Origin of the sequence: Xanthomonas sp. Leaf148, assembly GCF_001423585.1 — a bacterium.
Classification (GTDB): domain Bacteria; phylum Pseudomonadota; class Gammaproteobacteria; order Xanthomonadales; family Xanthomonadaceae; genus Xanthomonas.
Window position 1 is genome coordinate 287,880 of record NZ_LMOP01000010.1, and the last position, 56,580, is coordinate 344,459.

At 65.2% G+C, this 56,580-nt stretch carries 53 protein-coding genes, 1 tRNA gene and 2 other RNA genes (1 of these 56 cut by a window edge); 25 read left to right on the forward strand and 31 right to left on the reverse strand.

The window, feature by feature from the left end; all coding sequences use genetic code 11:
• Positions 1-1,111, reverse strand: partial view of a putative acyl-CoA thioester hydrolase gene (locus tag ASF90_RS15420; RefSeq protein ID WP_055852017.1) — the 5' portion only. 71 nt of this gene lie to the left of the window's left edge; 1,111 of the gene's 1,182 nt are visible here — the first part of the coding sequence; the start codon lies at positions 1,109-1,111; its stop codon lies beyond the left edge, outside the window.
• Between the two features lie 265 nt (positions 1,112-1,376).
• A non-coding RNA gene (locus ASF90_RS22580) (sX9 sRNA) lies at positions 1,377-1,452 on the reverse strand.
• 190 nt (positions 1,453-1,642) lie between these two features.
• Between ASF90_RS22580 and ASF90_RS15425 the strand changes: the two genes are divergently transcribed.
• The 3 genes from ASF90_RS15425 to ASF90_RS22585 all read left to right on the forward strand — a co-directional run bounded on the left by ASF90_RS15425 (position 1,643) and on the right by ASF90_RS22585 (position 3,531).
• A complete protein-coding gene (locus tag ASF90_RS15425; protein ID WP_193552451.1) occupies positions 1,643-2,146 on the forward strand; it encodes a pyridoxamine 5'-phosphate oxidase family protein in 504 nt (167 codons plus the stop codon).
• Positions 2,147-2,415: 269 nt separating this feature from the next.
• On the forward strand, positions 2,416-2,706 hold the full coding sequence (locus ASF90_RS15430) for a hypothetical protein (RefSeq protein WP_055852024.1): 291 nt from the start codon (positions 2,416-2,418) through the stop codon (positions 2,704-2,706).
• Between the two features lie 216 nt (positions 2,707-2,922).
• Positions 2,923-3,531, forward strand: a complete 609-nt coding sequence (locus ASF90_RS22585; protein WP_082473569.1) for a nuclear transport factor 2 family protein — start codon at positions 2,923-2,925, stop codon at positions 3,529-3,531.
• Here ASF90_RS22585 and eutC read toward each other — a convergent pair.
• From eutC to yidD, 6 genes are all read right to left on the reverse strand, one after another.
• Entirely contained in the window at positions 3,426-4,247 is an 822-nt protein-coding gene (eutC, locus tag ASF90_RS15435; RefSeq protein WP_055852026.1) for an ethanolamine ammonia-lyase subunit EutC, read from the reverse strand. The two genes, ASF90_RS22585 and eutC, sit on opposite strands and share 106 nt — an antisense overlap.
• Positions 4,244-5,656: an ethanolamine ammonia-lyase subunit EutB gene (locus tag ASF90_RS15440; protein WP_055852029.1), complete on the reverse strand. Its 1,413-nt coding sequence runs from the start codon at positions 5,654-5,656 to the stop codon at positions 4,244-4,246. The genes eutC and ASF90_RS15440 overlap by 4 nt, the downstream gene beginning before the upstream one ends.
• Complete coding sequence (gene eat / locus ASF90_RS15445) at positions 5,653-7,017, reverse strand: ethanolamine permease (RefSeq protein ID WP_055852033.1); 1,365 nt, start codon at positions 7,015-7,017, stop codon at positions 5,653-5,655. Before eat ends, ASF90_RS15440 begins: the two co-directional genes overlap by 4 nt.
• Before the next feature lie 1,016 nt (positions 7,018-8,033).
• A complete protein-coding gene (locus ASF90_RS15450; protein WP_055852036.1) occupies positions 8,034-8,873 on the reverse strand; it encodes a M23 family metallopeptidase in 840 nt (279 codons plus the stop codon).
• Positions 8,873-10,222: a dihydroorotase gene (locus ASF90_RS15455; RefSeq protein ID WP_055852038.1), complete on the reverse strand. Its 1,350-nt coding sequence runs from the start codon at positions 10,220-10,222 to the stop codon at positions 8,873-8,875. The genes ASF90_RS15450 and ASF90_RS15455 overlap by 1 nt, the downstream gene beginning before the upstream one ends.
• Positions 10,219-10,518 carry a membrane protein insertion efficiency factor YidD gene (gene yidD, locus ASF90_RS22590; protein WP_082473570.1) on the reverse strand — a complete coding sequence of 100 codons (300 nt, stop codon included), beginning with the start codon at positions 10,516-10,518 and terminating at the stop codon, positions 10,219-10,221. Before yidD ends, ASF90_RS15455 begins: the two co-directional genes overlap by 4 nt.
• Before the next feature lie 84 nt (positions 10,519-10,602).
• Between yidD and dksA the strand changes: the two genes are divergently transcribed.
• Complete coding sequence (dksA, locus tag ASF90_RS22595; RefSeq protein ID WP_082473571.1) at positions 10,603-11,628, forward strand: RNA polymerase-binding protein DksA; 1,026 nt, start codon at positions 10,603-10,605, stop codon at positions 11,626-11,628.
• A 509-nt stretch (positions 11,629-12,137) separates the two neighbouring features.
• Here dksA and ASF90_RS15475 read toward each other — a convergent pair.
• The 3 genes from ASF90_RS15475 to cysS form a co-directional block, all read right to left on the reverse strand.
• Positions 12,138-13,388, reverse strand: a complete 1,251-nt coding sequence (locus ASF90_RS15475) for an MFS transporter (RefSeq protein WP_055852050.1) — start codon at positions 13,386-13,388, stop codon at positions 12,138-12,140.
• Positions 13,385-13,822 carry a SufE family protein gene (locus tag ASF90_RS15480; RefSeq protein ID WP_055852053.1) on the reverse strand — a complete coding sequence of 146 codons (438 nt, stop codon included), beginning with the start codon at positions 13,820-13,822 and terminating at the stop codon, positions 13,385-13,387. The genes ASF90_RS15475 and ASF90_RS15480 overlap by 4 nt, the downstream gene beginning before the upstream one ends.
• Before the next feature lie 230 nt (positions 13,823-14,052).
• Positions 14,053-15,468, reverse strand: coding sequence for a cysteine--tRNA ligase (gene cysS / locus ASF90_RS15485; protein ID WP_055852055.1), 1,416 nt, complete (start codon positions 15,466-15,468; stop codon positions 14,053-14,055).
• Positions 15,469-15,645: 177 nt separating this feature from the next.
• Between cysS and ASF90_RS15490 the strand changes: the two genes are divergently transcribed.
• The 13 genes from ASF90_RS15490 (at position 15,646) to ASF90_RS15550 (ending at position 29,802) form a co-directional block, all read left to right on the forward strand.
• A complete protein-coding gene (locus tag ASF90_RS15490; RefSeq protein ID WP_055852058.1) occupies positions 15,646-16,137 on the forward strand; it encodes a hypothetical protein in 492 nt (163 codons plus the stop codon).
• Between the two features lie 309 nt (positions 16,138-16,446).
• Positions 16,447-17,472, forward strand: coding sequence for an N-acetylornithine carbamoyltransferase (locus ASF90_RS15495; protein ID WP_055852061.1), 1,026 nt, complete (start codon positions 16,447-16,449; stop codon positions 17,470-17,472).
• 72 nt (positions 17,473-17,544) lie between these two features.
• Positions 17,545-18,786, forward strand: a complete 1,242-nt coding sequence (locus ASF90_RS15500; protein WP_055852064.1) for an argininosuccinate synthase — start codon at positions 17,545-17,547, stop codon at positions 18,784-18,786.
• 195 nt (positions 18,787-18,981) lie between these two features.
• Positions 18,982-20,082, forward strand: coding sequence for an acetylornithine deacetylase (locus ASF90_RS15505; protein ID WP_055852068.1), 1,101 nt, complete (start codon positions 18,982-18,984; stop codon positions 20,080-20,082).
• A gap of 48 nt (positions 20,083-20,130) precedes the next feature.
• A complete protein-coding gene (locus tag ASF90_RS15510; RefSeq protein WP_055852071.1) occupies positions 20,131-21,474 on the forward strand; it encodes an acetylglutamate kinase in 1,344 nt (447 codons plus the stop codon).
• A 5-nt stretch (positions 21,475-21,479) separates the two neighbouring features.
• Positions 21,480-22,091 (forward strand): GNAT family N-acetyltransferase, encoded by a 612-nt coding sequence (locus ASF90_RS15515; RefSeq protein ID WP_055852073.1) that lies wholly within the window; start codon positions 21,480-21,482, stop codon positions 22,089-22,091.
• The gene (argC, locus tag ASF90_RS15520) at positions 22,088-23,041 is read left to right on the forward strand and encodes an N-acetyl-gamma-glutamyl-phosphate reductase (protein ID WP_055852076.1); all 954 of its coding nucleotides are present in this window, start codon (positions 22,088-22,090) and stop codon (positions 23,039-23,041) included. The genes ASF90_RS15515 and argC overlap by 4 nt, the downstream gene beginning before the upstream one ends.
• 102 nt (positions 23,042-23,143) lie before the next feature.
• Complete coding sequence (locus ASF90_RS15525; protein WP_055852079.1) at positions 23,144-24,439, forward strand: argininosuccinate lyase; 1,296 nt, start codon at positions 23,144-23,146, stop codon at positions 24,437-24,439.
• Positions 24,439-24,801, forward strand: coding sequence for a cupin domain-containing protein (locus tag ASF90_RS15530; protein WP_055852323.1), 363 nt, complete (start codon positions 24,439-24,441; stop codon positions 24,799-24,801). The genes ASF90_RS15525 and ASF90_RS15530 overlap by 1 nt, the downstream gene beginning before the upstream one ends.
• Positions 24,801-25,061: a YciI family protein gene (locus ASF90_RS15535; RefSeq protein ID WP_055852082.1), complete on the forward strand. Its 261-nt coding sequence runs from the start codon at positions 24,801-24,803 to the stop codon at positions 25,059-25,061. Before ASF90_RS15530 ends, ASF90_RS15535 begins: the two co-directional genes overlap by 1 nt.
• A 13-nt stretch (positions 25,062-25,074) precedes the next feature.
• A complete protein-coding gene (proB, locus tag ASF90_RS15540) occupies positions 25,075-26,229 on the forward strand; it encodes a glutamate 5-kinase (protein ID WP_055852084.1) in 1,155 nt (384 codons plus the stop codon).
• Between the two features lie 130 nt (positions 26,230-26,359).
• The gene (locus ASF90_RS15545) at positions 26,360-27,604 is read left to right on the forward strand and encodes a glutamate-5-semialdehyde dehydrogenase (RefSeq protein ID WP_055852087.1); all 1,245 of its coding nucleotides are present in this window, start codon (positions 26,360-26,362) and stop codon (positions 27,602-27,604) included.
• Positions 27,605-27,888: 284 nt separating this feature from the next.
• Positions 27,889-29,802, forward strand: coding sequence for a CocE/NonD family hydrolase (locus ASF90_RS15550; RefSeq protein ID WP_055852089.1), 1,914 nt, complete (start codon positions 27,889-27,891; stop codon positions 29,800-29,802).
• On the opposite strand, the gene ASF90_RS15555 is transcribed toward ASF90_RS15550, so the two are convergent.
• The 5 genes from ASF90_RS15555 to ASF90_RS15575 form a co-directional block, all read right to left on the reverse strand.
• On the reverse strand, positions 29,783-31,009 hold the full coding sequence (locus ASF90_RS15555) for an MFS transporter (RefSeq protein ID WP_055852092.1): 1,227 nt from the start codon (positions 31,007-31,009) through the stop codon (positions 29,783-29,785). The two genes, ASF90_RS15550 and ASF90_RS15555, sit on opposite strands and share 20 nt — an antisense overlap.
• Positions 31,010-31,132: 123 nt before the next feature.
• Positions 31,133-31,209: transfer RNA gene (locus tag ASF90_RS15560), tRNA-Pro, on the reverse strand.
• A 54-nt stretch (positions 31,210-31,263) separates the two neighbouring features.
• A complete protein-coding gene (gene cydX, locus ASF90_RS15565; protein WP_055852095.1) occupies positions 31,264-31,380 on the reverse strand; it encodes a cytochrome bd-I oxidase subunit CydX in 117 nt (38 codons plus the stop codon).
• Positions 31,381-31,463: 83 nt separating this feature from the next.
• Complete coding sequence (cydB, locus tag ASF90_RS15570; protein WP_055852097.1) at positions 31,464-32,615, reverse strand: cytochrome d ubiquinol oxidase subunit II; 1,152 nt, start codon at positions 32,613-32,615, stop codon at positions 31,464-31,466.
• A 16-nt stretch (positions 32,616-32,631) separates the two neighbouring features.
• A complete protein-coding gene (locus ASF90_RS15575) occupies positions 32,632-34,254 on the reverse strand; it encodes a cytochrome ubiquinol oxidase subunit I (RefSeq protein ID WP_055852100.1) in 1,623 nt (540 codons plus the stop codon).
• Positions 34,255-34,455: 201 nt separating this feature from the next.
• On the opposite strand from ASF90_RS15575, the gene ASF90_RS22600 reads away from it, so the two are divergent.
• The 3 genes from ASF90_RS22600 (at position 34,456) to cydC (ending at position 37,965) form a co-directional block, all read left to right on the forward strand.
• A non-coding RNA gene (locus ASF90_RS22600) (sX9 sRNA) lies at positions 34,456-34,531 on the forward strand.
• 9 nt (positions 34,532-34,540) lie between these two features.
• On the forward strand, positions 34,541-36,292 hold the full coding sequence (gene cydD / locus ASF90_RS15580; RefSeq protein ID WP_201782832.1) for a thiol reductant ABC exporter subunit CydD: 1,752 nt from the start codon (positions 34,541-34,543) through the stop codon (positions 36,290-36,292).
• On the forward strand, positions 36,289-37,965 hold the full coding sequence (cydC, locus tag ASF90_RS15585) for a thiol reductant ABC exporter subunit CydC (protein WP_055852107.1): 1,677 nt from the start codon (positions 36,289-36,291) through the stop codon (positions 37,963-37,965). Before cydD ends, cydC begins: the two co-directional genes overlap by 4 nt.
• A gap of 63 nt (positions 37,966-38,028) precedes the next feature.
• Here cydC and ASF90_RS15590 read toward each other — a convergent pair whose 3' ends face one another.
• From ASF90_RS15590 to ccmA, 11 genes are all read right to left on the reverse strand, one after another.
• Positions 38,029-38,370 (reverse strand): DUF1294 domain-containing protein, encoded by a 342-nt coding sequence (locus tag ASF90_RS15590; protein WP_236699282.1) that lies wholly within the window; start codon positions 38,368-38,370, stop codon positions 38,029-38,031.
• Between the two features lie 29 nt (positions 38,371-38,399).
• Complete coding sequence (locus tag ASF90_RS15595) at positions 38,400-39,587, reverse strand: homoserine O-acetyltransferase (protein ID WP_055852110.1); 1,188 nt, start codon at positions 39,585-39,587, stop codon at positions 38,400-38,402.
• Between the two features lie 974 nt (positions 39,588-40,561).
• Positions 40,562-41,572, reverse strand: a complete 1,011-nt coding sequence (locus tag ASF90_RS15600) for a tetratricopeptide repeat protein (RefSeq protein WP_055852329.1) — start codon at positions 41,570-41,572, stop codon at positions 40,562-40,564.
• The gene (locus ASF90_RS15605) at positions 41,572-42,006 is read right to left on the reverse strand and encodes a cytochrome c-type biogenesis protein (RefSeq protein ID WP_055852113.1); all 435 of its coding nucleotides are present in this window, start codon (positions 42,004-42,006) and stop codon (positions 41,572-41,574) included. The genes ASF90_RS15600 and ASF90_RS15605 overlap by 1 nt, the downstream gene beginning before the upstream one ends.
• Positions 42,003-42,605: a DsbE family thiol:disulfide interchange protein gene (locus tag ASF90_RS15610; protein WP_055852116.1), complete on the reverse strand. Its 603-nt coding sequence runs from the start codon at positions 42,603-42,605 to the stop codon at positions 42,003-42,005. Before ASF90_RS15610 ends, ASF90_RS15605 begins: the two co-directional genes overlap by 4 nt.
• Positions 42,598-44,535: a heme lyase CcmF/NrfE family subunit gene (locus ASF90_RS15615; protein WP_055852118.1), complete on the reverse strand. Its 1,938-nt coding sequence runs from the start codon at positions 44,533-44,535 to the stop codon at positions 42,598-42,600. Before ASF90_RS15615 ends, ASF90_RS15610 begins: the two co-directional genes overlap by 8 nt.
• Before the next feature lie 324 nt (positions 44,536-44,859).
• On the reverse strand, positions 44,860-45,318 hold the full coding sequence (gene ccmE, locus ASF90_RS15620) for a cytochrome c maturation protein CcmE (RefSeq protein WP_055852120.1): 459 nt from the start codon (positions 45,316-45,318) through the stop codon (positions 44,860-44,862).
• Positions 45,315-45,485: a heme exporter protein CcmD gene (locus tag ASF90_RS15625; protein WP_055852123.1), complete on the reverse strand. Its 171-nt coding sequence runs from the start codon at positions 45,483-45,485 to the stop codon at positions 45,315-45,317. Before ASF90_RS15625 ends, ccmE begins: the two co-directional genes overlap by 4 nt.
• Positions 45,482-46,231, reverse strand: coding sequence for a heme ABC transporter permease CcmC (ccmC, locus tag ASF90_RS15630; protein WP_055852126.1), 750 nt, complete (start codon positions 46,229-46,231; stop codon positions 45,482-45,484). Before ccmC ends, ASF90_RS15625 begins: the two co-directional genes overlap by 4 nt.
• A gap of 112 nt (positions 46,232-46,343) precedes the next feature.
• Positions 46,344-47,042 carry a heme exporter protein CcmB gene (gene ccmB / locus ASF90_RS15635; protein ID WP_055852130.1) on the reverse strand — a complete coding sequence of 233 codons (699 nt, stop codon included), beginning with the start codon at positions 47,040-47,042 and terminating at the stop codon, positions 46,344-46,346.
• Positions 47,039-47,683 carry a heme ABC exporter ATP-binding protein CcmA gene (gene ccmA, locus ASF90_RS15640; protein ID WP_055852134.1) on the reverse strand — a complete coding sequence of 215 codons (645 nt, stop codon included), beginning with the start codon at positions 47,681-47,683 and terminating at the stop codon, positions 47,039-47,041. The genes ccmB and ccmA overlap by 4 nt, the downstream gene beginning before the upstream one ends.
• A gap of 199 nt (positions 47,684-47,882) precedes the next feature.
• Here ccmA and ASF90_RS15645 point away from each other — a divergent pair, with 199 nt between their 5' ends.
• Positions 47,883-49,031: a pyridoxal phosphate-dependent aminotransferase gene (locus ASF90_RS15645; protein ID WP_055852138.1), complete on the forward strand. Its 1,149-nt coding sequence runs from the start codon at positions 47,883-47,885 to the stop codon at positions 49,029-49,031.
• A gap of 206 nt (positions 49,032-49,237) precedes the next feature.
• Complete coding sequence (locus ASF90_RS15650; protein ID WP_055852142.1) at positions 49,238-50,038, forward strand: amidohydrolase; 801 nt, start codon at positions 49,238-49,240, stop codon at positions 50,036-50,038.
• Between the two features lie 86 nt (positions 50,039-50,124).
• Here ASF90_RS15650 and ASF90_RS15655 read toward each other — a convergent pair whose 3' ends face one another.
• Positions 50,125-50,895, reverse strand: coding sequence for a glutaminyl-peptide cyclotransferase (locus ASF90_RS15655; RefSeq protein WP_055852145.1), 771 nt, complete (start codon positions 50,893-50,895; stop codon positions 50,125-50,127).
• Between the two features lie 163 nt (positions 50,896-51,058).
• Here ASF90_RS15655 and ASF90_RS15660 point away from each other — a divergent pair, with 163 nt between their 5' ends.
• On the forward strand, positions 51,059-51,496 hold the full coding sequence (locus ASF90_RS15660) for a hypothetical protein (RefSeq protein ID WP_055852149.1): 438 nt from the start codon (positions 51,059-51,061) through the stop codon (positions 51,494-51,496).
• Positions 51,497-51,696: 200 nt separating this feature from the next.
• On the opposite strand, the gene ASF90_RS15665 is transcribed toward ASF90_RS15660, so the two are convergent.
• The 3 genes from ASF90_RS15665 to ASF90_RS15675 are packed head-to-tail and all read right to left on the reverse strand — an operon-like array spanning position 51,697 to position 55,484.
• Positions 51,697-53,346: a pseudouridine synthase gene (locus ASF90_RS15665; protein WP_055852152.1), complete on the reverse strand. Its 1,650-nt coding sequence runs from the start codon at positions 53,344-53,346 to the stop codon at positions 51,697-51,699.
• Positions 53,339-54,640, reverse strand: coding sequence for an SMC-Scp complex subunit ScpB (gene scpB / locus ASF90_RS15670; RefSeq protein ID WP_082473573.1), 1,302 nt, complete (start codon positions 54,638-54,640; stop codon positions 53,339-53,341). Before scpB ends, ASF90_RS15665 begins: the two co-directional genes overlap by 8 nt.
• Positions 54,579-55,484 carry a ScpA family protein gene (locus tag ASF90_RS15675; RefSeq protein WP_055852158.1) on the reverse strand — a complete coding sequence of 302 codons (906 nt, stop codon included), beginning with the start codon at positions 55,482-55,484 and terminating at the stop codon, positions 54,579-54,581. Before ASF90_RS15675 ends, scpB begins: the two co-directional genes overlap by 62 nt.
• 367 nt (positions 55,485-55,851) lie before the next feature.
• Between ASF90_RS15675 and ASF90_RS15680 the strand changes: the two genes are divergently transcribed.
• Both ASF90_RS15680 and ASF90_RS15685 read left to right on the forward strand, forming a co-directional pair.
• A complete protein-coding gene (locus ASF90_RS15680) occupies positions 55,852-56,151 on the forward strand; it encodes a YciI family protein (RefSeq protein WP_055852159.1) in 300 nt (99 codons plus the stop codon).
• An 8-nt stretch (positions 56,152-56,159) separates the two neighbouring features.
• The gene (locus ASF90_RS15685; RefSeq protein ID WP_055852162.1) at positions 56,160-56,429 is read left to right on the forward strand and encodes a BolA family protein; all 270 of its coding nucleotides are present in this window, start codon (positions 56,160-56,162) and stop codon (positions 56,427-56,429) included.
• Positions 56,430-56,580: the final 151 nt, after the last annotated feature.

Here is a 56,580-nt window from a genome sequence, read left to right on the forward strand (position 1 = left end):
TGCAATAAGGGCGGCTTGCGGTGGAGGCATTCCAGGGCGTGGTCTTGCGGATATGGCTGCCCAGCGTGGAGTTGCGCACCGTCACCTGACCATTGGGCGAGGTGCCGTTGACGTAAGCGCCCAGATTGCTGATGCCTTCGTCCCAGGCGCGGCCCAGATAGGTCTGGTTGTCGGGCGAACCGGACAGGCTGACAAAGGTGCTGTTGATGGCAAGAAAGCCGTACGCGCTGCCGGGACGCGTGCTGGGTGCAAAGATATAGCCGCCTCGGCTGGTTCCCAGGCGCGCGCCGGTGGAGCGGATGTTGGCAGTGTCGAACACGCCGACGCCGGAGCCGAAGATGAAATCCACATCGCCATCGATGGTGCTGTTCTTGAAATACGCACGAATGACATTGGCTGCATTTGTCGCACTGATCAGCAAGGTGTCCTGGTTGCCGGTCACCAGCACATCTTCGAAGCTCGCCTTGTCGCCGCGCACTGCCAGCGCGACAGCCGCCTGGTTGTTGTCCGCGTAGGTGCCTTCGACGTAATTGTTGTCCACACGCAGATGGCGTGCCTGGAAGTCGGCCGCGCGTACCGTCAGCGTGGCGCTGTTGGACGTTCCCACCGTGGCGGCCGAGGCATTGCTGGCACACGCATGGCTCGCCGTCCCGGTGGGCTTGGGCGTGGGGTTGGCATTGTTGAAGCGGATGATGGTGTCGGCCTTGGCCGCACCCAGCCCGAACAGGGTCAACGGCGGCGCATTGGTCGGCACGCAGACCAGTTCGGTGTAGGTGCCCGCCTTGATGCTGATGTAGCGACGCGTGGTGCCGCCTGCGGTCACTGCCGCATCGATCGCCGACTGCACGGTGCGGTAGCGCGTGGAGCCATCCGCGGCCACCGCATAGTCCGCGCTGAGCAAAGCCACGCCGGCAGTGGGATTCCAGTTGTCGGTGACCAATGCAGTGATCGGCCCGGCCTTGGCCAGCGCTTTGGCGATCGTATAAGTGCTTGCTTCGCTGCTGGTGAGCTGCGGACGTGAAGCGGTGCCGGTGAGTGCTGCCGCATCAACGCTGACAAGACTCAATAGTGCAGCGGCGATGCAGGTCGTGCGGATGTGCGAGACGGACATGGTGTGGCGCTCTTTTGGGAAGGGACGCATACAGACACGTGGGGGCGCCGCAGATGGTGTGCGCTGCGTGAGTCGTCGAGCGCGGTTGCCTGCGATGGAGCAGGCGTCGTGGTCGGGTTGGAGTTCACGTCGGTGCCGCCTGCGGTGCAGAGCGATGGTACTGCCGGGGTCGCTTGTTGGCGCCGGCGGCGCCAGGCAATGTGCAGGATGTGCGCTGTGGTCACGCTTTACACCAGCTGCAGGTCGCAACGCGCACCACTAGAGCGGCTCTCACAACGTAGCGAGCAGCCGTCAGATGGATGCGGGCGGCGCGAAGGAAACGGCGTGCAGGCGACGTCCCTGCCGTACCTTGCGCCGCTAGCGCCCGTCTGGTGGCTGCGCAGTCATGTTGTTAGCCGCTCCTAATCGCGTTGTCAGCCGCGCTTGGCCGCTGTCTCGATGCAGCTGCCTTACACCGATGCGTTGCCTGTGCGTCCTCACATGCCGTGGGCGTGCGGCCTTCCAGACTCAACGGCCCGCGTAAAAGCGCGTATGTCAGGAATCGAAATGGCAGATCCCAAAGAACTGCAGGAAAAATTCTGGAAGGCGTTGAAGTCCGACCGCACCGTGATGCTGGGCCTGGATGGCGTCGAAGACGGCCATGCGCGTCCGATGACCGCGCAGATCGAGGGCGACAGCGGTGGTCCGATCTGGTTTTTCACGTCCAAGGACAATGCCTTGATCGCAATGCTGGGGCAGGGCCGTCGCGTCATCGGCGCCTTCAGCAGCAAGGGCCATGATCTATTCGCCAGCATCAGCGGATCGCTGCGCGAGGACACCGACCCGGCAGTGATCGAGCGGTTGTGGAACCCGTACGTCGCAGCGTGGTACGAAGGCGGCAAGGACGATCCGAAGCTGGCGCTGCTGCGTCTGGACCCCGATCACGCGCAGATCTGGCTCAACGGCTCCAGTCTGCTCGCCGGCATCAAGGTGCTGTTCGGCGTCGACCCGAAGAAGGATTACCAGGACAAGGTAGCGGACGTTCCGCTGCGTTGACGGTTGCACACACACGCGGCCGTCAATGCCGCGTGTGTGTGCCGATTGCATCACCACGATTGCGCATCGGTACGCGACGACAGCGTTGGGATTTCGCTCGCACGGTCTTGTCGGGGTGGAACGCTTGGGTAGGGGCGGCCCGCGCGCCTGCCAGCCGTGCTGCATGCGCCGCACTGATCTGCGCTTCACCACGGCAGAACACCGAGCAGCGCGATGATCAACCACCACGGCACAGCGCGCTTGCGCCGGTGCTTCATGAGGAGAGTGACATGCAGCAGATCGAGATCGGCCAGATGGTATTCCTGCGCGACGGCGAAGTTGGTGTTGGCGCGGTGCGCGATATCCGCAACGATGGCGCCGAGCTGGTGATCAATATCGAGAACGGCGGCGATTTCGTCCTGCCGGTGTCGGTGGTGCGCGATGTGCATTCTGGCAAGGTGTTATTGGATGTGGATCGGTTGCCAGAGGATGTGCGCAATGCGCTGCGTCATGTGCATGACAGCGAGCTGCAGACCAGCACGTATGCTGCAAGCAATCCGCAGGATGGTGCGCTGAGGTAGACCTCCTGTAGATCCATGATTGCGTTATCGCGCGCTTGCGGCCTTGCGCTTGCCAGGCGACGTGCTTTACGTAACGCATGCTGCATCGCGAACTGTGAACCGCCTCGCGCACTGTTCGGCCAAGCGAGCGACCGGTCGGCATGGTGACTTCCGGGGGGGGGGCGGCGAGAGCTCGGCTAACGTTTACCGTCGGACTTCACCGTCTCTGGATCCGACATGAAACTCGCAGGTCTGGCCATTGTCTTGTCGTTTCTTGTTGCGTTCGATGCGGTCGCATTCGATGCGCCAGCTGCATCTGGCGCGGACGACGAACGCGAGGTTCGAAACGCCGACACGCTGTTCTGGGACGCGTACAACGCCTGCGACATGCGTCGCATCGGCGAGCTGGTCACCGCAGACATCGAGTTCTATCACGACAAGACCGGACTCACGACCTCGCGGGCTGCCGTGGTCGATTCTTTGCGCAACGGACCTTGTGCCGATCAGATATCGCGACTGCGACGCGCGCTGATCGATGAAAGCCTGGCGTTAACGGCGTCGTCAGTGAGCGGGCGCTGCGCGAAAAATAGCGCATTGCAGGCGCCAGCCGCGCTATCGCATCGACCGGCCTGCAATGATCGCGTATTGCATCTTGCAGGCGGCGGCAAGCGGGCTAGCAAGTACTTGTCATGGGTGAGTCGCCTTGTTGACGACCCATCTCCGATCCATCGGCCAGAGCGTCATGCATCCGGCAACAGGAACGTGCGCGGCACCGCATCGGCAGGCCCCGCCGACGGCAACGCCGGTTGCTCCGCTTCGTCCTTGAGTTGCACACCGGACAACTGACGGCGGAACGCTTCGCGCAACAGATATGCCAGCTTGTGCGTGGCTTCTGCGTAACTCAGTCCTTCGGCACGGATGTTGGAGATGCAATTGCGTGCGGCATCGGTCAAGCCGACGCGTGGCGTGTAGGTGAGATACAGGCCGAGACTGTCGGGCGAACTCAGCCCCGGCCTTTCGCCGATCAAGACGATCACCACGCGTGCCTTGAGCAGTTCGCCGACCTCGTCGCCTATCGCGACGCGCCCTTGTGCAACCAACACCACCGGCGCCAGCGACCAGGCTTCATGTGCAGCCAGGGCATCGATCTGTTCGAGCATGTGCGCCGCGTGCCGATGCACGGCCAGCGCCGAGAGCCCGTCGGCAACCACCACGGCGACATCATGCCCGCCGCCATGCACAGCGGTGAGCCCGCGCAGGTGCGTGGCAGCGTCGTCGGCCAGGCGGCGGCCCAGATCCGGGCGTTGCAGATAGGCATGCCGGTCCACCGCAGCGCTGTGCAACAGAATGCTGCTGCGCCCACGTTGTTCCAGTGTGGCCTGCAATGGTGCCGGGTCGAATGCCAGATGCACCGCATCGCGTGCCTGTGCATGCGCGAGCTGGAAATCCAGGTGCGCGGCAGTGGGCAGACTGGTGCCGACCCGCCCGAGTGCGATGCGCGCAGGGGTGAGCCGACGCAGTTGCGCCCAGGCATCGTGCGGGGGTGTCGTCGGGCTGCTCATTGCGGCGACTCGGTGGGGAAGTGCGACAGCGCACGGCGAAACGCTGCGGGTACCTCGTTGCCCAGTTCAAACCGCCCATCGGCGTGTAGCCGCAGAATGCCTTGCTGGTCCAGCCATCGCTCGAATTCGGGCGCCGCACGCAGGCCAAGTGCCTGACGCGCATACAGCGCATCGTGGAAAGAGGTTGTCTGGTAATTCAGCATCACATCGTCCGAGCCGGGAATCCCCATGATGAAGTTGATGCCGGCGGTACCGAGCAGGGTCAGCAACATATCCATATCGTCCTGGTCGGCTTCGGCATGGTTGGTGTAGCAGATATCGCAGCCCATCGGCACGCCAAGCAATTTGCCGCAGAAATGATCCTCCAGCCCCGCACGAATGATCTGCTTGCCGTCGTAGAGATACTCCGGGCCGATGAAGCCGACCACCGTGTTCACCAGCAGCGGCTTGAACTGTCGTGCCACCGCATAGGCGCGCACTTCGCAGGTCTGTTGATCCACGCCATGATGTGCGTTGGCCGACAGCGCGCTGCCCTGGCCAGTTTCGAAATACATCACGTTGTCGCCAACGCTGCCGCGCCGCAAGGACAGCCCCGCCTCGTAGCCCTCCTGCAGTACCGCCAGGTTGATGCCGAAGCTGGCATTCGCAGCCTCTGTGCCTGCGATGGACTGGAACACAAGGTCCACCGGCACGCCGCGATTGATGGCCTCGATGGTGGTGGTGATATGCGCCAGCACGCACGACTGCGTGGGGATCTGGTAGCCGGTGATCACCGCATCAAGCATGCGCAACAACGTGGTGGTGGCTGCCAGACTATCGCTGGCCGGATTGATGCCGATCACCGCATCGCCATTGCCGTACAACAATCCGTCGAGCACGCTGGCGGCAATGCCGGTGGCATCGTCGGTGGGATGATTGGGTTGCAGGCGCGTGGATAGCCGCCCACGCAGCCCCAAGGTATTGCGAAAGCGCGTGACGACGCGGATCTTTTGCGCGACCAGGATCAGGTCCTGCACCCGCATCAGCTTGGACACTGCGGCCACCATTTCCGGGGTCAGGCCGGGGGCCAGCGCGGCCAGTGCGGCTTCATCGGCCTGCGCGCTCAGCAACCAATCGCGAAACCCGCCGACGGTGAGGTGCGCCACTGCAGCGAATGCATGCGCGTCGTGCTGGTCGACGATCAGCCGGGTGACTTCATCGGTTTCATACGGCACCACGGCTTCATCAAGGAAATGCCGCAACGGCAGGTCTGCCAGCGCCATCTGCGCCGCGACGCGCTGCAGCTCGGAATCGGCCGCAAGCCCCGCCAGTTGATCGCCCGAACGTGCCGGCGTCGCCTTGGCCAGCAATGTTTTGAGATCGGCAAACTGGAACCGCTCGCCGCCGGCCGTAAACGCAAAGCCGCTCATCTGCCGCTGGCCACGGTGGGCGTCTGGCTGCGCAGGCTCAGCACGCAACACAGCGCGCCAAACATCAGCAGGCCGACAAAGATCAACGCCACGATCGGGTTGAACCACACCATCGCCACCAGACAGACCAACGCGAGCAACAGCGCAATCGCCGGCACCACCGGATACCCGGGTGCGCGGAAGCTGCGCTCCAGCCCAGGTTCAGTGCGTCGCAGCTTGAACAAACTGAGCATGCTCATGACATACATCACGATGGCGCCGAACACTGACATGGTGATCATTGCCGCCGTCAGCGACATGCCCTGAATCTTCACCACGCTGTCGCTGCAGATTGCGGCAATGCCGATCGCGCCGCCGGCCAGAATCGCGCGGTGCGGCGTACGAAAGCGCGACAACTTGGCCAGCCCGTGCGGTAAAAAGCCGGCACGCGCCAACGCGAAAAATTGCCGCGAATAGCCCAGGATAATGCCGTGGAAGCTGGCCACAAGCCCGAACAAGCCGATCCACACCAGCATGTGCAACCAGGTCGAACTGTTGCCGACCACGGCCTTCATCGCCTGCGGTAGCGGGTCGTTGATGTTGGATAGCTGGCGCCAGTCGCCCACGCCGCCGGCAAACACCATCACGCCCAGCGCCAACACCACCAAGGTGAGAATGCCGGCGATGTAGGCGCGCGGGATCGTGCGTTTGGGGTCCTTGGCCTCCTCGGCCGCCATCGCTGCGCCTTCGATTGCCAGAAAAAACCAGATCGCAAACGGAATCGCCGCAAAGATGCCGGAGATGGCGGCCGGGCCGAACACGTCGCTGCCGGCCCAGCCATTGGCGGCGAAGCGCGCCACGCTGAAACCCGGCGCTACCACGCCCATGAAGACCAGCAGTTCGATCACTGCCAGCAAGGTAACGATCAGCTCGAAGGCAGCCGCAATCGCCACGCCGACAATGTTCAAGCTCATGAAGATCACATACGCACCGATGGCGGCGATGCGCGGGTCCAGCGTGGGGAACTGCACATTCAGATATGCACCGATCGCCATCGCGATGGCCGGTGGCGCGAACACGAATTCGATCAACGTGGCCAGGCCGGCCAGCATCCCGCCATAGGTGCCGAACGCGCGCAGGCTGTAGGCGAATGGCCCGCCTGCGTTTGGAATGGCCGTGGTCAGCTCGGTAAAGCTGAAGATGAAACAGGTGTACATCACCGCGACCAGCACGGTGGTAACCAGAAATCCCAGCGTGCCGGCGGTGCCCCAGCCGTAACTCCAGCCGAAGTATTCGCCGGAGATCACCAGCCCCACCGCAATGCCCCACAGCTGCCAGGTGCCGAGGGTGGGCTTGAGTTGCTCGTTGCGCATGTCGCACATCTCCTGCAGTCGGGGGAGGGGAGACGAAGCACGTCGGTTGCAAGGGCGTGATCGCCAGCTCTGACTGACCGTCGCTGGCCGATCCGCCGCTGTCATCGGCGATGATCGACGTTCGTCCGGTTATACCCCAAAGCCCGGCGACGGACACAAGCGCAGCGGGTAGGTGTGGCGGAACGTGGTGGCGTTCCAATTCGATCAATCGACAAGTGGGTGGAATCGCCGACAGGCCTCTGTGCGGCTGCAATCGCTGAACGCCCCTCTCCCCTCGGGAGAGGGGTTGGGGTGAGGGTACAGTTACTCAGTTAACCAGCCGCCGCACCATCATCCGGCGCTACGCGCCCCCTTCTCCCGGAGGGAGAAGGGAGGTGTCCACGAGTGGCTGTGAGTGCGCACGGGTTGAGCGCTTGATGCGCAAATGCTGGCATTGCCACAGCCCACGGCCCACGCATTCGATCAATCAACACTTGTGTGGACTCGCCGAGGGTCCGCTTCGCTGCCGGCAAGTGAACGCCCCTCTCCCCTCGGGAGAGGGGTTGGGGTGAGGGTACGGTTACTCAGTTAACCAGCCGCCGCCGCACCCTCATCCGGCGCTGCGCGCCACCTTCTCCCGGAGGGAGAAGAGAGGTGTCCACGAGTGGCTGTGAGCGTGCACGGGTTGAGCGCTTGATGCGCAAATGCTGGCATCGCCACAGCCCACGCATTCGGTCAATCAACACTTGTGTGGATTCGTCGAGGGCCCGCTTCGCTGCCGGCAAGTGAAAGCCCCTCTCCCCACGGGAGAGGGGTTGGGGTGAGGGTACGGTTACGCAGTTAACCACCCGCCGCCGCACCCTCATCCGGCGCTGCGCGCCACCTTCTCCCGATGGGAGAAGGGAAAAGCCGCCCACCTGGAGTTACTTCCCGCGCTGAAGCACCAGTAGTGGATCGATACGCACATCGAACCGCTCCGCAGAGATATCTGGCTGCCAGCATGACCACCGCGCCGCTGCGCGCGAGTGTTCCAACAGCCAGCAGAGCTACTTCCCGCGCTCAAGCACCAACAATGGGTCGATACGCACATCGAACCAATTCATCCCCCAATGCAGATGCGGCCCGGTCGCACGTCCCGTCGCCCCCACCGCTGCAATCACCTGGCCCTGTTCCACGCGATCGCCCACTTTGACGTCGATACGCGACAGATGCAGAAAGTTTGAGCTGATGCCGAAGCCGTGATCGAGCAGGACCGTGCCACCGGTCAGATACAGATCCGGCGCGGCAAACGTGACCACGCCCGCAGCCGGGGCCTTCACCGGCGTACCGGTCGGCACGGCGATGTCCATGCCAGAGTGACCGGCGCCGGGCTGGCCGTTGTACACGCGCGCATTGCCAAAGCGCCCACTGATACGGCCCTGCACTGGCCAGATAAAGGGCTGCGCAAAATCCGTGCGTGCATCGTCGCGATCACGCGCGGCGGTGACCTGCGCTTGCTCGCGCTTGATGCGCTCGGCAATGGCCGCAGGCGGGTTCACCGTCTTGGGCGGCACGCCGTTGACGCGCTCGGTTGGCCAATCGCGCGGCGTCACCGCGATGCTGCTGGTGCGCTGGGTGCCATCGGGCAAGGTGATTTGCACCTGCAGCGGGCCGGTCGCGTCGCGGCCGATGCCGAACACCACGCTGCCGTAGCCACTGACGCGCAAGGTGCGCCCCGCATATTGCACGGTGCTGCCGGCAGGCACCTTGCCGATCACCATCGCCCCTTGCGAGGCGTTGGCCGGGAACACCACGCCAGCTTCGCTTGTGGCCTGCGCCTGCACTGCGCCCGCACTCAGCATGGCCGGCGCCAACGCCAGCCATGCACCAACCAGTGCTGCGCGCATCAGCGGTCGAAGGTCAGGCGCTGGCCAGCGGCACTGCCGACCAACTGCTCGCCGTCCCACACCTGCTGCCCGTTGACCCAGGTCGCGGCAATGCGCGAGCGGAACGTGGTGCCCTCGAACGGCGACCAGCCGCATTTGGACAGCACTTGCTCGCGCTTCACGGTGAACGGGGTGTTGTCGATCATCACCAGATCGGCGAAGTAGCCTTCGCGCAGAAAGCCGCGCTCTTCCACATCAAACAACTGCGCCGGTGCATGCGCGAACTTCTGCACGATACGGGTGATCGGCAGCTTGCCTTCATGCACCAGCTCCAGCGCGGCGACCAGCGCGTACTGCACCAGCGGCAGCCCGGACGGCGCCTGCGCATAGGGTTTCTGCTTCTCTTCCCAGGTATGCGGGGCGTGGTCGGTGGCGAGCACGTCGATGACGTCTTCGGCCAGCGCTTCGATCAGGGCCAGGCGGTCGTCGGCGTCCTTGATCGCGGGGTTGCACTTGATCAGGTTGCCCAGCCGCGCGTAATCGCTGCGGTCGAAGCGCAAGAAGTGGATGCAGGTCTCGGCGGTGATGCGCTTGCGCAGCTTGCCGTCGGCGTCCACCAGCGGGCCGGCTTCGAACAGCCCCAGCTCGTCTGCGGTGGAGATATGCAGCACATGCAGACGGGTGTTGTGCTTGCGCGCCAGCGACACGGCCAGCTGCGACGACTTCAGGCAGGCCTGCCGCGAACGGATGTCCGGGTGCATGTCCGGGGTCAGCGCATCGCCGTACTTTTCCTTGTACTGCGCCATCGTCGCGTCGATGGTCGGGGTGTCTTCGCAATGGGTGATGATCGGCGTCGGCGCGTCGCGGAAGATCGCGTCCAACGTCTCGGGGTTATCGACCAGCATGTTGCCGGTAGAGGCGCCCATGAACACCTTGATGCCCGGCGCGGTCTTGGGGTCCAGCGACTGGATCGCGGCCAGGTTGTCGTTGCTGGCGCCCATGTAGAAGCCGTAGTTGGCCCAGGCGCGTCCGGCCGCAGCGTCGTACTTGGACTGCAGCGCGGTCGCGTCCAGCGTGGGCGGGTTGGTGTTGGGCATGTCCATGAAGCTGGTCAGCCCGCCGGCCACGGCGGCGCCGGATTCGGTGGCGATGTCGCCCTTGTGGGTCAGGCCCGGCTCGCGGAAGTGCACCTGGTCGTCGATCATGCCCGGCAGCACCCAGCGCCCGGCCGCGTCCACCACGGTGTCGCCGGCGGCAGGCGTGATCTTGCTGTCGATCTTGGCGATGCGACCGCCCTCGATCAGGAGATCGGCGTCGAACTCCTTGCCTTCGTTGACCAGGCGGGCGTTGATGATGACGGTTCGGCTCATGGATGAGGTCCTTTGCAACTGCAGGAAGAAGAGGGGGGAGGGGCGGCGGACGCGGATGCGTCGGGCACCGGATCGAAGCCGCCCGGATGGAAGGGATGACAGCGGCCGAGCCGGCGCGCAGCCAGCCAACTCCCGCGTAGCGGGCCGAAGCGGCCGATGGCGGTCATCGCATACTCCGAGCAACTGGGCGCAAAACGGCAGCGCGGCCCGAGCAGCGGGCTGATGAACAGCTTGTAGAAGCGCAACAGCGCGATGAGCAGGCGTCCGATCACTTGCCAATCATATGCCACTTGCATTAATAGGTGGTTGCCGGGGGTCAGCGGGGTACGTTATAAAGGCCCGCTTTCCCGGGCCCCGGGGGAACCAAGGAAGAGCGTTTCGTGGCTGCTAAAAAACCTGCAAAAAAGGCCGTAGAGGCCGCCAAGAAGTCCGCCAAACCCGCTGCGAAGAAGGCAGCGGCGCCTGCCGCTGCAAAACCGGCCGCCAAGAAGGCGACTCCGGCTCCTGCGCAACCGGTTGCCAAGAAGGCACCTGCGACCAAGGCCGCTGCCAAGCCGGCGCCGGCTTCCAAGGCCGCAGCGCCCAAGCCCGTGAAACCTGTCGCCAAGACCGCTGCCAAGCCGGCGGCGAGCAAGGCAGCTCCGGCTGCCGCCAAACCGGCTGCCAAGCCGGTGGCGTCCAAGTCCGTACCGAAGCCGGCCCCCAAGCCGGTTCCGGCCAAGTCAGTCCCGGTCAAGGCTGAGAAGCCCGCGCCCGCACCGGCCCCCAAGGCCGTCCCTGCGAAGCCGGCAAAGCCCGCGACCCCGTCACTTAAGAATCCCGTGCCCGTTTCGAAATCTTCCGCAAAAACGCCAACCAAAACCGAAGCCCCCGCCAAGCCCGCCGCGACCCGTCCGGTCGGCAAGGTGGCAGTGGCCGTGACCGCCAAGTCATCCAGCCCGACGCCCAAGACCAAGTACAAAGTGGTCGACTACAAGAACGACGAGACCACCGGTCGACCGATCCTCCCGCAGGGCTACAAGCCTTCGGCGGACGAGGAGTACATGAGCAAACTGCAGCAGGAATACTTCCGTCAGCGTCTGCAGAGCTGGCGCAACGAGATGGTGGAGGAATCCAAGCAGACCATCGAAAACCTGCGCGAAGAAGTGCGCGACATCGGCGATGAAGCCGAGCGTGCCACGCGCGAGACCGAGAATTCGCTGGAACTGCGCGCGCGCGACCGTGCACGCAAGCTGATCTCCAAGATCGACAGCACGCTCAAGCGTCTGGAAGACGGCGACTACGGCTACTGCGTGGACACCGGTGAAGAAATCGGACTGGACCGCCTGGACGCGCGTCTGACTGCCGAGCGCACCATCGACGCCCAGGAGCGTTGGGAGCATCTGCAGAAGCAGCAAGGCGACTAATCGTCTTTCTTCGTCCGCATAAAAAACCCCGCCGTGTGCGGGGTTTTTTTGTGGGCGGTGGGTTGCTGCGGGCCGTTGTCGTGGCGCGTCGTTGCAGTGCGCCAGGCGACGCGGTGTCTGGCGGATTCGGTGGGTCCCGTTGCATCGACCGTCGCCGCGCGAGTACGCGCAAGCGGTGCAGGGCACTGGCGGCCTCTGCAACCAGCGCCTCACCAGGCTTGGCCTGGAGCGGCTGGACAACACGTCGCGGGCATGCCGGCAGCATTTGCAGCCGATGCCTCGCCAGACTTGGCCTGGAGCGTCTGGACAACACGTAGCGACACACCGGCAGCATTTACAGCCGATGCCTCGCCAGACTCGGCTTGAAGCGGCTGACAACACGCAGAGCGCTGAGTCATCAGGCGGACTTTGCCGCCGCGCTCAGAACCCACATGCACGCGTTGTAGCTACCGCGCCGAGCACCGACTGCGCCCGTGGTGCAGTGAGCGCAGTCGTCTTGTCGGCTGCGCTTATTGCAGATCGCGTAAGTCCAGCTTGCGCAACCGCGGCGCCTTCCAGGCCGTGGTTGCCACCACGCCCAGCGTGACGCAGCCGCCGATGACGACCGCCGGCACCAGCCCGACCAGCCGTGCCATGACGCCGTCGTAGAACGCACCCAGCTCGTTGGACGAGCCGATGAAGATGCCGTTGATCGACGACACCCGGCCACGCATCGCGTCCGGTGTAGCGAGCTGCAGAATGGTTTGCCGCACCACCACCGACACGCCGTCGCACATGCCGTAGACCAGCAGGATCGCCGCCGACAGCCAGAAGTGCCGCGACAGGCCGAAGGCGATGGTGCACAGCCCGAAGCCGGCCACCGACAGCATCAGGATGCGGCCGGCATTGCGCTGCAGCGGGTGCCGCGCCAGCCACACGCCGACCACGATCGAGCCCAGCGCCGGCGCACCGCGCAGGATGCCCAGTCCCTCGGGGCCGTAATGCAGGATTTCCTGGATGAAGGCCGGCAACATCGATACCGCGCCGCCCAGCAGCACCGAAAACATGTCCAGCGCCATCGCGCCCAGCATGATCTGGTTGGAGAGCACGAACTGCGCCCCTTCGGCGATGCTGCGGAAGATCGGTGCACGTGGGCCGGCGTTGACCGGCTCGCTGACGCGCAACAACGCCAGGGCCAGGATCGCCACCAATGCCACGCCTGCGGCCACGCCATAGGCCAGGCCCTTGCCGCCCCAGCCGACCAGCACGCCGCCCAGTGCCGGGCCGATCACCATGCCGGCCTGGAAGGTGACGCTGCCGATGCTGGCGCCGCGTGCGAACGCTTCGCGCGGCAACGCACGCGCGAACAAGGCGTTGTAGACCGGCGACAGGAACGAGCGCGCCGCGCCGGTCAATGCGATGGCGGCATAGATCGGCCACACGCCTTGGATGGGCAGCCAGCCCTGTGCGATCGCCATCAACAGCAACGCGGTGGCGACCAACCCCAGGACTGCGACCATGCCCAGGCGCCTGCGTGGCAGATGATCGACCAGATAGCCGGCAAACGGCGCAATGCAGAAGAACGGCAGGATTTCCGCAAGGCCGATCAGCCCGAGCGACAGCGGATTGCGCGTGATCTCATAGATGTGCCAACCGACCGTGACCGCCACGATCTGGTACGACAGCATTGCCGCGACGCGGTACAGCAACACCAGGCCGAAGCCCGGATGGGCGAACAGCGTGCGCAGCGAGTCGGTGGGCGAGGGCGTCGGCGTGCTCACTGTTGTGCGCGTGCAGTGTCGCGAATGAAGGCCAGCATGGCGGCCACGCCGTTGCTACGCGTTGGCGACAGGTGCTTGGCCAGGCCAATGCCGGCGATGTAGTCCGGCTCGGTGGCCAGAATTTCTTGCGCGCTACGCCCGGAATACACGCGCAGCGCCAGATAGATCAGCCCGGACACGATGGCCGAATCGCTGACGGCATGGAAGTCCAGCCGTTCGGCATTGCCTTCCGGCACGATCCACACCATCGACTGGCATCCGTGCAGGCGGTGTTCTTCGGTCTTCCACTGCTCGGGGAAGGTGGGCAATTTGCGGCCCAGATCGATCAGGTACTGGTAGCGCTCGGACCAGTCGCTGAAGAAGGAAAACTCGTCGGCAATGGCGGCCTGCGCTTCGACGGCAGTGGGTTCAAGCGGGAAGGGGGTGGTGGTCATCAAAATTCCAGAATCGTTCGCAAAATCTAGGGGCATTCGGTCAAAGCCCCTCTCCCTTCGGAAGAGGGGTTGGGGTGAGGGTACGGGCGAAGCCTCGCTGGAATTCGATGCGGACTTCGTCCAGCCCTCAAAAAAGCGGTACACGCGGCTTGGCCTGCACCCTCATCCGCCCCTTCGGGGCACCTTCTCCCGCGCGCGGGAGAAGAAATCTGACGGACGCAGGCAAGCGGTCAGCTGCGCTTCCAGCGCACGCCTTGCGGGGTGTCTTCCAGCACGATGCCTTCGTCGGCGAGTTGCTTGCGGATGGCGTCGGCACGGGCAAAATCCTTGGCCTTCTTCGCCGTGCTGCGTTCTTCGACCAGGGCGGTGATGCGTGCATCGTCGCTGGCATCGGTGCCGCGCGAGAACCAGGCGGCCGGGTCCTGCTGCAACAAGCCCAGCGCCATTCCGGCACCCAGCAGCTCGGCCTTGGCGCGTTGCAATGCTGCAAGATTCTCTGGGCTAAGCCCGTCGATTAGGCCGCCGGCCGGAGCAAACTCCAGCAGCGCCCGGTTCGCATCCTTGGCAAGCTTTGCCATCACCGCCAGTGCCAGCGGCGTATTGAGATCGTCGTTGAGCGCCTCTTCTATCTGCTCTGGAATCGCTGGCTCCACGCGGATCGCTTTCAGGCTTCGCAAGGTCCCGTACAAGCCATCGAGCCGCTTGACCTGATCGTCGATCAACGCATCCGACCAATCCAGCGGTTGCCGGTAATGCGCGCTCAATAGCGCAAGACGCAGCGCTTCCGGCGGATGTTTGCCGATCAGATCGTGCACCGTTTCGACGTTGCCCAGCGACTTGCTCATCTTGGCGCCGCTGAAATTGAGCATGCCGTTGTGCAGCCAGAAGCGGGCGAAGGTGGCGCCGCCATGCGCGCACTCGCTCTGCGCGATTTCGTTTTCGTGATGCGGGAACTGCAGGTCCACGCCACCGGCATGGATGTCGATGGTCGGGCCCAGGTGCGCGGCGGCCATGGCCGAGCATTCGATATGCCAGCCGGGGCGGCCGCGGCCCCACGGCGAGTCCCAGCCGGGCAGGTCGTCGGTGGATGGCTTCCACAGCACGAAGTCGCCGGGGTCGCGCTTGTACGGCGCCACGTCCACGCGCGCGCCGGCCAGCATTTCGTCGGGGTCACGCCGCGACAGCTTGCCGTAGCCGTCGAAACTGGCCACGGCAAACAGCACGTGGCCTTCGGCGGCATACGCATGGCCGTTGGCGATCAACTGCTCGATCATCGTCACGATCTGCGGGATATGCGCGGTGGCTTCCGGTTCGATGTCCGGCGGCACGACACCCAGCGCGGCCATGTCCTGCCGATAGATCGCGGCGAAGCGGTCGGTGATGGTGGAGATCGGGACGCCCTGCGCCTGTGCGGCGGCGTTGATCTTGTCGTCCACGTCGGTGATGTTGCGCGCGTAGCGCAGCGCCCCAAAGCGGCGCCGCAGCAGCGCGGCGAGCACGTCAAACACCACCGGGCCGCGGGCGTTACCGATATGCGCGTAGTTGTAGACGGTAGGGCCGCACACATACAGGGTGGGGCTGGACGGATCGAGCGGCGCGAACGGTTCGACCCGCCGCGTCAAGTTGTTGTGCAGGCGCAGGCTCATCGGCATCTGAAAAAGGGTAACCGCGCGATTCTAGCCCCTCGCGGCAGGATGGCGAACCGGCATGCCGACACCGGCGACCGGATGGGCTGCGTTCAGCCCCGGAGATCACAAGCTCCATACACTAACGTATTGCCCGGCTATGCCTTCCTGGTACTGATGCGACCTTCTCTGTTCTTCATGCTGCTGTGTGTGTTCGCCTGGCCGGCGGTCTCGGTGCACGCGGCAGAGCCGGACCCCAAGAACCGGGTCGTGGTGATCGAGAACGTCAAGCTGGACTATGCGCAAGTGCTCAATGTCGAGCCGGTCTACCAGACGCTGCGCGCCACCCGTATCGAAGAGCAGTGCGAGGCCGAACAGGCAGCACCGGTGGCGGTTGCGTCGGTCGAAGACGAGGGCCGCATCAACCGCATGGTGGATTCGGTCAAGGAGATGTTCACGCGCAGGCCCGAGCCCGCCCCGGCTGCAGTGCCGCCGACCAGTACCCGCCGCAATTGCCGGGTAGTGGAAGTGCCGCGCGAGTTCCGGCGGCCGATCGCCTTCGACGTGGATTACGTCTACAAGGGCACCAAGTACCGCTCGCGGCTGCCGGAAGATCCGGGCAACCGGCTGCGCATCCGGGTCTCGGTGACCCCCTATATTCCCGACGCCATCGTCGCACCGCCGCGCTGAGGGGCATGGCGGTTGCGCCGTACCCGCATGCATGCGAGGATTCGCGCCCTATGCAAGCAATCCCCTTTCAGCACGACACCAGCGCGGCCCGGATGGCCTCCGGCATGACCTCGCGTGCCCGCCGACCGGAATCCCACATTTTCGCTGGGTAACCGGGGCGTTTTGCTGTCCGTTCTGAAAACCCAGCCCACCGGCTGGGTTTTTTCGTTCTGGCGTCACAAAAGTTTCAACCGCAAGAAACGCGCATGTCGCGCACCCCGTCGCTCCTGGCGGACCACGCAGCAGAAGCACGCAGCAAAGGATCGATCGATGTCACTGAAGCACTTCTTGAACACCCAGGACTGGAGCCGCGCCGAACTGGACGCGTTGTTGACCCAGGCCGCATTGTTCAAACGCAACAAGCTGGGAAGCGAGCTGAAGGGCAAGTCGATCGCGCTGGTGTTTTTCAACCCGTCCATGCGCACGCGGACCAGCTTCGAGCTGGGTGCGTTTCAGCTGGGCGGGCATGCAGTGGTGCTGCAGCCGGGCAAGGATGCCTGGCCGATCGAGTTCAACCTGGGCACGGTGATGGACGGCGACACCGAGGAGCACATTGCCGAAGTGGCGCGCGTGCTGGGCCGCTATGTCGATCTGATCGGCGTGCGCGCGTTTCCCAAGTTCGTCGACTGGTCCAAGGACCGCGAAGATCAGGTGCTGAAGAGCTTCGCCAAGTATTCGCCGGTGCCGGTGATCAACATGGAGACCATCACTCACCCGTGCCAGGAGCTGGCGCACGCGATGGCATTGCAGGAACACTTCGGCACGCAGGATCTGCGCGGCAAAAAGTACGTGCTGACCTGGACCTATCACCCCAAGCCGCTCAACACCGCGGTGGCCAATTCCGCGTTGACGATTGCTACGCGCATGGGCATGGACGTCACCCTGCTGTGCCCGACGCCGGATTACATCCTGGATCAGCGTTACATGGACTGGGCGGCGCAGAACGTGGCCGAAAGCGGCGGCTCGCTGCAGGTGAGCCACGACATCGCAAGCGCCTACAGCGGCGCCGATGTCGTCTACGCCAAGAGCTGGGGCGCGCTGCCGTTCTTCGGCAATTGGGAGCCGGAAAAGCCGATCCGCGACCAGTACCAGCACTTCATCGTCGACGAAGCCAAGATGGCGCTGACCAACAACGGCGTGTTCTCGCACTGCCTGCCGCTGCGTCGCAACGTCAAGGCCACCGACGCGGTGATGGATTCGCCCAACTGCATCGCCATCGACGAGGCGGAAAACCGCCTGCATGTGCAGAAGGCGATCATGGCTGCCCTGGTAGGCCAGGGCAGCCGGAATTCGTGATTGGGGATTGGGGATTCGCAACGGCGAACTCCGCTCCCGACCCAACTTAGTCAACTTCCACAGAGAGCCCCCATGTCGCAGCAGACCGCTTCCACCAATCCCGAATCCTCACTCTCCACTCCCGGCACCAAGGACATCGTCCTGGCGTTCTCCGGTGGTCTGGACACCAGCTTCTGCATTCCGTATCTGCAAGAGCGCGGCTATGCGGTGCACACGGTGTTTGCCGATACCGGCGGCGTGGATGCCGACGAGCGCGACTTCATCGAGAAGCGTGCTGCCGAGCTCGGTGCGGCCAGCCATGTCACCGTCGATGGTGGCCCGGCCATCTGGGAAGGCTTCGTCAAGCCGTTCGTATGGGCGGGCGAGGGCTACCAGGGTCAGTACCCGTTGCTGGTGTCCGACCGCTATCTGATCGTCGATGCCGCGCTCAAGCGCGCCGAAGAGCTGGGCACGCGCATCATCGCGCACGGCTGCACCGGCATGGGTAACGACCAGGTGCGTTTCGACCTGGCGGTGAAGGCGTTGGGCGACTACCAGATCGTCGCGCCGATCCGCGAAATTCAGAAAGAACACACCCAGACCCGCGCCTATGAGCAGAAGTATCTGGAGGCGCGTGGCTTCGGTGTGCGTGCCAAGCAGCAGGCTTACACCATCAACGAGAACCTGCTGGGCCTGACCATGTCCGGCGGCGAGATCGACCGTTGGGAAGCGCCGGGCGAGGGGGCACGGGGCTGGTGCGCGCCGCGCAGTGCGTGGCCGACCGAAGCATTGACGGTGACCTTGAAGTTCGTCGAAGGCGAAGCGGTGGAACTGGATGGCAAGCCGCTGCCGGGTGCCAAGATCCTGGCCAAGCTCAACACTTTGTTCGCGCAGTACGGCGTGGGCCGTGGCGTCTACACCGGCGACACCGTGATCGGCTTGAAGGGCCGCATCGTGTTCGAAGCGCCGGGCCTGATTTCGCTGCTCACCGCGCACCGTGCGCTGGAAGATGCGGTGCTGACCAAGCAGCAGAACCGCTTCAAGCCGGACGTGGCGCGCAAGTGGGTGGAGCTGGTGTACGAAGGCTTCTATCACGACCCGCTCAAGACCGATATCGAAGCGTTTTTGAAGTCTTCGCAGTCCAAGGTCAACGGCGAAGTGACGCTGGAAACCCGCGGCGGCCGCGTCGATGCAGTGGCGGTGCGTTCGCCGCACCTGCTCAACACCAAGGGCGCGACCTACGCGCAGTCGGCCGATTGGGGCGTGGAAGAGGCGGAAGGCTTCATCAAGCTGTTCGGCATGAGCTCCACGCTGTACGCGCAAGTCAACCGCTGAGGCGACCGCCGCGTCGGCAACCCGCATCTTCCTTCTCCCGCGTGCGGGAGAAGGTGGCGCAGAGCGCCGGATGAGCGCGGCCTGACGCATGCCCCCATCCGCCCTGTCGGACACCTTCCCCCGCAGGCGGGGGAAGGGCTAGATGGGCTTAGAAAGACCAAACATACGCTGCCCGACGCAATCAAGACGCGATCAATGACCACACTGCTCGACAACACACTGACGCATCTACAGGCACTGGTGTCCTTCGACACCCGCAATCCGCCGCGGGCGATCGCTGCCGAGGGCGGCATCTTCGATTACCTGCGCGCGCAGCTGCCCGGTTTCCAGGTCGAGGTGATCGATCACGGTGCCGGCGCGGTCAGCCTGTACGCGGTGCGCGGCACGCCAACGTATCTGTTCAACGTGCATCTGGACACGGTGCCGGATTCGCCGCATTGGAGCGCCGACCCGCACGTGATGCGGTGCACCGAGGACCGGGTGATCGGTTTGGGCGTGTGCGATATCAAGGGCGCGGCGGCGGCGTTGGTGGCTGCGGCCAATGCCGGCGATGGCGATGCGGCGTTCCTGTTTTCTTCCGACGAAGAGGCCAACGACCCGCGTTGCATCGCTGCATTTCTGGCGCGTGGATTGCCATACGAGGCGGTGCTGGTGGCCGAGCCGACGATGAGCGAAGCGGTGCTGGCGCATCGCGGCATCAGTTCGGTGTTGATGCGCTTTGCCGGCCGTGCCGGGCATGCGTCGGGCAAGCAGGATCCGTCCGCAAGTGCCTTGCACCAGGCGATGCGGTGGGGTGGCAAGGCACTGGACCATGTCGAGTCGTTGGCGCACGCACGCTTCGGCGGTTTGACCGGCTTGCGCTTCAATATCGGCCGCGTCGATGGTGGCATCAAGGCCAACATGATCGCGCCGGCGGCCGAGCTGCGCTTCGGCTTTCGTCCGTTGCCGTCGATGGACGTGGACGGCTTGCTGGCCACGTTTGCCGGCTTTGCCGATCCTGCGGCAGCGCACTTCGAAGAAACCTTTCGTGGCCCCAGTTTGCCGTCGGGCGACATTGCGCGTGCCGAAGAGCGCCGCCTGGCCGCGCGCGATGTGGCCGATGCGCTGGATCTGCCGATCGGCAACGCGGTGGACTTCTGGACCGAAGCCTCGCTGTTTTCGGCCGGCGGCTATACCGCGCTGGTCTATGGTCCGGGCGACATCGCCCAGGCGCACACCGCCGACGAATTCGTGACGCTGGAGCAGTTGCAGCGTTACGCCGAATCGGTCAATCGCATCATCAACGGCGCGCACTGACGCCGATTCCTGCGCCTGGCGCATCCTTCTCCTCTTTCGATCACGGCAATGTCCCTCTCCGCACAGCCCCACAAACAGACCCGCCAGACCATCGTGCGCCTGCTTTCGAGCATGGCCAGCGCCAAGGAAATCAGCCAGTACCTCAAGCGTTTTTCGCAGCTGGACGCCAAGCGCTTTGCGGTGGTCAAGGTCGGCGGCGCAGTGCTGCGCGACGACCTGGACGCGCTGACGTCGTCGTTGTCGTTCCTGCAGGAAGTGGGGCTGACCCCGATTGTGCTGCATGGCGCCGGCCCGCAGCTGGATGCCGAGCTGTCTGCGGCGGGCATCGAAAAGCAGACCGTCAACGGCTTGCGGGTGACCTCGCCGCAAGCGCTGGCGATCGTGCGCAAGGTGTTCCAGGCGTCCAATCTCAAGCTGGTGGAAGCGCTGCAGCAGAACGGTGCCCGTGCCACCTCGATCACCGGCGGCGTATTCGAAGCGGAGTATCTGGACCGCGACACCTACGGCCTGGTCGGTGAGGTCAAGGCGGTGAATCTGGCGCCGATCGAGGCCAGCCTGCAGGCCGGTTCGATCCCGGTGATCACCAGCCTGGGCGAAACCCCGAGCGGGCAGATCCTCAACATCAATGCGGACTTCGCCGCCAACGAATTGGTGCAGGAACTGCAGCCGTACAAGATCATCTTCCTCACCGGCACCGGCGGGCTGCTGGATGCCGATGGCAAGTTGATCGATTCGATCAACCTGTCCACCGAATACGATCACCTCATGCAGCAGCCGTGGATCAACGGCGGCATGCGCGTCAAGATCGAACAGATCAAGGATCTGCTCGATCGCCTGCCGCTGGAATCGTCGGTGTCGATCACCCGTCCGGCGGATCTGGCCAAGGAACTGTTCACCCATAAGGGCTCGGGCACGCTGGTGCGGCGTGGCGAGCGCGTGCTGCGCGCGACTTCGTGGGATGAGCTGGATCTGCCGCGGTTGACGTCGCTGATCGAATCCAGCTTCGGCCGCACATTGGTGCCGGATTATTTCGCCAACACCACGCTGCTGCGCGCTTACGTCAGCGAGAACTATCGCGCTGCGGTGATTCTCACCGACGAAGGCCAGTTCGGTGCAGGCCGGCTGACCTATCTGGACAAGTTCGCCGTGCTCGACGATGCGCAAGGCGAAGGCCTGGGCCGTGCGGTATGGAATGTGATGCGCGAAGAGACCCCGCAGCTGTTCTGGCGCTCGCGTCACAACAACCAGGTCAACATCTTCTACTACGCCGAATCCGACGGCTGCATCAAGCAGGAAAAGTGGAAGGTGTTCTGGTACGGGCTGGAGAACTTCGAAAAAATCCAGCACTGCGTGGCGCACTGCGCGACACGTCAGCCGACCTTGCTGGGCTGAGCGCAATGACACCCGCCGCCTTGCCATCGGCCTGGAGCGAGATGCCCATCTTGCGCGGGCAGCACGCCACCCTGGAGCCGCTGCAGCCTGCGCATGCCGATGGCCTGCGTGCGGCGCTGGGCGACGGCGCGCTGTCGCGCTTGTGGTACACCGGCGTGCCGGCACCGGCCCAGGTCGATGTCTACATCGCGGCGGCAATGGCAGCCCGCGCCGATGGCGCGGCGTTGCCGTTGGTGGTGCGCGATGCGGCAGGTGACACCGTCGGCTGCACGCGCTATTACGCGCTGGATGCCGCCGTGCCCCGGCTGTCGATCGGCTACACCTGGTACGCGCCGCGCGTGCAACGCAGCGGCGTCAATACCGAGGCCAAGTTGATGCTGCTGCAGCACGCCTTCGAAACGCTGGGCTGCCTGAGCGTGGTGTTCGAAACCAGCTGGTTCAATCACACCTCGCGCGCGGCGATCGCGCGGCTGGGCGCAAAGCAGGACGGCGTACTGCGCAATCACACCCGCCACGCCGACGGTACGCCCCGCGATACCGTGGTGTTCTCCATCATCGATACGGAATGGGCCGGGGTGAAACGCCACCTGCAGTTCCGCCTGGAAGCAAACGCATGAGTGTTCAAACAACAACCATCGGCATCGTTGGTGCCCGCGGGCACACCGGTTCGGAACTGATCAAGCTGGTCGTGGCGCATCCGCATCTTCAGCTGGTGTTCGTGTCCTCGCGCGAACTGGCGGGGCAGGCCGTGGCCGACCACAACGACGGCTATCGCGGCGATCTGCGATTCGAGAGTCTGGATGCCGACGCGGTGGCCGCCAAGGGCGCCGATGTGGTGATCCTGGCGCTGCCCAATGGCAAGGCTGAGCCGTTTGTTGCCGCAATCGATGCAAGCCGGCCGCAGACGCTGCTGATCGATCTGTCGGCAGACTATCGCTTCGACCCGGCGTGGTATTACGGTTTGCCGGAGCTCACCCGTGGCAAGTATGCGGGGCAGCGCCGCATCAGCAACCCCGGCTGCTATGCCACTGCAATGCAGCTGGCGATCACCCCATTGCTGGATCAGCTGGCCGGCCCGCCGCAATGCTTTGGCGTGTCCGGTTACTCAGGCGCGGGGACGACGCCATCGGACAAAAACAACCCCGAGCTGCTCGCCGGCAATCTGATGCCGTATGCGCTGACCAACCACATGCACGAGCGCGAAGTGTCGGCGCAGCTTGGCGTGCCGGTGGAGTTCATGCCGCACGTGGCGCCGCATTTCCGCGGCATCACCATGACCGTCAACCTGTGGCTGCAGCAGCCGCTGACGCGCGAGCAGATCCAGGCGCGCTATGCGCAGCGTTACGCGGGCGAGCCGCTGATCGAGCTTGTCGACGAGGCGCCGTGGGTGAGCCGCATCGCAGGCAAACACGGCGTGCAGATTGGCGGCATCACCCTGGCGCCCGGCAACAAGCGCGTGGTGGTGGTGGCGACCCTGGACAACCTGCTCAAGGGCGCGGCGACCCAGGCCATGCAGAATCTCAACCTGGCATTTGGCTGGGACGAGTTGACCGCAATTTCGATGTGATTCTCGGGACCAGGGACCGGGGACCCGGGAAGAGCAAGGGCAAACGCTCCTGCTTTTCCGGGTCCCCAGTCCCCGGTCCCCGGCCCCGCAAAAAGGACCCAAATGACCAATCTGTTGTGGCAAAAGCCCGGTGTTGCGGTGGACGCCAAAATCCAGACGTTTCTGGCCGGCGACGACGTGATCCTGGATCGCGAATTCTTCCTGCACGACATCGCAGCCAGCAAGGCGCATGCGCAGGGGCTGCAGCACATCGGCATCCTGTCCTTGCAAGAGCTGGGCGGCTTGAGCGAACAACTCGATCTGCTGGCGGAGGATTTCCGCAGCGGCGCGTTCGTACTCGATGCGCAGTACGAAGATTGCCATTCGGCGATCGAAGCGCGCTTGACCGAACGTCTGGGCGATGCCGGGCGCAAGATCCACACCGGGCGCAGTCGCAACGATCAGATTCTGGTCGCCACGCGGCTATGGCTGAAAGACAAGCTGCAGCGCGTGGCCGAGCTCAGTGCGGAGATCGCCAAGGTGGCGCTGGATCGCGCGCAGGCCGAAGCTGCATTGCCGGTGCCGGGCTATACGCATATCCAGCGTGCGGTGGTGTCGTCGGCGGGCATGTGGTGGGCGGGCTGGGCAGAGGCATTTATCGATAACGCCGTGCGCGCGACCGATACCCTGCACCTGGTGGACAGCAACCCGCTAGGCACCGCCGCCGGGTATGGTGTCAATCTTCCGCTGGACCGTGCGCATACCACTGCCGAGCTCGGCTTTGCACGTCTGCAGGTGTCGCCGATCTATGCGCAGCTGTCGCGTGGCAAATACGAGCTGGCAGCACTCGAAGCACTGGGCAGCGCCACGCTGGATTTGCGCCGTATCGCCTGGGATCTGTCGCTGTTCACCAGCGGCGAATTCGCTTTCGTCGCGTTGCCGGCGCAGTACACCACCGGCAGCTCGATCATGCCGAACAAGCGCAACCCGGACGTGATCGAACTGATGCGCGCTACCCATGCCAGCGTGGCGGCCGCACGCACCGAGATCGAACAACTGCTGTCGCTGCCTTCCGGTTACCACCGCGATCTGCAGAGCAGCAAGGGCGCCATCGTGCACGGTTTCGGCCGTGGCCTGGCTGCGCTGGAACTGCTGCCTGCGTTGCTTGCCAATCTGGAATGGCGCCCGGACAAACTGCATGCAGCGATCGACTCGGGCATGTACGCCACGGATGTGGCGGTGGAAGCGGCCGTGGCTGGTGTGCCGTTTCGCGATGCCTACAAGGCTGCCGCGGAAGCATCCGAGACCGCAGGGCAGGGACGCACGCCGGAAGGCAGCCTGGCTGCGCGCGTCTCGCCCGGTGCCGCGGCCGATCTGCAACTGGATGTGTTGCGCGCGCGTTGGCAGGCGCTGCGCTGATGGCCATGATCAGCACCGACACGGCCGAGCATTACCCCTGGGGCGAGGCCTGCGAAGGCTGGCATCTGTTGCGCGACCCCAACTTGAGCGTGCTCGAAGAACGCATGCCGCCAGGCGCCGCAGAGTTGCGCCATCGGCATAGTCGCGCACGGCATTTTTTCTACGTTGTGGCCGGTGAAGTGATGCTGCAGCTTGACGGTGCGCAACATGTGCTGCGGGTCGGGCAGGGCTTGCACGTGCCGCCGGGGTCTACCCATCAGATGCACAATCTGTCGGACGTGGAAGCGCGCTTTTTGGTGATTTCCGCACCGCATGGTCGCGAACGCACGTCGGCGGCTGCACGCATCAAGGACGCAGGCTGATGAAGACGCGCTATCTGGTGTTGGCGATCCGCAATGCCACGTTTCCCGCCGATGTGGTGGAGCCGCATCTGGCGTTTTTGGAGGAACTGCGAGCCGCCGGGCAGCTGGAGTTGACCGGTGGTTTCAGCGATCGCTCCGGTGGGGCGTATGTGCTGGTCAACGTCGACAGTCTGGAGGAGGCCAAGCGGATCGTCGCGCGCGACCCCCTGGTGCTGCGCGATGCCTCCACACTGACCGTCTACGAATGGAACACGTTCTGAGTACCTTGCCCCCATGAGTACGCCCGCCGGCACGTCATCGCCCTTTACCGAGCAACCGCTGCCGCCATGGCGGCGCGCGGTGCTCAAGGTCGGCAGCAGCCTGCTTGCCGCCGATGGCGGTGGCCTGTCGCCGCGTTTTGCGCTGGGGTTGGCGCAGTTCGTCTCGGCCAATCTGGCTGCCGGGCGTGAATTGGTGATCGTGTCGTCGGGCGCGGTGGCCGCAGGCCGCGCAATCTTGCCGAAGGCTGCCGAGATCGGCGCGCCGATCGCAGCGCGACAGGCGCTGGCTGCGCTGGGTCAGGCGCAGTTGATCGCGCTGTGGCAACGCTTTTTCGAACGGCCGGTCGCGCAGGTGCTGCTCACGCACGACGACCTGCGCAACCGTCGTCGTTATCTCAATGCACGCGCCACCTTGGGCGAGTTGCTGCGGCTGGGCGCGCTGCCGGTGATCAACGAGAACGACACCGTGTCGGTGGACGAGCTCAAGCTGGGCGACAACGACAATCTGGCTGCAATCGTCGCCGCGCTGGTTGATGCCGATGCACTGTTTATCGCCACCGACATCGACGGCCTGTACAGCGCCGACCCACGCAGCAATCCATTGGCGCGGCCGCTCGACGATGTCCCCGAGCTCACGCCGCAGGTGATGGCGATGGCTGGCGGCAGCGGCAGCAGCGTGGGTACCGGCGGTATGCGCACCAAGCTCGAAGCCGCTGCAAAGGCGGGCGCGGCCGGCATCGAAACCTATCTGTTCAATGGCCGCAGCAGCGAGGTGGTACGCGGGCTGGCGCAGGATCGCCTGAGCGGTACGCGCATCCACGCCGCACGCACGCGCATCGCGGCACGCAAATACTGGCTGCGTCATTCACCGGTGGAGGCGGGCGCCATCCTGATCGATGCGGGCGCTGCAACCGCGCTGTGCGACAAGGGCGCATCGCTGTTGCCGGGCGGCGTGGCCGGTGCCGAAGGCGACTTCCGTCGCGGTGACATGGTGGAGATCCGTCTGCGCGATGCCGACGGCGAGCGCTGTCTGGCACGTGGCGTCAGCCAGTATTCGGCGCTGGATATCCGCCGGATTGCGCGCCGTCACTCGCGCGAGATCGATGGCGTGCTCGGTTACAGCTATGGCGAGAACGTGGTGCATCGCGACGATTTGGTGCTTCTGTAGCGGGAAATGCAGAATCGGGAATGGGGAATCGCAAACGCGTGTCACCGAACTTCTCCCGGCGCCGATTCCGTCGCAGTAAAGTGATATCGCGTGCTTTTACCATTCCCGAATCCCCACTCCCGGCCCCCAAATGACCATCAAAACGCTCGCCCTGCAATGTCGCGATGCCGCGCAGGTACTGTCGCAACTCTCTGCTGAGGCAAAGCAATCCTTGCTCGAGGCGATGGCTGCGGCACTGGAAGCCGATGCCGTATTGATCCTGGCTGCCAACGCGCGCGATCTCGAGGCGGCGCGTGCGAAGGGAACGGCTAGCGCCATGCTCGATCGGCTGGCGCTGGACGACGCGCGCCTGGCCGGCATCGCGGCGGCATTGCGCGAGGTGGCGCAGTTGCCGGACCCGGTCGGTCAGATCACGCGCGACGACACGCGCCCCAACGGCATCCGCGTGCAAAAGGTGCGCGTGCCGCTGGGCGTGATCGCGATGATCTACGAGGCCCGCCCCAACGTCACCGCCGATGCGGCCGCGCTATGCATCAAGGCGGGCAATGGCGTGATCCTGCGTGGCGGCTCCGAAGCGATCCAGTCCAACACCGCCATTGCGCGTGCGTTGCAACGCGCCTTGCGCGAGGCCGGCGTTCCGGAAGCGTCATTGACGTTGGTCGAGGATCTGCGCCGCGAGACCATGCTGGAGTTGCTGCAGCTCACCGACATCATCGACCTGGCGATTCCGCGCGGTGGCGAAGGGCTCATTCGTTTTGTCGCCGAACACGCGCGCGTGCCGGTGATCAAGCATTACAAGGGCGTGTGCCATCTGTTTGTGGATGCGTCGGCCGATATGGAGCGTGCCGTGCGTCTGCTGGTCGATGGCAAGGCGAGCCGGCCATCGGCGTGCAATTCGCTGGAAACGCTGTTGGTGCATGCGGACATCGCCGAGCGCTTTGTGCCGCTGGCCGCCGCTGCGCTGCGTGCCCGCAACGTGGAGTTGCGGGGCGATGCGGCAACGCGCGCGCTAGTGCCCGACATCGCGCCCGCCAGCGACGACGACTATGCCGCCGAGTTTCTGGACCTGATTCTGGCAATCCGCGTGGTTGCGGACCTGGACACCGCACTGGCCCATATCCGTCAGTACGGCTCTGACCATACCGAAGTCATCGTCACCGAAGACGCCGCAAACGCCGAGCGCTTCGTGCACGCGTTGCGCTCGGCGGTGGTGATGGTCAACGCCTCCTCGCGCTTCTCCGATGGTGGCGAACTGGGCCTGGGCGCGGAGATCGGCATCTCGACCACGCGTCTGCACGCGTATGGCCCGATGGGCCTGGAAGCGCTCACCGTGGAGCGCTTTGTGGTGCGTGGGCAAGGCCAGGTGCGGCACTGATCGGCACGCGGCGGGTCAGGCGTGTGGTTGCCTGCCAGCGAGCCTTGAGCTGTTGAGGCATCGATGTCGCGCCCTTGGTTGAAGGGGGTTGGCATCGTGAGCTTACGCAACACTGCATGCGCCACGGCCCGCAACCAGCGTGCGTGCAAAGCCGTGCACCGCATCCAGGCCCATTCGCAGCGAGTACGGCACGCCCAACCTTCCAACCACGACCTTTGACACTCCCCCGGCAGCCCGCCACCTGCCTACAGTCGACGATTACCCAGCACGTTCCGGAGTCGTCGATGCGCCGCTTTGCCGCCTGCCTGCTTGCCACCGCTATTGCCGCCGCCACCGGCAGCGCAGTCGCACAGACCTCGCCGATGACGCCGGACATCACCGGCAAGCCGTTCGTGGCAAGCGACGCCGCCAATGACTACATCAAGCGCGAGGTGATGATCCCGATGCGCGACGGCGTGAAGCTGCACACCGTGATCGTGATGCCCAAGGGCGCGCGCCATGCGCCGATGGTGCTGACGCGCACGCCCTACGACGCCAGCGGCCGCAGCGAGCGGCTGGCATCGCCGCACATGAAGGATCTGCTGCCGCTCGGCGACGACGTGTTTGTGGAAGGCGGCTACATCCGCGTGTTCCAGGACGTGCGCGGCAAGTACGGCTCCGAAGGCGACTACGTGATGACCCGCCCGCTGCGTGGCGCACTCAATCCCAGCGCTGTGGATCACGCCACCGATGCGTGGGACACCATCGACTGGCTGGTCAAGAACGTCGCCGAATCCAACGGCAAGGTCGGCATGATCGGCTCGTCCTACGAAGGCTTCACCGTGGTGATGGCGCTGACCAACCCGCATCCCGCATTGAAGGTGGCCGCGCCGGAAAGCCCGATGATCGATGGCTGGATGGGCGACGATTGGTTCAATTACGGCGCGTTCCGCCAGGTCAACTTCGACTACTTCACCGGACAGCTCAGCAAGCGCGGCAAGGGCACCGGCATCCCGCGCCAGGGGCAGGACGATTACAGCAATTTCCTGCAGGCCGGGTCGGCCGGGGATTTCGCCAAGGCGGCAGGGCTGGAGCAACTGCCGTGGTGGCACAAGCTCACCGAACACCCGGCCTACGATGCGTTCTGGCAGGAGCAGGCGCTGGACAAGGTGATGGCGCGCACGCCGCTCAAGGTGCCCACGATGTGGCTGCAGGGGCTGTGGGATCAGGAAGACATGTGGGGCGCGATCCACAGCTACGCGGCAATGGAACCGCGCGACACGCGCAACACGCTCAACTATCTGGTGATGGGGCCGTGGCGGCACAGTCAGGTCAATGCCGATGGCGGGACGTTGGGCGCGCTCACGTTCGATGGCGATACCGCGCGTCAGTTTCGCCGCGACGTGTTGCGCCCATTTTTCGACCAATACCTGGTCGATGGCGCGCCCAAGGCGAGCACGCCGCCGGTCTTCATCTACGACACCGGCGAGAACCGCTGGGATCGCCTGCAGTCCTGGCCGCGCAGTTGCGACAAGGGCTGCGCGTCGGCGAGCAAACCGCTGTATCTGCAGGCCGGCGGCAAGCTGTCCTTCGACAAGCCCGCTGCCGGGCAGAGCGCGTTTGAAGAATACGTTTCCGACCCGGCCAAGCCGGTGCCGTTCGTGCCGCGCCCGGTGGATTTTGGCGACCGTAGCATGTGGACCACCTGGCTGGTGCACGACCAGCGCTTTGTGGACGGCCGGCCCGATGTGCTGACCTTCGTCACCGAACCGCTGACCGAACCGCTACAGATTGCCGGTGCGCCCGACGTGCACCTGCAGGCCTCCACCAGTGGCAGCGACAGCGACTGGGTGGTCAAGCTGATCGATGTGTACCCGGATGAGATGGCGTCCAGCCCGAAGATGGGCGGCTATGAGCTTCCAGTGTCGCTGGCGATCTTCCGCGGCCGGTATCGCGAGAGTTTCAGCACGCCCAAGCCGCTGGCGGCCAATCAACCGCTGGCGTTCGAGTTTGGCCTGCCCACCGCCAATCACACCTTCCAGAAAGGCCACCGGGTGATGGTGCAGGTGCAATCCAGCCTGTTCCCGCTGTACGACCGCAACCCGCAGACTTACGTGCCGAATCTCTTCTTCGCCAAGCCAGGCGATTATCAAAAGGCCACCCAGCGCGTCTACGTGACGCCGGAGCAGCCCAGCTACATCAGTCTGCCGGTGCGCTGACTGCACGGGCGCCGCGTGCCGGCGGCGCCCACAGGTCTTCCAGCAGCTGTGGGCGGCAGGCCACCCAGGCGGCGGCCAGCTGCACCACGATGCAGATCACCAGAAATCCGAACGGCGCTGTCCAACCGCCGCGATGCGCATGCAGCCAGCCGAACAGAAACGGCCCCAGGCAGCTCACCGCATAGCCCACGCCTTGCGAAAAACCCGAGAGCGCGGCCGAGCCCGCAGCAGTGCGGCTGCGTTGATTGACCAGCACCAGCGCCAGCGGAAAGGTGCTGGGCCCCAGGCCGAGCAAGGTCACCCACAGGATCGGCGCCGCCAGCGGTGCCCAGCACAGCCCGGCGAACGCGATCAGGTGGCAGGCCGCGCACAGCAGCACGATCGGGAACGGGTTGCGCATGCGCACTGCCAATGCCGGCATGGTCAACGCACCGACCATGCCCAGCGCGGCGAACAGCGCGACCATGGTGCCGCCGAATGCAGGCGAGGCGCCGGCCTCGCGCAGCAGCGTGGGGAGCCAGGTGAACATCGAATAGGTCACCAGCGAGGTCATGCCGAAGGTGATCGCCATGCTCCAGCCCAAGGCGGTGCGTGCGACCCGGCCTTCGGCCTCAGGGGTTGGCGTGACCGGCGCCGGGCCGGTCGCGCGCAGACGGCCCTGGTTGGTGTGCACCAGCGCCCAGGCCGCCAATGCAAGCAGCGCCGGCAGTACCCACACCACCATCGAGCTGCGCCAGCCCAGCGCGTCGGCCACCGGCACCGCCATCAATGCCGGCAACAGGGTGCCGACCTGCAGCACGGTGATGTACAGCGTGCTGACGCGGCCCACGCGGTCGCCGAAATAACGCTTCACCAACGGCGGCAACACCACGTTGCCCATGCCCATGCCGGCCAGCGCCACCAGCGAGCCCACCAGCAGCCCGCCAGTGCCCGGTAGCAGCGGGCGCAATACCAGCCCGAGCGTGGCCAGCGCCATCGACAACAGCGCCGTGCGCAGCAGGCCGAAGCGACGCAAGACGGCTGGCGTTGCAACGCCGGTCAAGGCAAATGCAGCGGTGGGCAACATGCCGAGCGCGCCCATGGTCGGCGCACCGAACGCGTATTCGTCGGCGATGCGTTCCAGCAGCGGAGTGAGTGAGGTCACCGCCGTGCGCAAGTTGAATGCGGACAACAAAATGGCGGCCAGCACCAAACCTCGCCCACGCAATTGGGCAGACGGGGACGAGGCGGCAGTGACAACAGACATGACAGACCATCCGCACCGTGCACAGCCGTGCGACGGCGCCTGAAAACACAAAACCGGCACTAGGCCGGTTTTGTGTTTTGAAACTGGTCGGGGAGACAGGATTCGAACCTGCGACCTCTACGTCCCGAACGTAGCGCTCTACCAGACTGAGCTACACCCCGAAGGAGCCGCGTATGTTACATAGGGAATGCGGAATCGGCAAGCATCTGTCGCAATTATTTTTCTTGCGGCCGATGCGCGCGCTCGGGCTCGCGTGCTTCGAACCACATGCCGTTGAGGACAGCGGCCAATGCCGCCAGGCCGGTGCCGAGAATCCAGGCGAAGTACCACATCGTTGTACTCCTGAAAAACGGTGAGAGAGTGAGAAGGCGAGCGCGGCTGCGACGATGTGCTCGCGTCACAGCCATTGCGTCAGCTAATACGCATTGGGATTGACTGAGAGTTCCTCGGCAGTGACCTTGCCCCTGAGTACGCGATACACCCACGCCGTGTAGGCCAGGATGATCGGCATGAAGACGGTGGTGGCCAGCAACATGATCCACAGCGTGAGGCGGCTGCTGGAGGCATCCCACAGCGTCAGGCTGGCACTCGGTGCAGTGGACGACGGCAGCAGGAACGGGAACAGCGCAAACCCCACCGTAAAGACAATGCCGACGATGGCGCTGCCCGACGCAATGAACGCCAGGCCGCCGCGTCGCGCGCGCAACAGCACTGCGCTCATTGCGAGCCCGAGCAGGCCGAGCAGCGGCGCCATCAAGGTGGCCGGCATGCTGCTGTAGTTGTGCAGCCAGCCACCAGCGGCCGTGAGTGCTGCGGTCTTGGCCAACGGATTGGTCTGTGCATCGGTCGCCAGCACCGATGTCACCGCATAGCCCGGCAAGCCAAGCGCCACCCAGACACCGGCTGCAGCAAACAACGCCAGCGCAGCCATCGCGGCGGTGCTGCCGACACGCGTGGCACGGTCGGCCACCGGTCCATCGGTCTTGAGCACCAGCATCGCCGCGCCGTGGGCGATCAGCATCGCCACGCTGAGCAGGCCAGCGAGCAAGGCAAACGGCTTCAGGAGCCCGAACAGATTGCCGGTGTAGAACGTGCGCATGCTGTCGTCGAAATGGAACGGCACACCCAGCACGACATTGCCAACCGCCACACCCATGATCAGCGCCGGAATCAAACCGCCGACGAACAATGCCCAGTCCCATGTACTGCGCCAGCGTTGATTCACCAGTTTGCCGCGGAACTTGAAGCCGACCGGCCGCAGGATGAGCGCAAACAACATCACGAACATCGCCAGATAGAAACCGGAAAAACTCACCGCATACAGCGGCGGGAACGCGGCGAAGATCGCGCCGCCGCCCAGAATCAACCACACCTGGTTGCCTTCCCAGACCGGGCCGACGCTGTTGATCACCAGGCGGCGTTCGGCATCGTTTTTGGCAACGAACGGCAGCAGCGCGCCGACGCCCAGATCGAAACCGCCCATCACTGCGTAACCGGACAGCAGCACGCCGAGTAGCAGCCACCAGATCACACGTAAGGTTGTGTAGTCGAGCAATACGAAATCCATCACGGTCTCTCCTGGGTTACGGTGCGCTGCCGGCCACGGCGCCCGAGCTCAAAGGTGGATGACTCAACGGGGTATGAGCTTGCGGCAGGGAAGGCGACGCGCTGGGTTGCGTCGGCGGGAACAGCACGTCCGGGCCACTGCGGATGGTCTTGAGCGATAACTTGATCGCGATCACTAGCAGCGTGGTGTACAGCGCGGTAAAGCCCACCAGCGTCAGCACGATCTCGTACAGATCCAGACCGGATGCGGCGTAGAACGTGGGCAACACGCCTTCCACCGCCCACGGCTGGCGGCCGTATTCGGCCACGAACCAGCCGCATTCGATCGCGATCCACGGCAGCGGCAGCGTCCACACCGCCAAGGTCAGGAACCAGCGCTTTTCCTGCAAGGTGTGTTTGCAGGCGAACCAGAACGCAATGGCGAAGAAGGCGATGAGATAGATGCCGATGCCGGCCATGATGCGAAAGGTCCAGAACAGCGGGAGTACGCGTGGCACGGTGTCCATCGCCGCCTGCGCGATCTGCTCGGGCGTGGCATTGCCGATATCGTCGCGGTAACGCTTCAGCAGCAAGCCGTGGCCCAGGTCTTGCCAATGGGCGCCGAAGACCTCGCGCGCTTCGGCATCATTGGTGTCGGCGCGGATACGCTGCAGCGCGCCGTAGGCGATCTGCCCACCGCGGATGCGATGCTTGGCACGCCCAACGAGTTCCAGGATGCCGGGGATGGGCGTATCCAACGAACGTGTGGCGATCAGCCCCATCAGATACGGAATCTTGATCGCGTAGTCGTTGCGATGGGTCTGCTGATTGGGAATGCCGAAGGCAGTGAAGTCGGCTGGCGCCGCTTCGGTTTCCCACATCGCTTCGATCGCGGCCAGCTTCATTTTCTGGTGCTCGTTGGCGGCGTAGCCGCTCTCGTCGCCCAACACCACCACCGACAGCGACGACAGCAGGCCGAAGGCCGCGGCCACGGCGAACGAGCGGCGCGCCATCTCGGCGTGCTTGCCGCGCAGCAGGTAAAACGCGCTGATCGACATCACGAACACCGCGCCGAGCACGTAACCGGCACTGACGGTATGCACGAACTTGGCCTGCGCCACCGGGTTGAACAGCACCGCCATGAAATCCACCACTTCCATGCGCATGGTGTCCGGGTTGAATACCGCTCCGGTCGGGTTCTGCATCCAGCCGTTGGCGATCAGGATCCATAGCGCGGAGAAGTTGCTGCCCAAGGCCACCAGCCAGGTGGTGATCAGATGCTGCACCTTGCTCAGGCGATTCCAGCCCAGGAAAAACAGGCCCAGAAAGGTCGCCTCGAGAAAGAAGGCCATCAGCCCTTCGATCGCCAGCGGCGCGCCGAAGATATCGCCCACGTAATGGCTGTAGTACGACCAGTTCATGCCGAACTCGAACTCCATCACGATGCCGGTGCCAACACCCATGGCAAAGTTGATGCCGAACAGCACGCCCCAGAACATGGTCATGCGCCGCCAGATCGGCTTGCCGGTCATGACGTAGACGCTTTCCATGATGCCGAGCAGGAACGACAGGCCCATGGTCAGCGGTGGAAAGATGAAGTGGTACATCGCGGTGACTGCAAATTGCAGCCGCGAGAGTTCGACAACGGTCGAGTCGATCATGGCGGGGTGGCCTGGTTGAGTATCGGTGAGCAACGTGGCCGATCATCTGCCGCCGCCGCGCTGCGCGCGTTGATCCAAATCAATGCGGCCCCGATCGGGTGCGGCACACTGTCCATCCCGCAGTGGACAGTGGCGACTTAGAGCAGCTAACAAAACTACTGTGCAGCCGCCAGGCGGACGCGGCCGGTGCTCGGAATCGGCATGTACCACCTGTACACTCCGGTTCCTCCGCGCCGTCCGCACCCACCTGACGACTGCTCGCTACGTGTTGTTAGCCGCTCTTACAATCGCCTGCGATGCACCGCCTGAAGAGAGCCATGTGAGCCAGCCCAGCGTGCAAGCCAGCGAAACTTCCGCCCAGCGCCGTCAACGCGGCCAATGGCTGGATGCGCTTGCCGCACCCGCTGCACGGGCCCGGCGGCTGTCCGGTGTGGCGGTGGCGCTGTCTGGCGTGTTGTTGCTTGCGCAATCGGCGGCCATTGCGTGGTTGGTGCAAGCGGTGCTGGTGCAGCACCTGGCGCTGGCACAGCTGCGTCATGTGGGCATAGGGTTGCTGCTCGCAATGCTTGGGCGCGCCGTGCTCACGGGGTGGGCGCAATCGCTGACCGGCGAAGTGGCCGATGTGGCCAAGCGCGAACTGCGGATGCGCATTGCGCGTCGGCTGGTGCAGCACGGGCCGCTGTGGTTACGCCGGCAACGCAGCGGTGAACTGGGCGAGTTGAGCCTGGCGCATACCGATGCGCTGGAAGGTTATTTCGTCGGCTATCAGCTGGCACGCACCGAGATGCTGCTGGTGCCGCCCGTGATCCTGATCGCGGTGTTTTCGGTTGACTGGGTGGTGGGTCTGGTGTTGTTGCTGACCGCGCCGTTGATTCCCTTCTTCATGATGCTGGTGGGGTGGGGCGCAGAAGCCGCAGGCCGCGAGCAACTCGGCGAGCTGGCACGGATGGGCGGGCACTTTGCCGATCGCTTGAAGGGGCTGGGCTTGCTGCGTGTGTACGGGCGCGGGGAGGCCGAATTGGGCGGAATCGCCGCAGCGGCCGAGGGCGTGCGCGAGTGCTCGCTCAAGGTACTGCGCATCGCGTTCCTGTCGTCCACGGTGCTGGAATTCTTCGCCTCGGTGAGCGTGGCCATCGTGGCCTTGTACTTCGGTCTGAGCTATCTGGGCATGCTCGACCTGCACGGGCTGCCATCGCTGGGCGCGGGCATGTTCTGCTTGCTGTTGGCGCCGGAATTCTTTGCGCCGTTGCGGCGTCTTGCAGCGCATTACCACGACCGTGCCAATGCGCTGGCCGCCGTGACCGAGGCCGAGCGGTTGCTGGAAGGTTTTGTGACCGAAGCCGATGCCATTGCCCCAGTTGCAGCGCCGCCGCCGCGCGCCTTGGAGCCTGCGCAGGCGCATGCGCCGTTGCTGCAGGCACGTGGTCTGGCGCTGCGTCCGCTTGGCGCGCCGCACACGGTGATCACGCAGTTTTCGCTGGACCTGCAGCCCGGTCAGCGCGTGGCGGTGATCGGTGCCAGCGGTAGCGGCAAGAGCACCTTGCTGGAAGGGCTGGCCGGCTGGCTGCCACCGGAAGCGGGCAGTGTGGTGCTGCGCCCGGGCACGCGTGTGGGCTATGCCACGCAGCGGCCGTATCTGTTTCACGGCAGCATTGCCGACAATCTGCGGCTGGCCGATCCGCAGGCCAGCGATGCGCAGCTGCAGGCAGTGGCCGATGCGGCGCAAGTCATGCGCTTTGCTGCCCAGTTGCCGGCGGGCCTGGACACGGTGATCGGCGAACGCGGCTTTGGCCTGTCTGGCGGCGAAGCACGACGTGTGGCATTGGCGCGGCTGCTGCTGCGCGCGCCGGATCTGCTGCTGCTGGACGAACCCACCGCGTTTCTCGACCCGGACACAGAAGCCGAATTGCTGCGCGCACTCGGGGTACTCGCACGCGGCCGTGCAGTGGTAGTGGCGACGCACAGCCCTGCAGTGATGCGCTGGGCCGATACGGTGATCGATCTGCGCGGCACCACCGTGACGGCAAGCGCGCCATGAGCGGCGCACGCCACGATCGTCTGAGCGAGGTGTTTCGCCGGCATGCCTGGCGCTTGCTGCTGTCCGCGCTGCTGGTGCTGGTCACGATGCTGGCCGGAGTGGGTCTGTTGAGTCTGTCCGGCAGCTTTCTCACGGCGGCGGCATTGGCTGGCGTTGCCGGCATGGGGGCAGGCTTCAATTTCTTCTCGCCTTCGGCAGGCATCCGCGCATTGACGTTTGCGCGCATCGTGTCGCGCTATGGCGAAAAACTGATCGGCCACGATGCCACCTTGCGTATCGCCCGCGATCTACGGGTGTGGTTCTTCCGTCGTGCGTTGCCGCTTGCGCCGGGGCGGTTGTCGGCCACGCGCACCGGCGATCTGTTGGCACGGTTGATGTCCGACATCGGGGAAGTCGATGGCCTGAGCGTGCGCGCGCTTGCGCCGCTGACGGCGCTGCTCGGCATCTGGTTGGCCGGTGCGGGTGCCGCTGCGTTGATCTATCCGCCGGCCGCGTTGTTGTTGCTGGCGCTTGGTGTGCTGATCGGCGGGCTGGTGCCCTGGCAGGTGGCACGTGGTGGCGCACAGCGCGAGCAGCTGCGCGCACAGCAACGCACGGCGTTGCGCACGCAGGCGTTCGAAGGTCTGGAAGGTGCAGCGGACCTGGCGGCGGTCGATGCGCAGGGTGCCTGGCTGCATCAGCTCGACGCTGCTGCGGCGGCCGTGATGGATGGCGACCGCGTGCAGCGCCGTCGATTGATCGCCGGCAACCTGCTGCATGCGGTGTGCGGGGCCATCGGTCTGGCCGGCATGCTGTGGCTCGCACTGCGCGCCGCCGAGCGTGGGCTGATTGCAGCGGACATGGCCGCAGGCCTGGTGTTTCTGACCATGGCGCTGCTGGAGGTATGGGCGGGTGCCGGGCTGGCGTTGCAGGCACTGCAAAGCGCGCGCGTCGCAGCGCGGCGCCTGCAGTCCATCGTCGCTCAAGCGCCGTCGGTCAGCGAGCCGGTGCAGCCAATCGACGTGCCACGCACGGGCACGCTGCACCTGCAGCAGGTGTCGTTTACATGGCCCGGTGGTGTGCGGCCGGTGCTGCACGCGCTCGATCTGACACTGGCAGCTGGCGAACGCATCGCCATCAGCGGCGACAGCGGCAGCGGCAAGAGCACCTTGTCGGCGCTGCTGCTGCGGCTATGGGACCCGCAGGCCGGGCAGGTGAGTTATGCCGGCATCGATCTGCGTCACTGTGCGCAGGCGCAATGGCATCGACGCATCGCCTGGTTGCCGCAGAACGCGCCGGTGTTTGCCGGCAGCGTGCGCGAGAATCTGGCCATCGGCGATGCCGATGCCGACGATGCCGCCATGTGGCAGGTGTTGCAGCAGGTGCGCCTGCACGACTGGGCCAGCGCGCACCATGGTCTGAACACCTGGGTGGGCGAAAACGGCGCCACGCTCTCCGCAGGCCAGGCACGCCGCCTTGCGCTTGCGCGTGCGCTGTTACGCGATGCTCCCATCCTGCTGCTCGACGAACCCACCGACGGCCTGGACGTGGACACGGCGCATGCCCTGTTGATCGATCTGTCCGCCGCGCTTGGCCAGCGCAGCCTGGTGATGATCACCCACGACAGCGTGCCTGCCGGCGTGGTGCAGCGGTGCTATCGCATGCGTGCCGGGGTGCTGGAGCCGCTGCCGTAACACGTGTTTGATCGGCGAGGGTTATCGCTGCGCAACCGCTGACGGCAGCTTGCAGCGCCTGCATTACATCGAGCGATGTACCGCCCATGCAAGCACCGCGCTGTTCGCGATTGCCGTGGCCCAGAAGGTGATCTGGAAAGAGGTCTTGCTGGATTTGTGCCGGAACAGCGACTGCGCCAAGAGCGCGCCCGGCCAGCCACCGAGCACTGCAATGCCGTGCAAGGTGGCCTCCGGCGTTCGTCGCTGGCCGCGGGTTGCCGCGGTCTTGTCGCGCCGGTAGGCGATCAGCGCCACGCTGCTGGCAACCGCATACCAGAGTGCCACCCAGACCGGCAGCAGGCCTGCTGCGACGATGCTGGCCATGCTCACCGCAAATAGCGCGGTCAGTGTCTTGCGCGGCACCATGCTGCGCGCGCCTGGCCTGGATCTGGAAATCAGCAGGCGTCCAGAAAAGCGCGCACCGCGGGGCCAAAGCGGGCGAAATCCACCAGAAACGCATCATGGCCTTGCGGCGAATCCAGGCCGATAAAGCGCGCATCCGCGCCGCCTGCACGCAGGCCTTCGGCAATCTGTTCCTGCTGCTGCACCGGGAACAGGATGTCAGTGTTGGCGCCGATCGCCAGCGCGCGTTCGATACGGATGTGTGCCAGGCCGGCCAGCACCTCGGCCTCGGTGGAGACGTCTGCGGCCGGCGTGCTGCCGATCTGCGTGCCGGCGGCCTGCGTGGCAGCGATCGAAGACCCATCCACATAATCGGCCAGATCGAACCAGTCCATCGAGCGGCTCAGATACAGATAGCAGTTGGGATCGAAGAAGCGCACGAAGCGACGCGCATGGCCTTCGAGATAGCTTTCGACCTGAAATTCCAGGCCGAACGGATCGTCGGCGGCCTGTTCGGAATCCAGCCGCACCCGGCCAAAGCGGCCGTCCCATTCCAGCGCAGAGCGGTAGGTGATCACGCCGAGTTTGCGTGCCATGCGCATGCCCGATTCCGGGTAGCGCGTGTCGTCGTAGTGGCCGCCATTCCAATGCGGATCCAACCGGATCGCCTCGCGCTGTAGCGAGCGTATGGCAATGGAAAACGGCAACGCCTGCGCGCTGCCAGAGATATTGATGTGGCTGCGCGCAATGCCGGGATGCCGCAGCAACAACGCCAACGCGGTCATGCCGCCCATCGAGTTGCCGATCAGGCAGGCGAGCTGTTCGATGCCAAGCGCACGCACGACATCGGCTGCGGCATCGGCGACATCCTCGATCGACAGATCCGGAAAGGTCAGGCGATACAACTGCCCGGTTGCCGGATCGATGGACGCAGGTCCGGTAGAGCCTTTGCAGCTGCCCAGCGAATTGACGCACACCACAAACCAGCGCTCGGTATCGATCGGCTTGCCCGGCCCCAGCATCGCGTCCCACCAACCCGGCTCGGGGTTGGCCTGATTTGCGGCTGCGTGCGCGTTAGGCGACAAGCCGGTGACGATCAGCACCGCGTTGCTGCGATCGGCCGCCAGCGTGCCCCAGGTTTCGTAGGCTACATGGGCCTGATGCAGCTCACCGCCGCGCTTCATCGGAAACGGCGACGGCAGTGCGTGGAATAACGTGCCTGCAGGGATGAATTCGGTCATGTCGCAATTCTATCCGGCGCAGCGGTGGGCGGCGTGGTGAATCGGGATGTGGACTCGGTTTGAGCCCTTGCGTGGTGTGATGCCAGCTTTTAACGCTGTTGATCTGCGGCTTGGTTGCAGGGCCCTTGCCCGCTCACCATCGCAGGACACGCTGCAAGTACGTCCATGTAAGCTCCGTGGCGGCATCCATGCCGCCAAGGGTCCTGCAACGGTGAGCGGACAAGGACCAGTCCAGACGGTCGGTGTGCTTGGTCAAGAGCCATGCGTGATGAGGCTTGTTGACTCATGATGCGCCGGCCCAAACTTCGACGCATGCCGAGCGACAAGCAGCTTTTCACGCGACTGCCGACCAACTATCTGGTGCGGTGTCCTTGCCGATTGCGGGACCGTTGGCGGCATGGATGCCGCCATCGAGCCCCCAGGGATGGGTTTACGGCGTGTCCCGCGAGCGGTGAGGGCACCGCGCCCTCAACTTCTTCGCATTTTGCTGCAGGGCCCTTGCCCGCTCACCATCGCAGGACACGCTGCAAGTACGTCCACGTAAGCTCCTTGGCGGCATCCATGCCGCCAAGGGTCCCGCGACGGTGAGCGGGCAAGGACCAGTCGAGACGGTCGATGCGCAGACTATCAACAGAGCAGTTGGTAACTGTCCGGCCCGGTTTGCTCGCTCTTCAACAAACCACCAGCGAACTATTTGGTGCGGTGTCCTCGCCGATTGCGGGACCGTTGGCGGCATGGATGCCGCCATCGAGCCCCCAGGGATGGGTTTACGGCGTGTCCCGCGAGCGGTGAGGGCACCGCGCCCTCGACTTCTTCGCATTTTGCTGCTGGGCCCTTGCCCGCTCACCATCGCAGGACAGGCTGCAAGTACGCCGCATCCATGCCAAGTAAGGTCTGCGACGGTGAGTGTGCAAGGACCAGTCGAGACGGTCGGTGTGCAGGTGCTGGCATGGAATGCTGTACGTGGCGAGCAATCAGCGCCCGATTACCAACTCCACATCCGCCTTGGCCGGCAACTCCACCGTCACCGGCGCACTTTCCACATCGTCGGCCTGGCGCATGGCGTTGCCGCTACGCGACAAGCGCGCCAGCACTTGCACGGTGTCCAGCGACGACAGGGTGCGGGTTGGCATCGGGCTGTCGCCATCGTCCAGGGTGATGGTCAACGGCAGCTCGCTGAGCGTGTGCTTTTCCACCGCAACCGGCATCGGCGTGCCGGCTGCGCGTGCGATCACGAATACGCTGGTGTCGCCAGGCAGGCCGGCACGCTGCGCGAACGCCGCATCCAGCGACACGCGCACGCTGATGCGCTTGCCGGCGGCGGATGTATCGGCCACAGGCGAGGGTGTCAGCGGCGCAAGTTTGGCTTCCTGCCGCGCAGCGTTGATCTGTTCGAGCAGGCCGGGCCGGGTGGCGGCGTCGACCACGCTCAGTAACGGCTCCCAGGTTGCGCTGGCCTTGGCTGGTTGACCGGCCTGACGCTGCACCACGCCGAGAAACCAGCGTGCGCGCTGATGGTCCGGTTGCACCACCAGCGCGTGTTCGAGCAGACGCATCGCCTCCGGGTCCGGGTGGCCGCTGTCGTCGGAGAGCATGCGCGACTGCGCGGCTGCCACCAGCACGTCCGGCTCGTCCGGGCGCAGCGCCACTGCGCGCGCAAACGCGTCGCTGGCCTCGGCGAATTTCTGCTGGCTGGACAACGAGCGCCCCAGCAACACCCAGCCTTCGGCCTGATCTGGGTTACGCGCCAGGGCGGTGCGCAGCTGCACGATGGCCTCGTCCAGGGTGCGTGGCGTGGCCGGGCGGTCGGCCACCTGTTCGATCGCCGATGGCGTGCCGACCAGCCAATACAAGGCCGCGCTTGCAGCCAGCAACAGCACCGCAACGCTGGCGGTCAGAGCGCGGGTTTCGCGCCACAGCGGGCGCAGCGCCACGCCGAAGGCGAGCAGCGCGACTAGCGCAACCGCAAGGACAAAGCCGACCATCACCACTCCTGCTCATCGGCGGGCAACGCGGGCGCCGCAGCGCTGCGTCGACGCACCACAACCATCACCACCACCCCGCCCAGCAACAACACCAGCAACGGGCCGAACCACAGCAGCCAGGTGCGCGATTCCACCTGCGGGCGATACAGCACGAACTCGCCATAGCGGGCGACCAGAAACTGCCGAATCTGCGCATCGCTGCGACCTTCGTGCATCAAGGCCAGTACCTCGCGGCGCAGGTCCTGCGCAATCTGCGCGTTGGAATCGGCCAGCGACTGGTTCTGGCACTGCACGCAACGCAGCTCGGCGGTCAGCGCATGAAAGCGCGCTTCTTCGGCCGCCGAGCGGTATTGCAGCGGTGACGGATCGCCGACCGGCTGGGCCAGGGCCAGCCAGGGCAACAGCAGCAGCGTAAGCAGCCAGGCGCGCATCATTGGGGGGCGTGCAGGTCCGGTGCGGCGGTGGGCGAGCGCTCGATCTTGCTCAGCATCGGAATCAACTGGGTGTCGATGATGGACTGGGTGAGCATGCCGCTGTATTTCCAGCGCACCACGCCGCGCCCGTCGACCAGAAAGGTTTCCGGCGCGGCAGCGATGCCGAAGTCGATGGCGGTGCGCCCGTCCTTGTCTGCGACCACCAGCAGATACGGGTTGCCCAGCTGCTCAAGCCAGCGCAAGGCATCGGCGCGCTCGTCCTTCCAGTTGTAGCCGATCACGCGCACGCGCTTGGTCAGCGCAAAGCGGCTCAATACCGGGTGTTCTTCGCGGCAGGCCGGGCACCAGCTGCCCCACACGTTGATGATGTACGGCGCGCCGCGTAGCTCGCGCGCATGCACCACGATGCTGGGGTCGTGCAGCAGCGGCAGCGCGAACTCCGGCGCCGGTTTGCCGATCAGGGCCGAGGGCAGGGCATCGCGATCGCCCTGACCGGAGCGCACCACCGCGTAGACCAGCAGCGCTGCAAGTGCGAGCAGCAGCACGATGGCGCCCACGAGTACAGCAGTGGGCAAGCGGGGCGAACGTGACTCAACCATCTTGGATCTCCGGAGAACGACGAAAACGCCGGTCGGCCGCGGTGACCAGGCCACCGAGCGCCATCAGCAACGCCCCCAGCCAGATCCAGCGGACGAACGGTTTGAGGTGGACGCGCACCGCCCAGGCCTGATTGCCCAGCGGTTCGCCAAGCGCGACATACAGGTCGCCGAACGGGCCGGGGCGGATCGCCGCCTCGGTCAAGGTCTGCCCGCCGCTGGCATAGCGCCGTTTTTCTGCATGCAGCACGCCCACCGGCGCATCGTCCTTGAACACCTGCAGGTTGGCGCGGTCGGAGACGTAATTGGGCCCGCGCAGTTCTTCCATGGTGTCGAAGTGCAGCGCGTAGCGGCCGATCTGCACCTGCTGGCCCGGCGCCAGCGCGACTTCGCGTTGCAGGCTTAGCGACTCCACCAACAAGGCACCGGCCAGAAACACCGCAACGCCAAGATGCGCCAGCACCATGCCCAGCATTTCGGCAGTGAACTTGCGCCCCTTGGCCGCGCGGCGGGTCCACAGAAAGCGCGCCGTGCCAAGCATCACCCACGCCGCGCCGGCCACGCCGATGGCGGCTTTGAGCTGCCCTTGCGGCGCCATGAACCAGGCCAGCACGCCTGCGGCAATCGCCAGGCCTGCCCACGGCGCCAGCATCGCCAGCGGCCGCGACGCCTGCTCACGCTGCCAGCGGGTGAGCGGGCCGAACGGCAGCAACGCCACCAGGGGGGCCATCAACACCACAAACAGGGTGCCGAAGTAGGGCGGGCCCACCGACAGCTTGCCCAGGCCCAGCGCATCGGCCAGCAACGGATACAGCGTGCCCAGCAGCACCATCGCGCAGGCGCAGGTGAGCAGCAGGTTGTTCAACAGCAGCAAGGTTTCGCGCGAGCTGCCGGCAAACGCGCGGCGCGGGTCGTTGCTGGCGGACATGCCCGGCGCGCGCAGAACGTACAGCAGCAATGCGCCACCGACCACGAGCAGCAGAAACACCAGGATGAACAGCCCGCGCGACGGGTCGGCAGCGAACGAATGCACGCTGGTCAGCACGCCCGAGCGCACCAGAAAGGTCCCCAGCAACGACAACGCAAATGCCGCAATGGCCAGCAGCAAGGTCCAGCTGGCGAAGCTGCCGCGTTTTTCGGTGACCGCTTGCGAATGCAGCAACGCGGTGCCGACCAGCCACGGCATGAAACTGGCGTTTTCCACCGGGTCCCAGAACCACCAACCGCCCCAGCCGAGTTCGTAATACGCCCACCAACTGCCCAGTGCGATGCCAACGGTGAGCATCGACCACGCCACATTCGTCCACGGCCGCGTCCAGCGCAGCCAGCGCGCATCCATGCGGCCTTCCAGCAGCGCGGCGATGGCAAAGGCGAACGGCACCGCAAAGCCGACGTAGCCGCAGTACAACATCGGCGGATGGATGATCAGCCCCGGGTCCTGCAGCAGCGGATTGAGGTCGGCGCCTTCCAGCGGCACCGGCAGCAGCCGCGCGAACGGATTGGAGGTGAACAACAAAAACGCAAGGAAGCCGATGCTGATCAGTGCCATCACCCCCAGCACGCGTGCGATCACCTGCGCCGGCAACTGCCGCGACCACACCGCCACCGCGCCGGTCCACAGCGCCAGCACCAACGTCCACAGCAGCAGCGAGCCTTCGTGCGCACCCCACACCGCCGAGTAGCGGTAGATCACCGGCAACAGGCTGTTGGAATTTTCGGCGACATAGCGCACTGAAAAGTCCTGCACCAAGAACGCATGCGTCAGCAGCGCGAAGGCCGCGGCGATCAGGCCCAGCTGCACCAATGCTGCCGGGCGCGCCACCGCCATCCAACTGCTGCGCCCGCGCTGCGCGCCAGCCAGCGGCAATGCGGCTTGCACCAGCGCGACCAGCAGGGCCAGGACCAGCAGAAAGGTGCCGAGCTCAGGAAGCATGGGGAACTCGGGATTGGGAGCAAAGAGCCGTAGACCGCTGCCGCGAACCGGCAATCAAGAACCGGAGCAGGCCTGACACAGGGGCGTTACCGGAACACGTGTTTCCTATCGTGCTGCGATGTTTTGTCGGAACACGCAGCGTCAATCTTGCGGTGCCAGGTTGCTTGGTGTGCGCGGCCGCGCGGCGGCGTGCTGCCTGGCGGAACTTAAGCGACAGCATCAAAGACGGGTAAGCCATCAACGCGGCACGATCCGCGCCGATGTCAGGGCTCTCACTTGCCTGCGCTTGCCGGTGATCCGGTCTGCCGCCACTGCTTCCTACCGTCACTGCGTCACCTTGCCTGGGGCCACCTGGTGCTTGCGATGCGCGCTGCCCATCTTGTCGGCCACTTCCTTCGGCATATAGGTTTCATCGTGCTTGGCCAGCACGTCTTCGGCCACGAACACGCCTTGCTGCATACGACCGGTGGCGACCACGGCCTGACCCTCGCGGAACAGGTCCGGCAGGATGCGGTCATAACGCACCGCCAGCTGCGCGTCGCCGTCGGTGACGCGGAACTGCGCTTCCAGCGAACCGGAGGCGCGTTTAAACGAGCCTTTTTCGACCATGCCGCCGAGCCGGAACCGGGCGTGGTCGCCGGCATCGCCGCGCAATACCTCCGACGGCGTGTACAGATACGCCACGTTGCGCTGCAAGGCCATCGCCACCAGCGTTGTCGCAAGACCAGCGGCCAGCACCAGCGCCAGCACCAGCCACAGCCGGCGGCGACGTTGCGGGTTCATCGGGTCAGCTCCGCATCGCTGGGCACCGTGCGCTTGCGCTCGCGCAGGCGGCGCGCTTGCGCGATCTTCAGCGCACGACGCACTTGCCAGCGGCCGGCGATCAGGTCCCACAGCAGCACCAGCACAAACACCGCGTAGGCGGCGATCACGTAAGGCAGATAGCTCATGCCGCGCCCTCGGCATCGCGCACGATCCAGGCCTTGCCGGCCTCGCGGCGCAGGTTGTCGGCGCGCGCGCGGGTGAGCAGCGACCCGGCGAACCAGAACTTGGTGCCGATCACCATCAACCAAAGCGGCAGCAGCATGCTGGCATCGATGGTGGACGGGCCGAGCAGCCGAATGCTCTGACCCTGATGCAGCGAGTTCCACCACACCACTGAATAGCGGATCACCGGCAGCAGCGCCACGCCGACGATCGCCAGTAACGCGGCCGCGCGTGCGGCTTGGCGACGGTCGTCGATGGCGTGATACAGGCCGATCACGCCCAGATACAAGAACAGCAGAATCAGTTCGGTGGTCAGGCGCGGGTCCCAGTCCCACCAGGCGCCCCACATCGGCTTGCCCCAGATGCTGCCGGTGAGCAGCGTGATCACGGTGAATGCCGCGCCGATCGGTGCGCATGCCATTGCCAGGATCTCGCACACCTTGATGCGCCAGATCAGCGCGATCGCCGCATACACCGCCATCAGCCCGAACACGAACAAGCTCATCCACGCGCTCGGCACATGGATGTAGAGAATGCGGAAGCTGTCGCCTTGCTGGTAGTCGGCCGGCACCGCAAACAGCGCCTGCCACATGCCTGCGCCCAGCAGCAATGCCGCCAGCGCGTAGCACCACGGCGCCCAGCGCGCGGTAAATCGGTCGAAGATCGGAGGTGAGGCGACTTGGTGGAACCAGCGGACGACGACGTTCATGCGATGGCGATGGCTCTTGGCGTGGCGATGGCTTTTTGCATGGAGACAGCTCTCGGTACGACACCGCCGAACGACTTACGGTGTCCCATCAATGGCGCATCTGCAACATCGATCAGCTGAGCGAAATCCGGATCGCCGCCGCTGCCGCCAACGGTGCCAGCACAATGCCGATCACCAATCCGGCGCCCAACAACAACAACGCACCCACCGCATCCTGTCCTTGCCCGCTGGCCGCAACGCTGCCGGCGCCGAACACCAGCACCGGCACATACAGCGGCAACGCCAGCAACGCCACGAGAATACCAGAGCGTTTCATCGTCACCGTCAGTGCCGCAACCACTGCGCCGAGCAGACTCAATAACGGTGTACCCAATGCCAACGATGCCAGCAGCACCGGCAATTGGTCATGTGGCAGGTGCAGCAATTCGCCCAGCAACGGCGTCACTGCGATCAGCGGCAAGGCGCTGGTCGCCCAATGCAGCAGCACGCGCACGGCGATCAACCACGCCAGCGGCACCGGTGCCAGCAACCATTGCTCCATCGAGCCGTCTTCCACGTCGCTGCGGAACAGCGCGTCCAGCGACAGCAGGCCGGCCAGCAGCACCGACAGCCACAGCACCGCCGGCGCGGCCTGCGCCAGCAGGTCCGGGCGGCCACCCAGGCCCAGCGCAAACAACACCACGATCAGCAGCGCGAACAAGGCCGGCTGCAGCGCGTCGCTGCGACGGCGCCACAGCAGTTGCAGATCGCGACGCAGCAGCGCGCGCGCGGCCTGCAGCAACGATGGTTGTGGCGACGGCGGCGTGCTCATGCTGCGGCCTCCAGGGTGAGCATGCGGGTGCGCACCGGCGGGGCCGCATAGGCGCCATGCGTGGTGACCAGCGCCGCGCCGCCACCGCGCAGATGCGCGGAGATCATCCGGTTGACCAGGGTGATGCCGTCCAGATCGAGGTTGGCGTAGGGTTCGTCCAGCAGCCACAACGGTGCAGGCGACAACCACAGCCGCGCCAGTGCCAGCCGCTTGCGTTGCCCGGCCGACAACTGCCGCACCAGGGCATCTTCGTAGCCGGCCAGGCCCACGATGGCCAGCGCGCTGCCGGGCATCTGCTTGGCCCGCCGGCCATGCAGGCCACACAGAAAGTGCAGGTTTTCCAGGGTGCTCAAATCGGCCTTCAGGCCGGGCAGGTGCCCCAGGTAGGCCATGAAGCGACTGCGGTCGCTGCGCCGGGCGGTCTTGCCGTCGATCTGGATTTCGCCGTGTTCCACATGCAGCAGGCCGGCCAGCACCCGCAGCAAGGTGGTCTTGCCGGCGCCGTTGTCGCCCTGCACCAGCAGGGCTTCGCCGGCATCGACATGGAAATCCAGCGGGCCGAAGACCGGCTCCTCATTGCGGCTGAAGGCCAGCGCGCGCGCCGCCAGCAGCGGGGGCGCAGTGTGCAGCGGTTCGATCATCGGCGCAGCGGGCTCCCGTCGCAGGACGGCATGGGGAAGGGCGGGACAGGGCGCGCATTGTAGCGACGATGGCCGCGGCACGGGCGCACCGCAGCGGCGCGATGTGTCCGGGAACGCTGTTTTGCGGCGAGCCTGGCGCAACCGCGCGGCCGCTTTGCGTACACTCGCGGTCCCCCGTTTCTTGTTCCGGACAGGCACGATGCCCCTCACGACCAAGCTGCCCAAGGTGGGCACCACCATCTTCACCGTCATGTCGCAGCTGGCGGCCGAACACGGCGCGGTCAACCTGGGACAGGGCTTTCCCGATTTCCCGGTGCCGCAGCGCCTGGTTGATGAGTTGGAAGCGGCCATGCGCGCCGGCCACAACCAGTACCCGCCGATGACCGGTGTTGCGTCGCTGCGGCAGGCCATCGCCGGCAAGGCCCAGCGCTGCTACGGCGCACAGGTCGACGCCGACACCGAAATCACCGTTACCAGCGGCGCCACCGAAGCGATCTTCAATGCCATTCACGCCGTGGTACGGGCCGGCGAAGAAGTCATCGTGCTGGACCCGGCCTACGACTGCTATGAGCCGGCGATCGATCTGGCCGGCGCGCGCGCGGTGCATGTGGCGCTGCACCCGCAGACATTTGCGGTCGATTGGCAGGCGCTGCGCGCGGCGATCACGCCGAAGACGCGACTGCTGATGATCAACTCGCCGCACAACCCGTCCGGCGCGATGCTCTCGGCCGAGGACATGCAGACGCTGACCGAACTGCTGCGCGGCACCGAGATCTTCTTGCTGTCCGACGAAGTCTACGAGCACATCGTGTTCGACGGCCGCCGCCACGAATCGGTGCTGCGCTGGCCGGAACTGCGCGAGCGCGCGTTCGTGATTTCCAGTTTCGGCAAGACTTACCACTGCACCGGCTGGAAGATCGGCTATGCCATCGCACCGCCGGCGCTCACCGCCGAATTCCGCAAGGTGCATCAGTACAACACCTTCACCAGCTTCGGCCCGGCGCAGCACGCGTTCGCCGCGATGATCCGCGACGAGCCCGAGCACGACGAGCAGCTTGGCGCGTTCTATCAAGCCAAGCGCGACCGCTTCCGCGAGCAGCTGCTGACCACGCGCCTGATACCGCTGCCGGTGCCGGGCGGCTATTTCCAGCTGGTGGACTATTCGGCCATCAGCGATCTGCCCGACACCGAATTCGTGAAGTGGCTGACGATCGAAAAAGGCGTGGCTGCGATTCCGTTGTCGCCGTTCTACGAACAGGCACCAGCCGGTCAGCGACTGGCACGGCTGTGCTTTGCCAAGAACGACGCGACATTGGATGCGGCGATCGAACGTTTGCAGAAGCTCTGAGGGCCGGGAATGGGGAATGGGGAATGGGGAATCGTAAGAGCGTTACTGGACGCCTTCTCGATTCCTGCCGGCCCGGGAGAGGGAATCGTGAGCCCGTCGCTGGTGTCCTTCTCGCCCCTCCGACGTTGTCACCCACATAGCGCACAGACACCACCACACTCGCTCTACCAATTCTCGATTCCCGACTCCCCATTCCCGAGCCTTCAATGCACGACCTGCGCATCTCCCTGATCCAAGGCGATACCCGTTGGCATGATCCGGCCGGCAATCGCGATTATTACGCTGCGTTGCTGCAGCCGTTGGCCGGGCAGACCGATCTGGTGATCCTGCCGGAGACCTTCACCAGCGGGTTCTCCAACGAGGCCATCGACAAGGCCGAAGGCATGGATGGGCCGACCGTGGAGTGGGTGCGTGCTCAGTCGGCACGGCTGGGTGCTGCGGTCACCGGGAGCGTGCAATTACGCACGCCCGAAGGCGTGTTCAACCGGCTGCTGTGGGCCACACCGGACGGGGCGCTGCAGTATTACGACAAACGCCATCTGTTCCGCTTCGGCAACGAGCATCTGCGCTACGCGGCCGGGCGCGATCGCCTGTGCGTGGACTGGAAGGGTTGGCGGATCAATCCGCAGGTGTGCTACGACCTGCGCTTTCCGGTGTTCTGCCGCAATCGCTTCGATGTCGAGCGGCCGGGCCAGCTGGATTTCGATCTGCAATTGTTCGTCGCCAACTGGCCGTCTGCGCGCGCGTATGCATGGAAGACGCTGCTGCGCGCACGCGCGATCGAAAACCTGTGCTTTGTGGCAGCGGTCAACCGCGTCGGTGTGGATGGCAATCAGCTGCATTACGCCGGCGACAGCGCAGTGATCGATTTCCTCGGCCAGCCGCAGGTGGAAATCCGCGAGCAGCCGCAGGTGGTCACCACCACCCTCAGTGCCGCGGCACTCGCCGAGCACCGTGCACGCTTCCCGGCAATGCTGGATGCGGATACGTTTGTGATCAGGGATTAGAGATTAGGGATTGATGCAAGCAGCCAAGGCACAGCCGTCCGCTCGCCTGCCGTTGCCAATCCCCAATCCCGACTCCCCAATCCCGGCTACTCAGCCAGCCGAATTTCGTAAAGCTGCGGCCAACGCTTGCCGGTGACGAATAGCCGATCGTGTTCGGCGTCGTAGGCGATGCCGTTGAGCACATCGTTGCTGGGGTCGGTCAAGGTGTCGGCATCGGGAACCAGCGCCTTCAAGTCGATCCAGCCGATCACCTTGCCGCTGGCCGGGTCGATCCGTGCGATGCGGGTGGTGAGCCAGACATTGGCCCACAACTCGCCCTTGACCCATTCCAGTTCGTTGAGGTTGTCCAACGGCTTGCCACCGGCGGTGACCTTGATGGTGCCGGTCTCCTGCAGCGTTTGCGGGTCCAGCCGGCGGATGCGGGCAGTGCCATCGCTCATGTACAGGTTGCGGTTGTCGCTGGTCAGCGCCCAGCCTTCGCCGGCGTAGGCGAAGTGCGAGCGCGGTGTCAGCGTGGCCAGGTCGTAGACGAAGCCCCGCTGGTTACGCCAGGTCAACTGAATCAGCCGGTCGCCCCAGGCCACGATGCCTTCGCCGTAGTAGGGCGAAGGCGTATCGGCCTGCTGCAGCACGCGGCCGGTTTCCAGCTCGACCTTGCGCACGCTGGAGTGGCCCAGCTCGCCGGTGCTCTCGTACAGATGCCCGTTGAGATAGAGCAGGCCTTCGGTAAAGGCAGCGGTGTCGTGCGGATAACGATTGACGACGGTATAGCCCCGGGTCGGAATCGTCTCGCCGCAATGCGCGAGCGACGGCAGCAACAGGGCGGCGAAGAGCAGTCTGTGGGCGATGCGTGACATGCGCGGATGATCCCACGGCGCGGCCGCTTCTGCAGCGCCACCCCTTGCGAGGCCCCGAGATAATGATTCGCTGAACGCGCGTTGGAGAGGTGCCGCCACCTTGTCGCGGCTGCCACATCGGCGCTGCTAGTCTCCGGCCACGTCCACCACCGGCAACGCACACATGATCAAGTCACTGTCTCTTTTTGCACTGCTTGGCGCGGCAACGCTTGCGCCGCAGGCACAGGCCGCCGGCAATATCGATTGCCAGCTGAAGTTCAACCTGTCCGGCTGGTCGGTGTTCTACAAGACCGCCAGCGGCACCGGCACCATCACCTGCGACAACGGGGCGGTCATTCCGGTCAAGATTTCCAGCAAGGGCGGCGGTCTGACGGTGGGCAAGTCCAAGATCACCGGTGGCCGCGGCTCGTTCTCCGGCGCCTACAGTCTGAATGACCTGTTCGGCACCTATGCCTCTGCCGAAGCGCATGCGGGCGTGGTCAAGTCCAGCACCGCGCAGGTGGTCACCAAGGGCGATATCTCGCTCGCGCTCGCCGGTACTGGCGAAGGCGTCGACCTGGGCGTTGCGGTCGGCAACTTCGTGATCGAACGCCGCAAGTAATGCGCGGGAGTTCTGGCAGCAGGTAGCGACGCCGCATGCGGTTTGCATGGTTGCGTTGCCGCCGATGTCAGCTGCGGGCAGCGGTTGGCGAATGAGATCGACCAGGTTGCACCGACCCATCGATCGAAGCGGCAACCACGTCGACCTCAATAAAAAACGGCCCCTCGCGGGGCCGTTTTTTTTAGTGCATGCAGCGTGGATCAGCGGCCGCGATTGCCGCCGCCAGGCGGACGACGGTTGCCGCCACCGGGCGGACGACCGCCCGGGCCACGCGGTGCACCACCGGGACCACCCGGTCCGCGCGCGCCGCCACCCGGACCGCCGGGGCCGCGATTGCCGGCCGCAGGTCCGCGGTTACCGCCCGGACCCGCCGGACGGCCGCCGCTCGGGCGGCTGGCAGGACGCGCGGCGCCATACGGGCTGGAACCCGGATTGGCATGATCGGACGGGAAGCTCGGCGCATTGCCCGGGTGACCATAGGGATGCTTGCGCTGCCCCTGGCCTTGACCCTGCGACTGACCTTGTCCACCGCCGCCGCCAGCAGCGCCACGGCCTTGACCCTGACCGCCGGCACCAGGACGCGCGCCGCCCGGACCCTTCTTGGCATACGGACGTGCCTGGCCGGTGCCAGGACCGCTGGGGCCGGCGTTGCGGTGGCCGCTCGGGCCGGTGCTCACGCCATCGGGCACATACCAGCTACGGAACGCGGCCGGGTTGCCATCCGGCAGTGCGCGGTCGCCCTTGCCGGGTGCGCGCGGCTTGAACGGGCGCTGCTGCGACTGCCGCGCGGCTGCTTCACCGCTGACGGTGAGACCACCCTTGAAACCGCCGGGCTTGCCGCGACCGCGGCCACCGCGATCGTCACGCGGGTTGTCGAAGCGACGCAGCTCGCGGCCTTCATCGGCGCCGGAGGTTTGCCCATTGACGTAGGCATTGCTGCGGCCATCGCGCGAGACGTGCACGGTCGACTTGGCAGCGCGACGCTGGCCGATCACCGGCTGCAGGGTCAGTGCCGACGGCGCGCCTTCTTCGAGCTTGAGCTCGGCGCGCAGGGCGTCGACCTTTTCCTGCACCACTTCCACCGACTGCCCACGCAGCAGTTCGCGCGGCAGCGAGATTTTGCCGTAGCGGCTGCGCTTGAGGCGACTGACCTGGCAGCCCTGCGATTCCCACAGACGGCGCACTTCACGGTTGCGGCCTTCCTTGACCACCACGCGGAACCAGTCGTGCGAATCGGTGCCGCCGATACGGTCGATTTCGTCGAACTTGGCGCCGCCGTCTTCCAGCAGCACACCGCGCGACAGGCGCTCGATGATGGCGTCGGAGACGTTCTCTTCGCCTTCCGGTGCACGCACGCGGACCACGTATTCGCGTTCGACCTCGTAGGAGGGGTGCATCATCGCGTTTGCCAACTCACCGTCGGTGGTCAGCAGCAGCAGGCCGGTGGTGTTGATGTCCAGGCGGCCGATGGCGATCCAGCGCGAGCCCTTCAATGCCGGCAGCGACTCGAACACGGTCGGTCGGCCTTCGGGATCTTCGCGCGTGGTCACTTCGCCTTCGGGCTTGTTGTAGATCAGCACGCGCGAGGGTTCGGTCAGCGCGCTGGCCACGAAACTGCGGCCGTCCAGCTCGATCTTGTCGCCGCTGCGCACCGACATGCCGGTCTGCGCGACGGCGCCATTGACCTTGATCAGGCCATCGGCAATGCGCTGCTCGAGCGCGCGGCGCGAGCCCAGGCCGGCCTGGGCCAGCACCTTGTGCAGGCGCTCTTCCAGCTTCGGCGCTTCGGGCGCGCTGTCGCGCTTGAGGGAAAGCTTGTTCAACGACAGCTTGCGGGGGGTGTCACTCATGTGTCTGGCTCCGGCCGACGCGTTGTGGGTCGGCCTCTGGGTCGGAATCGGCTTCGTCAACAGCCACGGTCGTCGTCGCGACGGCGTTGTCTTCGTCTTCGTTCACTGCATCCGCGCGCGTGCCCGGCGCGGTGTCGGGGTCGCCCTCGCGGGCGCTGTCTGGGTCTGGCGTGTGTTGCGTGTGCTGCGCCGAGGAGGCCTCGGGGTGGTGCGGTGTGTCGTCGCTCGGCGCGTCGGCGGTGTCGTCTGCCGTGCCGGCGTCGGCTACTTCTGTATCGGCGTCGTCGTCGGCGCTGGATGCCTGGTCGTCATTGGTGCTGTCGCTGCCGACATCACCATCAACATCGGTGCCGGCATCGATGTCGTTATCTATTTCAATCGAACGATGCGAATCCGCTGCAACGTCCGAGTCGCTTTCGCTGTCGGTCGGCGCACTACCGCTTGCGTCAACGGAAGTTTCGGCATCTGCATCGGACGCAGCGGCAAGCGCCGTCTCCGTCTCCGACGCATCCGATGCATGCTCATCGGCGTCGGCGTCGGCGTCGGCGTCGGCGTCGGCGTCGGCGTTGCCACCATCCGCGTCGGACGCCCCTGCATCGGCCTGGCCTTGCGCCGCATCCATCGCTGCCGAGGCCGGCACCACGCCATCCAGCTGACCATCGCGGTCCAGCGGCAGCTGCGGTTCCAGTTCGGCAATGTCCTTCAACTCAGACAATGGCGGCAGCTCGTCCAATCGCTTGAGCCCGAAGTAATCCAGAAAGCCCTTGGTGGTGCCGAACAGGGCCGGCTTGCCGGGCACGTCGCGGTGGCCGACCACGCGGATCCACTCGCGTTCTTCCAGGGCCTGGATGATGTTGCTGCTGACCGCCACCCCGCGCACCTGTTCGATCTCGCCACGCGTGATCGGCTGGCGATAGGCGATCAACGCCAGGGTTTCGAGGGTGGCGCGGGTGTACTTGGTGCGGCGCTCGGTCCATAGACGGGCGACCCAGCCGTGCACATCTGCCTTGACCTGGAAACGAAAGCCCGAGGCCACCTCGACCAGCTCCACGCCGCGCTCGGCGCAGCCCTCGCGCAGCAGTTCCAGCGCGCGCTCGACGCTGCCGGGCGGTGCCGGCTCTTCTTCCGGAAACAGGCCCTGCAGCTGCGCCAGCGTCAGCGGCTGGCTGCTTGCCAACAGGGCGGCTTCGATAATGCGGGTGATCAGCGCTTGATCCATTCGGTGATCGGCTTCAGATAGGTTCGTTGGCAGCGTCGCTGTCATCGAATTCGCTGGAGAATTGCAACGGCGCATTGGTGTTGCCCAACGCCAGCGACTTCACGTAGATCGGCGCCAGCGGCGCCTCCTGCACGATGTCCAGCAACTGCTCCTTGGCCAATTCGAGCAGCGCCAGGAAGGTGACCAGCACGCCGAGCTTGCCTTCTTCGGCAGTGAACAGCGATTCGAAGCGGTAGAACTTGCCGTCGTCCAGGCGGCTCAGCACATCGCCCATGCGCTGGCGCACACTTAGCGCCTCGCGCTTGATCGCATGGCCGGTGAACAGCTCGGCGCGCTTGAGCACGTCGTACAGCGCCATCAGCATTTCTTTCAGCTCCACCGGCGGCGGCAGCTTGACCGCTGCACGCTCGGGCAGATGCGCCTGCACCGGCGCGCTGTCACGGCCCATGCGGGGCAGGGTGTCCAGGTCTTCGGCGGCCTGCTTGAAGCGCTCGTATTCCTGCAGACGGCGCACCAGCTCTGCGCGCGGGTCGTCCTCTTCGCCTTCCTGGCTGGGTGGGCGCGGCAACAGCATGCGCGACTTGATCTCGGCCAGGATTGCAGCCATCACTAGATATTCGGCCGCCAGTTCGAAACGCAGTTCCTGCATCACGTTGATGTAGTCCACGTATTGCCGGGTGATCTCGGCGACCGGGATATCCAGGATGTCCAGGTTCTGACGGCGGATCAGGTACAGCAACAAATCCAGCGGACCTTCGAACGCGTCCAGAATCACTTCCAGCGCATCCGGCGGGATATACAGATCCTGCGGGATCTGCAGTACCGGTTGCCCATGCACGACCGCCAGCGGCATTTCCTGCTGCTGTGGGTGAGCGCTTGCGGCTGGCGGAGTCGCGGCGTGCGCGAGTTCGGAATTCATCAGGTCGACATCGGGTCTTACGGTCGCCGGCCGCGGTCTGAGCCGCGCCTGCAGGGCTTTGCCTTGAGTTATTGCGATCAATGTCGTGCCTGTTTCGGCACGATCCCACAAATTCACATACGCCGATCCACATACCATCAGGCGCCGCGTGGCATGCGGCGACGGAACAGCGAGGAGGTCGTCTACGCGAGCCGGCGGTGGGCAGCGAATCGGTCGTCGAATGAGGCGTGGGGCCTGGGCCGACGGGCCGCTGCGTCCGGTTGCGTGTGCAGTAAGCGTCAAGGGTAATGCGTGCGCGGGGGCGGTGTCCAGCGCTGACGCGGCTAGAATCCCTGCGACGATCTTCAAGTTCTGGGTGAGGTGGCATGTGTGGTACGTAATCGAAGGGTATGACGGGGTCGACGCATTGGCCGCGCGTCAGCAGGCGCGACCGGCCCATCTGGCGCGTCTGCAGGCGCTGGCCGCTGCGGGGCGGTTGCTGGTAGCGGGCCCGTGCCCGGCCATCGATGCGGAAGATCCGGGCCCGGCCGGTTTCAGCGGCAGCGTGGTGATCGCCGAGTTCGATGCGTTGGAAGACGCGCGCGCCTGGGCCGATGCCGATCCCTATGTGGCTGCGGGCGTCTACGTGCGCACAGAGGTCCGGCCGTTCCGCCGGGTACTGCCATGAGTACTGCCATGAGCCGGGTCGAGCGGATTCGCCAGGCGCTGCAATCGGCGTTGGCGCCTACCGAGCTGGAGGTGGTGGACGACAGCCACCGGCATGCCGGACACGCCGGCGCGCGCGATGGGCGCGGACATTTCAATGTGCGCGTGGTCAGCGCAGTGTTTGCCGGCAAGCCGCCACTGGCCCGTCACCGTGCGGTCTACGCTGCGGTGGGAGAGATGATGCAGACCGACATCCATGCCTTGTCGATCGAGGCGCTCGCGCCGGGCGAGGCGGGGTAAAGCGAACCCGCTGGACCAAACCACCGTCGCAGGAGCGCACCCGGGTGCGACGGGCATTGTCGATAACGCCCGCCGCGCCCGGGTGCGCTCCTACGTCGGTAGGGCCTGCGCGCCCATCGATGCAGCAACCCAACCAGCCCAAACGTGATCG

Bases quoted from the DNA above. Each gene is read 5' to 3' on its own strand.
- ASF90_RS15425 (WP_193552451.1), top strand. From the start codon at position 1,643: ATGTCAGGAATCGAAATGGCAGATCCCAAAGAACTGCAGGAAAAATTC.
- ASF90_RS15430 (WP_055852024.1), top strand. From the start codon at position 2,416: ATGCAGCAGATCGAGATCGGCCAGATGGTATTCCTGCGCGACGGCGAA.
- ASF90_RS22585 (WP_082473569.1), top strand. From the start codon at position 2,923: ATGAAACTCGCAGGTCTGGCCATTGTCTTGTCGTTTCTTGTTGCGTTC.
- eutC (WP_055852026.1), bottom strand. From the start codon at position 4,247: ATGAGCAGCCCGACGACACCCCCGCACGATGCCTGGGCGCAACTGCGT.
- ASF90_RS15440 (WP_055852029.1), bottom strand. From the start codon at position 5,656: ATGAGCGGCTTTGCGTTTACGGCCGGCGGCGAGCGGTTCCAGTTTGCC.
- eat (WP_055852033.1), bottom strand. From the start codon at position 7,017: ATGTGCGACATGCGCAACGAGCAACTCAAGCCCACCCTCGGCACCTGG.
- ASF90_RS15450 (WP_055852036.1), bottom strand. From the start codon at position 8,873: ATGCGCGCAGCACTGGTTGGTGCATGGCTGGCGTTGGCGCCGGCCATG.
- ASF90_RS15455 (WP_055852038.1), bottom strand. From the start codon at position 10,222: ATGAGCCGAACCGTCATCATCAACGCCCGCCTGGTCAACGAAGGCAAG.
- yidD (WP_082473570.1), bottom strand. From the start codon at position 10,518: ATGCAAGTGGCATATGATTGGCAAGTGATCGGACGCCTGCTCATCGCG.
- ASF90_RS15480 (WP_055852053.1), bottom strand. From the start codon at position 13,822: ATGACCACCACCCCCTTCCCGCTTGAACCCACTGCCGTCGAAGCGCAG.
- cysS (WP_055852055.1), bottom strand. From the start codon at position 15,468: ATGAGCCTGCGCCTGCACAACAACTTGACGCGGCGGGTCGAACCGTTC.
- ASF90_RS15490 (WP_055852058.1), top strand. From the start codon at position 15,646: ATGCTGCTGTGTGTGTTCGCCTGGCCGGCGGTCTCGGTGCACGCGGCA.
- ASF90_RS15495 (WP_055852061.1), top strand. From the start codon at position 16,447: ATGTCACTGAAGCACTTCTTGAACACCCAGGACTGGAGCCGCGCCGAA.
- ASF90_RS15500 (WP_055852064.1), top strand. From the start codon at position 17,545: ATGTCGCAGCAGACCGCTTCCACCAATCCCGAATCCTCACTCTCCACT.
- ASF90_RS15505 (WP_055852068.1), top strand. From the start codon at position 18,982: ATGACCACACTGCTCGACAACACACTGACGCATCTACAGGCACTGGTG.
- ASF90_RS15510 (WP_055852071.1), top strand. From the start codon at position 20,131: ATGTCCCTCTCCGCACAGCCCCACAAACAGACCCGCCAGACCATCGTG.
- ASF90_RS15515 (WP_055852073.1), top strand. From the start codon at position 21,480: ATGACACCCGCCGCCTTGCCATCGGCCTGGAGCGAGATGCCCATCTTG.
- argC (WP_055852076.1), top strand. From the start codon at position 22,088: ATGAGTGTTCAAACAACAACCATCGGCATCGTTGGTGCCCGCGGGCAC.
- ASF90_RS15525 (WP_055852079.1), top strand. From the start codon at position 23,144: ATGACCAATCTGTTGTGGCAAAAGCCCGGTGTTGCGGTGGACGCCAAA.
- ASF90_RS15530 (WP_055852323.1), top strand. From the start codon at position 24,439: ATGGCCATGATCAGCACCGACACGGCCGAGCATTACCCCTGGGGCGAG.
- ASF90_RS15535 (WP_055852082.1), top strand. From the start codon at position 24,801: ATGAAGACGCGCTATCTGGTGTTGGCGATCCGCAATGCCACGTTTCCC.
- proB (WP_055852084.1), top strand. From the start codon at position 25,075: ATGAGTACGCCCGCCGGCACGTCATCGCCCTTTACCGAGCAACCGCTG.
- ASF90_RS15545 (WP_055852087.1), top strand. From the start codon at position 26,360: ATGACCATCAAAACGCTCGCCCTGCAATGTCGCGATGCCGCGCAGGTA.
- ASF90_RS15550 (WP_055852089.1), top strand. From the start codon at position 27,889: ATGCGCCGCTTTGCCGCCTGCCTGCTTGCCACCGCTATTGCCGCCGCC.
- cydX (WP_055852095.1), bottom strand. From the start codon at position 31,380: ATGTGGTACTTCGCCTGGATTCTCGGCACCGGCCTGGCGGCATTGGCC.
- cydB (WP_055852097.1), bottom strand. From the start codon at position 32,615: ATGGATTTCGTATTGCTCGACTACACAACCTTACGTGTGATCTGGTGG.
- ASF90_RS15575 (WP_055852100.1), bottom strand. From the start codon at position 34,254: ATGATCGACTCGACCGTTGTCGAACTCTCGCGGCTGCAATTTGCAGTC.
- cydC (WP_055852107.1), top strand. From the start codon at position 36,289: ATGAGCGGCGCACGCCACGATCGTCTGAGCGAGGTGTTTCGCCGGCAT.
- ASF90_RS15590 (WP_236699282.1), bottom strand. From the start codon at position 38,370: ATGGTGCCGCGCAAGACACTGACCGCGCTATTTGCGGTGAGCATGGCC.
- ASF90_RS15595 (WP_055852110.1), bottom strand. From the start codon at position 39,587: ATGACCGAATTCATCCCTGCAGGCACGTTATTCCACGCACTGCCGTCG.
- ASF90_RS15600 (WP_055852329.1), bottom strand. From the start codon at position 41,572: ATGGTCGGCTTTGTCCTTGCGGTTGCGCTAGTCGCGCTGCTCGCCTTC.
- ASF90_RS15605 (WP_055852113.1), bottom strand. From the start codon at position 42,006: ATGATGCGCGCCTGGCTGCTTACGCTGCTGCTGTTGCCCTGGCTGGCC.
- ASF90_RS15610 (WP_055852116.1), bottom strand. From the start codon at position 42,605: ATGGTTGAGTCACGTTCGCCCCGCTTGCCCACTGCTGTACTCGTGGGC.
- ASF90_RS15615 (WP_055852118.1), bottom strand. From the start codon at position 44,535: ATGCTTCCTGAGCTCGGCACCTTTCTGCTGGTCCTGGCCCTGCTGGTC.
- ccmE (WP_055852120.1), bottom strand. From the start codon at position 45,318: ATGAACCCGCAACGTCGCCGCCGGCTGTGGCTGGTGCTGGCGCTGGTG.
- ASF90_RS15625 (WP_055852123.1), bottom strand. From the start codon at position 45,485: ATGAGCTATCTGCCTTACGTGATCGCCGCCTACGCGGTGTTTGTGCTG.
- ccmC (WP_055852126.1), bottom strand. From the start codon at position 46,231: ATGAACGTCGTCGTCCGCTGGTTCCACCAAGTCGCCTCACCTCCGATC.
- ccmB (WP_055852130.1), bottom strand. From the start codon at position 47,042: ATGAGCACGCCGCCGTCGCCACAACCATCGTTGCTGCAGGCCGCGCGC.
- ccmA (WP_055852134.1), bottom strand. From the start codon at position 47,683: ATGATCGAACCGCTGCACACTGCGCCCCCGCTGCTGGCGGCGCGCGCG.
- ASF90_RS15645 (WP_055852138.1), top strand. From the start codon at position 47,883: ATGCCCCTCACGACCAAGCTGCCCAAGGTGGGCACCACCATCTTCACC.
- ASF90_RS15650 (WP_055852142.1), top strand. From the start codon at position 49,238: ATGCACGACCTGCGCATCTCCCTGATCCAAGGCGATACCCGTTGGCAT.
- ASF90_RS15655 (WP_055852145.1), bottom strand. From the start codon at position 50,895: ATGTCACGCATCGCCCACAGACTGCTCTTCGCCGCCCTGTTGCTGCCG.
- ASF90_RS15660 (WP_055852149.1), top strand. From the start codon at position 51,059: ATGATCAAGTCACTGTCTCTTTTTGCACTGCTTGGCGCGGCAACGCTT.
- ASF90_RS15665 (WP_055852152.1), bottom strand. From the start codon at position 53,346: ATGAGTGACACCCCCCGCAAGCTGTCGTTGAACAAGCTTTCCCTCAAG.
- scpB (WP_082473573.1), bottom strand. From the start codon at position 54,640: ATGCGCCGTTGCAATTCTCCAGCGAATTCGATGACAGCGACGCTGCCA.
- ASF90_RS15675 (WP_055852158.1), bottom strand. From the start codon at position 55,484: ATGAATTCCGAACTCGCGCACGCCGCGACTCCGCCAGCCGCAAGCGCT.
- ASF90_RS15685 (WP_055852162.1), top strand. From the start codon at position 56,160: ATGAGCCGGGTCGAGCGGATTCGCCAGGCGCTGCAATCGGCGTTGGCG.